Raw genomic sequence first — 57,294 nt, 5'->3', positions numbered from 1 at the left:
CGGCAGGCCGCGACATTTCCGGTTTTCCATCCGCCCTGCGTATGGGCATGTTCGTGATCCCGCCATATCCACCCACCAAGGAGAGACAAGACCGATGAGCGCCATTTCCACATCCGAGATCAGCCGCCTGCAGACCTGCCTGCGCCGCCTGCTCGGCTCCCCAGGCCTGACCGTCAACGCCCCGCCGCGCGCGGGCCTGTCGGTCGAACTTGCCGTCAATGGCGAGGTCGTGGGCACCATCCACCGTGACGAGGACGAGGGCGAAGTGTCCTACGCCGTGCACATGACGGTTCTGGAAGAAGACCTGCCGCCCGCGCGCTGAACCACGCCGCGCATTTCATGCGGCCTGCGTGCCTGCGTTTTCCCCGGCCTGACCCGTAAGGATCAGTGCCGGGTGATGGCGGGGGGATGGGCCTGCGTGGCGGAGGCTTCCATCAGTGGCTGCCGCGAGGTCGGCAGGTCGATGCGATGGATCTTCCACTGGAACGCATGGATGCGCATCTGCAGGCGCAGCGGCGTTTCGCGTTCATGGCCGGGCATGACGATGCTTGTCTCGAACAGGCCGGGCTTGACGAATCGCGCATGCACCCGCTGCACGAAGGCCAGCGGGGTGAAGGTCGCCGTCACCTGTCCCTGTGGGACAAGGTGGTCAACGATCTCGCCAAGGTTGTTTTCGGTCACGTTCGTGTCGATGGCGTTCGATACGGCGGTGGAGGCGAACGAGGCCCCGAATTCCGGCAGGTCGTCATCCGCCGGCTTTTCACCCAGCAGTTCACTGACCGCCTGTGTCTTGAGGCTGTCGCGCACGGAACCCCAGCGCAGCGTCTCCCCAAGGCCGTGCATGTCGTGGCTCTGGATGGCGGACGAAATCGACCACAGCGTGACGAAGGGCGAGGCGGCATACAGCGATGTCGCCGCGGCAAATGTCCCGGCACAGATCCAGCGCGCCTGCTGCCTGCGGAGTTCCGACAGCGCCGACGGGATTTTCATGCGGGAAAGAGAAGACATTGTTTTATATTCCCCCATGGTGGTTTCGCGGTCAGCCCGCACTATACTGGAAACATATCGGGCATGCATTGGTTTCATGAAATGACACCCATGACATCACGAAATTGTGATTTTATCAAGGGCTCCACGGGCCTTGAAACAACATCGGGCCGGGGGTGACGGATGGATTTTTCCGAAGACGAGATACAGCGCTACGCACGCCACATCCTCCTGCCGGAGGTCGGCGGCACGGGGCAGGAAACCCTGCTGAAATCCCGTGTCCTGATCATCGGGGCCGGGGGGCTTGGCTCCCCGCTCGCGCTTTACCTTGCCGCCGCCGGCGTGGGGCGGATCGGTCTGGTGGATGACGATGTGGTGGACCTGTCGAACCTGCAGCGCCAGATCGCCCATGTCACGGCGCGGGTCGGCCATGCAAAAGTCGATTCGGCGGCGGAGGCGATGCGCGCGCTCAATCCCGGTGTCACGGTCGATTGTCATAACATCCGGCTGGGGCCGGACAATGTGCGCGAACTGGTGCGCGGATATGACATCGTGTGCGACGGGTGCGACAATTTCGCCACCCGCTACCTGCTGGCCGATGCGTGCGCGCTGGAACGCCGCACGCTGGTTTCCGCCGCGGTGCTGCGGTTCGAGGGGCAGCTTTCGACCTTCCGCCCGCATGACGGGGGGCCGTGCTACCGCTGCCTGTATCCATCCGCCCCGCCAGCGGGGATGGTGCCGTCCTGCGCGCAGGCCGGGGTGTTCGGCGCGGTGACCGGCGTGATGGGCACCCTGCAGGCGACGGAGGTGCTCAAGGAACTCCTCGGCATCGGGGAGGGGCTGTCGGGGCGCCTGCTGGTGTGGGATGCGCTGGCGATGCGGTTCCATACCATCCGCCTGTCGCGGGACCCGGACTGCCACCTGTGCGGGGACCATGCCACCATCCATGACCTTTCGGCCCATCACGGCGCGCCTGCCGGTGCGGCGTGCGCGCATGACCCGGTGGCGGCATCGTGACGGCGGTGACATCCGGCGGCGGCGCGCCCGCGCCGGAGGATCTTGCGATCCTGCTGCTCGACGGGGGGTACGAACGGGCACATTATGCGCTGGTCCTTGCGGCATCGGGGCTTGCGCTCGGGCGGTCGGTCGTGCTGTTCGCGGCGGGGGGCGGCGTGCAGGCGCTGGCGCGGGACTGGCGCGGATTGCGCGATGCAGGGCAGGATGCCCAAATGGCGGCACGCGGGGTCGCCACGTTCGAGGCCCTGCGTGACGCGGTGGTGGAACTGGACTGCGACCTGCTGGCGTGCGAGGCGGGACTGAGGCTATGTGGTCTGCGGCACGAGGCGCTGCTGGCTTCGGTGCGTGTCGCGGGGGTGCCGACATTCCTGGATGCCGCCCGGGGGCGGCAGGTCATAACGTTATAAAAGGATCGAGGAACGCGATGGCGCAAGGCACGCGGCATGTTTGTGCACCGCATGTTTCCACCGCGCGGGCGGTGAACACTCTGGCGGCCTCCCGCTTCGGGATGCGGTCGCGTCACCTGTGGGGTGTCGCGCATGTCGCGGCCGTGCTGGTGCCCCTTCTGGGGGGCGGCATGACGTGGGGCGCGTATGCGGCGGCGACCGCGACAGCCTCCACCACGACGCAGGCGGGCGCGCACCATGCCCATCATCATGGCGCGCACCATCACAAGGGAACGGCGGCGGAAAAGGAAAAGAAGGAGGCCCATGCCGGGCACAAGGCGGCCCACAGGCATGAGCATGCCGCCGCCGCGGCCACCGCCCCCCCTGCTGCGCCCGCACATCACCATCCCCACCCGGCGGTGGTCGCGGCCCCGGTTGCGGCGGGTGCTGCGGCGGCAGGTGCCGCCGCCGTCGCGTCCGGTGCCACCGCGCCCCCCGCCGCCGCCGGCATGGCCCCGGACAAGGGCAGCGTGACCGGCCTGCCGCTGCCGCGCTTTGCCGCGTTCCGCGCGGACGAGGTCAACCTGCGCGCGGGACCGGGACAGCGTTATCCCATCGACTGGGTGTACCACCGTCGTGGCCTGCCGGTGAAGATCGAGCGTGAATTCGATGTCTGGCGTCTGGTGGAGGGCGCGGACGGGCAGAAAGGATGGGTGCATCAGGCAACCCTGGTGGGGACGCGCACGTTTGTCATACCGGGGCAGCCAGTCCAGGGTGATACGCAGCAGACCGGCCAGCCATCCGAAAAGGAAACGGATGTCATCGGCCGCGCCGACAGCCGCATCGTCGGGCACGTGGCTGACGCCGCGCAGGCGGCGGCCGTGCCCGGTGGCGTCATGCTGCGGGCGAAGGCCGATCCCACGTCCTCCATCGTCGCGGTGCTCAAGCCCGGAGTGGTGGGGACGCTGCGCCAGTGCCCGGCGGGTTCGGGCTGGTGCCAGGTCACGGTGAAGCAGTACTCCGGCTGGCTGGAACGCCAGGCGCTGTGGGGGCTTCTGCCGCAGGAAGTCATCGCGCCGTCCTGATTATGGTCGGGCGTGTGCGGTGACGGGGCATTCCCTGCTGCCTGCACGCCTGTCGGGCACGCATCGGGAATGTCGGTTCAGGCAAGGGCCGTGACGGGCGCATGTCGCGTCCGTCCGGCAAAGAGGATTCCCGATGGACCCTTTATTCGCGCATGACCAGCGACGCACCAAGATCGTGGCGACGCTGGGGCCGGCCACGTCCAGCTACGCTACCATACGTGCGCTGGCGGATGCCGGCGTCAATGTGTTCCGCCTCAATTTCTCCCATGGGCTGCACGCCGAACATGCGCAGCGCCATGCGACCATCCGCGCGGTGGAGGCTGAACTCCAGCGGCCGCTTGGCGTGCTGGCCGACCTGCAGGGGCCGAAGCTGCGGGTCGGCACCTTTGCCGAAGGCAGCGTCACCCTGCGGCCCGGCGCGATGTTCCGCCTCGACCTCGACGCCCGTCCCGGTGACGAGACGCGGGTCCACCTGCCGCATCCCGAAATCATCGAGGCCGCTGCGACCGGCAGCAGCCTGCTGCTTGATGACGGCAGGCTGCGACTGGAGGTGTGCGAAAAGGGCGCGGATCACCTCCTGACGCAGGTGATGGTCGGCGGGCCGCTTTCGGACCGCAAGGGCGTCAACGTGCCCGATGTGGTCCTGCCGATTCCCGCCATTACCGAAAAGGACCGCGCGGACCTCGCCTTCGCCCTCGAACTGGGGGTGGAATATATCGGCCTGTCCTTTGTCCAGCGCCCGGAGGACGTGCGCGAGGCGCGCGAACTGGTGGAGGGGCAGGCCTGGATCCTGACCAAGCTGGAAAAGCCGCAGGCCATGGAATGCGTGGATGAGGTCATAGCCCTGTCGGACGTGGTGATGGTGGCGCGCGGCGACCTTGGCGTCGAACTGCCGCCCGAACAGGTGCCGGTGGCGCAGAAGCAGATCATCCGCATCGCACGCCGCATGGGCCGTCCCGTCATCATCGCGACGCAGATGCTTGAAAGCATGGTCCATGCCCCGACCCCCACCCGGGCGGAGGCGTCGGATGTGGCGACGGCGGTGTTCGACGGGGCGGATGCGGTCATGCTGTCGGCGGAAACCGCCGTGGGCGATTACCCGCGTGAGGCGGTGGAGATGATGGACCGCATCGTACGCAGCGTGGAAGGGGATGCGGGATGGAACCTGACGATGCAGGCCGCCACCCCGCCGCCGGTTGACAGTACGGTGGCCGATGCCATCGCCGCCGCGTCACGGCAGGTAGCGGTGTCGGTGGATGCGCCGGTCATCGTGGCCTTTACGCTGGCGGGGCGTACGGCGCTGCGCATTTCGCGCGAACGGCCCGACTGAGCCATCATTGGCCTGACGCCCACGGATGAGATCGCGCGCAGGCTGTGTGTCGCATGGGGCGTCGTCGCGCTGTCGGCGGGGCAGGAGGTGCCGGTCTATGGCATCGAGACCGTGGTGGACCAGGCGCTGGAGGCCGCAACGCTGTCGCGCTGCGCCGGGCCGGGGGATGCGGTGGTCATTGCCGCGGGCCTGCCCTTTGGCGTGACCGGCAGCACCAATACCCTGCGTGTCGCACGGGTAAAATAAGGTAATAAAGCACTGATAAGTAATAAAAGTTTTTGGTGAAGCTTTTTTCAAAAAGCTTCAAGGACGTCGCCTTTTTCAAAAAAGGCGACACCCAGAAACTTTCATGAATTTCAGGCCTGATGGTTTTCGATCAGGGTGCGCCGGATGGCGCGCCCGCGTGTGATGCGATCGACGATGATCGTGTCATCCCCCCTGCGGATGGCGTCGGCCATGGCCTGCGCATCGGCCATGAACCGGTCGAGCATCTCCAGCAGTGCCTCACGGTTGTTGAGGAAGATGTCGCGCCACATCGTCGGGTCCGACGCCGCGATGCGGGTGAAGTCGCGAAAGCCCGACGCCGCGAAATCCAGCACTTCGGAGCGTGTTTCATCCGCAAGGTCGTCCGCCGTGCCGCAGATGGTGAAGGCCAGCAGGTGCGGCAGGTGGCTGACGATGGCGCAGACCCGGTCATGATGTTCGGGCGTCATGGTGCGCAGGCGCGCGCCCATCGCCTCCCACATGGCGGAAATACGCGCCACCGCATCCGCAGGCGTGTTCTCCAGCGGCAGCAGCAGGCACCAGCGGTTTTCAAACAGGCTGTGGAATCCCGCGTCCGGGCCGGAATATTCCGTGCCCGCCATCGGGTGCGCGGGCACGAAGGCGATATCGGGACGTGACGCCAGCGCGGGCAGCACGGCGTTGATGACCGAAACCTTGGTCGATCCCACCTCGCTCAGGATCGCGCCGGGCTTCATCGCTGGTGCGACCTGCGCCGCAACCGTGCCGATCACCCCCACCGGCACGCACAAAATCACGCAGTCCGCGTCGCGCACGGCCTCTTTCGCATCCTGCACCACCCGGTCGGCGATGCCGAGTTCACGGACCCGTTCGCAGACCTGCGGGTTGATGTCGCTGGCGACGAGTTCGCGTGCGATGCTGCGATCCAGCATGGCGCGGCGCAGGATGGAGGAGCCGATCAGGCCCGGTCCGATGATGACCAGCCTGTCGAACAGGGGGGCGGAAGGTGTTGCGGTCATGGCGGCACCGGATGGGATCTGTGCGGGGCGGAAGGGCTACTTGCCCGGTGGGGTGGTGGACGGGGCGGCGACGGGGGAGGTTGCCTCCTTCGCTTCCTCGCGGTCCTGCTGCGGGGTGTGGCGCAGGCTGCGCATTTCCATGGCCTGCCATCCCAGCAGCATCGGGATGCCGATCACAAGTTCGCGCCCGCGTCGCAGCAGCGACAGGCCGAGCGAGATGGACGGCGCGATGCCAAAGGCCGAACCCAGCGCGATATAGGCCGCTTCCTGCACGCCAAGCCCTGCGGGGACCAGGAAGGAGACGGACATGATGCCGCAGGCCACGCCCTCGATGGCGATGGCGCCGCTGAAGCTGAGCTTCGCGCCAAGGAAATAATACGCAACCCAGATCGTCGCGGCACTGCCCAGCCAGCCGATATAATGCAGGAACGCGGCCTCCGCGATGCGGCGGGGATGGGACCAGATCTCGTCAAAGCGTTCCTGCAGGCTGTCGGCGCTGCTCATCATCGCGTCCTGCCACTGCGTCGCCATGTTGTGGCCCAGCATGCGGCCCGCGCGCTTGAGCAGCGATCCCCCGTGCTGCTGCGTCCAGATGAACCCGCCGATTCCCATCGTCAGCAGCACAAGCCCGATGATCACCGGCTTGGCGAAGGGGCTGGACTGCTGGTGGGCGACAAGGCACAGCACGGCGGTCAGGATGAACAGGATCTGGCCCATCACCTCCGTCGTGATGTCCACGAGGTTCGCGCACGCCGCTTCCGGCCCGCTGATGGTGCGGCCGCGCCGCCCCGCGAACAGGTGGCTGGAGCATGTCGCGCGGATGCCGATCACCATCCCCCCGAGCTGGGAGAAGGGCAGGCATGACGCCGCCGCATCACGAATCATGCGCGAGACCAGCAGTTGGCGGACGGAAATGTCACGACAAGCCGCGTGCCATGCAAGACCCAGTATTGCATCGACTGCAAGCTGCGCCAGCACGGTCGCCATGAATCCGACGAAGCCGATCGACACGATCGCCTTCATGACGGAGCCCGCGCCAAGCCACGCCGTGCAACCGGTAAGTAGGGCCAGGCCAAGGAAGGCCAGCAGGATGGTAAGCTTTCTCAAGAAAGATCCGTAATGCGTCTGTTAAGCCGAAAAGCGGTCGCAATGTCCGCCCGAAGTGACAGTGCGGGCCTGACTTACACCACGACAGGGTCTGGCGCCACCGCGAGGTGTCGGGATAAATGGTAATTCCTGCTGGTTGCGAGTCCGTATCGCAATCTTGAATTCTGTCACGGAGTGCTCGTTCAGGTCATGACTGCCCCAACGCTCGTCACCGGTGCAACCGGTTTTGTCGGCTCTGCTGTCGCCCGCAACCTGCTGGAGCGTGGCCATTCGCTGCGCCTGATGGTGCGTAAGGGCAGTGATCTTACCAACCTGCGCGATATCCCGTGCGAACTGGTGGATGGGGACCTGTCCACCCCGTCCACCTTCGACGCGGCGGTGCGCGGATGCCGCTACGTGTTTCACGTGGCCGCGGATTACCGGCTGTGGGTGCCCGATCCCGTGCCGATGATGATCGCCAACGTGGAGGGCACGCGCCAGCTCATGCTCGCGGCGCAGCGCGCGGGCGTGGAGAAGATCGTCTACTGCTCCTCCGTCGCGGCGCTTGGCCTGATCGGCGACGGGACGGTGTGCGACGAGGAGACGCCGGTTCATGAACATGGCGTGATCGGGATCTACAAGCGCTCCAAATACCGTGCGGAGCAGGAAGTCCTGCGCCTGGTCCATGAATGCGCGCTGCCTGCCGTGATCGTGAACCCCTCCACCCCCGTCGGCCCGCGCGACATCAAGCCCACGCCCACGGGGCAGATGATCCTCGACTGCGCCGCGGGGCGGATGCCCGCCTATGTCGATACGGGCGTGAACATCGTCCATGTCGATGACGTGGCCGAAGGGCACGCGCTGGCGCTGGAGCGCGGGCGCCTGGGCGAGAAATACATCCTTGGCGGTCAGAACTACCTCCTGCGTGACCTGTTCGCCATGACGGCGGAAATCGCCGGTGTGGCGCCGCCGCGCATCCGCCTGCCGCAGGCGGTGATCTGGCCCATCGCGATCATCAGCGAATGGCTGTCGCGCATGTTCGGCATCGCCCCGCGCGTCACGCGCGAAATGCTGGCGATGTCGCACAAGAAGATGTTCTTCTCCTCCGACAAGGCGATCCGGGAACTGGGCTATTCCCCCCGTCCCGCGCGTGAAGCCGTCAAGGACGCCATCGACTGGTTCCGCCAGCATGGCATGCTCGATTGAGGTCCGCGACATGTTGCTCATCGCCGTTGCGGGGCTGGCGCTGGCCATCTGGGGGTGGCTGATCTTCTTCCACGGGCGTTTCTGGCAGGCCGGGCCGATCCTTGCCCCGGTGGCGGGCAGGGCGCTTGACCGCAGGCGGTGCCCCGATGTCTGCGTCGTGGTGCCCGCGCGCGATGAGGCGCCGTCGATCAGGCAGTGTGTCTCCTCCCTGCTGGCGCAGGATTACCCGGGGGAGTTGCATGTCATCATCGTCGATGACGGCAGCACCGACGGGACGGGGAAGCTGGCGCGCAAGGTGGCCGACCCGAAAAAGCGCCTGACTGTGGTGACGGGCAAGTCCCGCCCGGCCGGATGGAGCGGCAAGCTGTGGGCCGTAAGCCAGGGCGTGGCCGAGGCCGCGCGCCTGTGCCCCGACAGCGATGGCTTCATCCTGCTGACGGATGCGGACATCACCCATGACCCGCGCCACATCTCCACCCTTGTGGCCAAGGCCGAAGGCTCCGGCCTTGATGAAGTGTCGGAGATGGTGGAGCTGAACTGCAAAAGCCCCGCCGAACGGATGCTGGTCCCGGCCTTCGTCTTCTTCTTCGCCCTGCTCTACCCCTTCGCCAGCGTGAACAACCCGCGCAGCAGGACGGCGGGTGCCGCGGGCGGGACGATCCTTGTGCGCCGCACGGCGCTGGCGCGCATCGGCGGGATCGACAGCCTGCGCGGTGCGCTGATCGACGACTGCACGCTGGCCGCGCGCATCAAGCATGGGGGCGGGAAGATCTTCCTGGGGCACAGTTGCCTTGCGCGCTCCATCCGGCCCTATCCCCATCCGCACGACATCTGGCGCATGGTGGCGCGCACGGCCTATGTGCAGTTGGGATATTCGCCGTGGATGCTGATGGGCACGGTGCTGGGCATGATCGTGGTGTGGATCGTGCCGATGGAACTCGCCCTGTTCACCCATGGCACGGCCTGCCTGCTTGGCGCGGCCGCATGGGTCATGTCGATGGCGTCGTACACCCCCACGCTGCGCCGGTTCAACCTGATGCCCGCATGGGCGCTGCTGCTGCCGGTCGTGGCCGCTTTCTATACGCTGGCGACCATCGGGTCGGCCATCAATCACCATCGTGGCCGGGGCGTGGTGTGGAAAAGTCGCGCCTATACCGATACCGATGGGGCAATCTCGACCTATATCCGTTCCGAAGGGAACGGTGCGGTCATGAACAGGACGATGACGGGGGATGACATAGGGTGAGTACAGCCGAACACGACGCATGGGGCAGCGAGGACGTATCGTCAGGCAAGGGCGCGGGGGACGAGAACTTTCCCGTAGGCTCCCTGCTGATCAGCCGCGACCAGCGTCCGAATGTCCACGCCTATTACGATTTCGCCCGCGTCATCGACGATATCGTGGACAGCACGAAGCTGGACCCGCAGGCGAAGATCGACCGCCTCAACGCCATGGAGGGCGTGGTGCGCGGCACGGTTGCCGCCCCCGCCCGCCCCGATGCGCAGACGGCGGTGAAGGTGCGCGAGATGTTCGCGCGCACCGGTGTCCCGGTGGAAACCGCGACCGACCTGATCGTCGCCTTCCGCCAGGACGCGGTCAAGAACCGGTATGAGACCTGGGACGAACTGCTGGAATACTGCCGCTATTCCGCCAATCCCGTGGGGCGCTTCCTGCTGGAACTGCATGGCGAGGGGCCGGAGACGGCAGGCCCGTCGGATGCGCTGTGCACGGCGTTGCAGGTCATCAACCACCTGCAGGACTGCGCCGATGACCTGCGTGCGCTCGACCGCTGCTACCTCCCGCGTGAATGGATGGAGCGCGAGGGCGCGAAGGTGGAGGACCTGTACGGACCCTTCGCCCTGCCCGCGCTGCGCCGGGTGTTCGACGCGATGCTGGACGGGGTGGATGTCCTTAATGACGAGGCCGCCCGCCTGCCCGCGCTGGTGCATGACCGGCGCATGCGCATGGAGTGCGCGGTGATCGTCGGCCTGTCGAAGAGCCTTGCCGCGCGCCTGCGCCGCGAGGACCCTCTGGCGGGGCGGGTCAAGCTGTCGCGTGGCGACGTGCTGGCGGCGATGGGCGGTGCGCTGCGCGTCATCCGCCGCTGAAGCCGGGCAGGCCGGGTTGGCGGATGGATTTTGCCGTTGGGGGAATTGCCGTTAAAGAACGTCCGGAAGACATTGTGAACCTTGGATTGAACGGAAAACGCGGGGATGGTTTTTTTGCGCGCGCGGCATGATGGCACGACGCCCCTGGGATGCGACCCCACGGACCTTGCGCAGGTCGAGGCGGTGGTGAAGGCGTCGGGCACGTCCTTTGGCAAGGGCATGCAGATCCTGCCGCCGGACCGGCGGTACGGGATGTATGCCGTCTATGCCTTCTGTCGCCTGGTCGATGACATAGCCGATGACGAAGGCGAGGCGCAGGACAAGAGCGACCGGCTCGACGCATGGCGCGCGCGGATCGCGCGGCTGTATGCGGGACAGGCGGACGACGCGCTTGATCGCGTGCTGCTGGCGACCATCCGCATGTTCGGCCTGCGGCAGGAGGATTTCAATGCCGTGATCGACGGCATGGAAATGGATGCGCGCGGCCCCATCGTTGCCCCGGACGAGGCGACGTTCGACCTGTATTGCGACCGCGTCGCCTCCGCCGTGGGGCGCCTGTCGGTGCGGGTGTTCGGCGATGCCTCGGCCGAAGCCGACAGGGTCGCCTATCACCTCGGGCGCGCATTGCAGATCACCAACATCCTGCGTGACGTGGCGGAGGATGCGCGGATCGGGCGTCTGTACCTGCCTGCCGAACTGCTGTCGCGCTTCGATGTGCCGCTGACGCCGGAAGGTGCGTGCCACGCGCCGGGACTGGATTCGGTGGGGCGCATCCTGGCCGGGCGGGCGCGTGACCATTTCCGCGCCGCCGATGCCGCGATGCGCCGGTGCAACCGCCGCGCCATGCGTCCCGCGCGTGTGATGGAGGCGACCTATGCCGCGATCCTCGCAGCACAGGAACGCCAGGGATGGCGCGACCTGTCGCATCGTGTGTCGCTCTCACGCCCGCGCAAGCTGCTGATTGCCGCCCGCGCACTGGTGGCCTGATCCATGAGCGGGCATATCCATATCGTCGGCGGTGGCCTTGCCGGCCTGTCGGCGGCGGTCGAACTGGCCGGGGTTGGGGAACATGTTTCGCTGTACGAGGCCGGGCCGGCCTGTGGCGGGCGGGCGCGTTCGTATGAGGACAGGCACCTTGGCTGCCGTATCGACAATGGCAATCACCTGCTGCTGTCGGGCAACCGGGCGGTCAACCGCTATCTTGGCCTGATTGGGTCGCAGGACACGCTGACGGGGCCGGCGCGCCCGGTCTTTCCCTTCATGGACCTTGGGGACAGGGCACGCTGGACGCTGGACCTGTCGCGCGGGAAAATCCCGCTATGGGTGCTGTCGCGCCGTCGCCGCGTGCCGGGCATGCGACTGGGTGAACTGCGCAGCCTGATGCGCCTGATGGAGGCGGACCCAGACGTCGTGGTGTCGGAATGCCTGCAACCCGGCGCACTGTCATCGCGCCTTCTGGAACCGTTCGCGATTTCCGTCCTCAACACCATGCCCGATGTCGGCAGTGCGGCCCTGCTGGGTGCGGTGGTGCGTGAAAGCCTGGCGCAGGGGGGGCGGCACTGCCTGCCGCGCTTCCCGCGTGAAGGGCTGTCCGAAAGCTTCGTCGATCCCGCGCTGTCGCACCTCGCGCTCATGAAGGCGGAGGTCCATACCGGCGTGCGCATCAGCGCGGTGGAGGTGGAGGACGGGCATGTCACGATGCTGCGCGCCACGGGGCAGGAGATCCCGGTCGGGCCGGGCGATGCCGTCATCATGGCGACGCCCGCGCCGGTTGCGTCCTCCCTGCTTGACGGGCGCGTGCCCGGCTTCAGCGCCCCGGATGAGTTCGAGGCCATCGTGAACGCGCATTTCGCCCTGCCTTACGCCCCCGTGGCGACCGGCGCGCTGGCGCAGGCGCGCTTCATCGGCCTTGTGGGCGGCATCAGCGAATGGGTGTTCATCAAGGGGCACATCCTGTCGGTGACCGTCAGCGCGGCCAACCGTTACGCCGCATGCGATACCGATGCGCTGGCCCGCACCATCTGGGGCGAGGTGCGCGCGGCCCTTGATCCCGCGCTGACCGTTGCCCTGCCGGTGGAGATGCCCCCCATGCGCATCGTGCGGGAAAAGCGCGCGACCTTTGCTGCGACCCCTGCGCAGGACCGCCTGCGGCCGGGCACGCGCACGATGCTGCCCAACCTGATGCTGGCCGGGGACTGGACGGAAACCGGCCTGCCAGCCACAATCGAGGGGGCGCTGCGCTCCGGCGTTGCGGCCGCACGGGCCACCCGCCAGCGTCACGGCGGGTAAGGTCCCCTGATAAACTGATAAAAGTTTTTGGTGAAGCTTTTTGCAAAAAGCTTCAAAGAACGCCGCCTTTTTGAAAAAAGGCGGCACCCAAAAACTTTTTGAAATCTGGAACAGGCCCCTGTCGCAGGATGGGGGAGACATGGAACAATGGCGCAGAAACCCGAAACGACAACCCGCAAGGCCCCGGCCCGCAAGACCACCACGACGCGCAGGACCGCCGCGACACGTGCGGTAAAGCTGGATGCGCCCCTGCCTGCGGGGGACCTCGATGCTGCCGTCACCCGTGCGCAGGCCGCGCTGGGACAGCGGCAGGATGCGGACGGGCACTGGGTTTTCGATCTGGAGGCCGACGCCACAATCCCGGCCGAATATGTCCTGCTGGAACATTTCCTCGACCGGATCGACCCTGCGCTGGAAAAGCGGATCGGTGTCTATCTGCGCCGCATCCAGGGCGCGCATGGTGGCTGGCCCCTGTATGAAAATGGCGAATTCGACCTCTCTGCATCGGTGAAGGCGTATTTCGCGCTCAAGGCCGTTGGTGACGACCTCAACGCCCCGCACATGGTCCGCGCGCGTGAGGCGATCCTGAGCCATGGCGGCGCGGAACGGACCAACGTGTTCACCCGCCTGCAGCTTTCCCTGTTTGGCGAGGTGCCGTGGCATGCCGCGCCTGCCATGCCGGTCGAACTGATGCTGATGCCGCGCAGGGCGCTGTTTTCGATATGGAACATGTCGTACTGGTCACGCACGGTCATCGCCCCGCTGCTGGTGCTGGGTGCGGTGCGGCCACGCGCGCTCAACCCGCGCGGCATCCATATCCCCGAACTGTTCGTCACCCCGCCGGACAGGGTGCGTGACTGGGTCCGTGGGCCGTACCGTTCCCGCTGGGGATATGTGTTCCAGTATCTGGACAGGGTGCTGCACCCGGCGGAGCGGTTTTTCCCGCGCAAAACCCGCCGTCGCGCCATCCGTGCCGCCGTGGACTTTATTGAAAAGCGCCTCAATGGCGTGGACGGACTGGGCGCGATCTATCCCGCCATGGCCAATACGGTCATGATGTTCCGCGCGCTTGGCGTGCCCGACAGCGACCCGCGCGCGGTGACGGCGTGGGAGGCGGTGCAGCGCCTGCTGGTCAACCAGGGCAAGGAAACCTATTGCCAGCCCTGCGTGTCGCCCATCTGGGATACCGGCCTTGCGGGGCACGCCATGATGGAATCCGCCGCCGGTCTCGATGGCATCGCGCCCGAGGAGACGAAGCGGAAACTGGCGAAGGCCACCGAATGGCTGCGTGGCCGCCAGATCCTTGATGTGAAGGGCGACTGGGCGATGAACAGCCCGGATGTGAAGCCCGGTGGCTGGGCGTTCCAGTACAATAACGACTACTACCCCGACGTGGACGATACGGCGGTGGTCGGCATGCTGCTGCACCGTGAGGGCGATCCCGCGAATGCCGAGGCGGTGGAGCGTGCGCGTCACTGGATCATCGGCATGCAGAGCAGCAATGGCGGATGGGGCGCGTTCGACATCGACAATGACCTCGACGTGCTCAACCACATTCCCTTTGCCGATCATGGCGCGCTGCTTGACCCGCCGACCGCCGATGTCACGGCGCGCTGCATTTCCTTCCTCGCACAGCTTGATAACTGGGAAGACCGCCCGTGCATCGAACGCGGCCTTGATTACCTGCGCAGGGAGCAGGAGGCGGACGGGTCGTGGTTCGGCCGGTGGGGCACCAACTACATCTATGGCACATGGTCGGTGCTGTGCGCGCTGAACGTGGCGAATGTGCCAAAGGACGACCCGATGGTCATCCGCGCCACCGACTGGCTGCGGCGCAAGCAGCGCGCCGATGGTGGCTGGGGCGAAGGCTGCGAATCCTATGAAGGCGGCCCGCATGGCGAATACAGCCAGAGCCTGCCGTCGCAGACCGCATGGGCCGTGCTGGGCATGATGGCGGCCGGCCTGAAGGATGACAGGGCGGTCGCGCGCGGGGTGGCGTATCTGGCGCGCACGCAGGGCAAGGACGGCGAATGGGCGGAAGAGCCGTATAACGCCGTCGGTTTCCCCAAGGTGTTCTACCTGCGGTATCATGGATACCGGCAGTTCTTCCCGCTGATGGCGCTGTCGCGCTATCGCAACCTGCACAACAGCAACAGTGGCCACGTGGGGTACGGATTCTGATCATGGACAACAGCAGCCAGGCCACGGCGGTGGCGCCATTTACCCGTCTCGGGATCGTGGTCGGGATGGAGGCCGAGGCCGCCCTGATCCGCCCGTTCTTCCCCGCCGCGCGATTTGGCATCAGTGGCGCGACGCTGGATGGTGCGCGGCGTGCGACCTCCATCCTGCTGACGTCCGGGGTGGATGCGGTGCTGTCGTTCGGGCTTGCCGCCGGACTGGACCCGGCGCTGTATCCGGGGATCGTCCTGCTGCCGCGCCAGGTCGTGGTCGATGGCACGCGCATTCCGACCGATCCGGCCCTTTCCGACTGGCTCGGGCAGGGATTGCGGACCGTGCGGCGCGGGGACCTGCTACACAGTGATGTGATCGTCTCCGACCGGAAGGAGAAGGCCGAACTGTTCGCCCAGAGCGGGTGCGAAGGGCTGGATATGGAAAGCGGCGTGGTGGCGACGCTGTGTTCGGAGCGCAAGGTACCGTTCGCGGTCCTGCGTATCGTGTGCGACCCGGCGGACCGCACGCTGCCGCCCGCCGCCGTGGTGGCGTTGCAGCCGGGCGGGGGAATCGCGCTTGGGGCGATCCTGCGCAATGTGCTGGCCCATCCGGGGCAGATCCCGGCCCTGATCGCAGTGGGACGGGACGCGGGCATGGCCCGCAAGGCCGCGCGCGCCATGCTACGGCGGCGGTTTGACCCGGATTGATGGGGGGCGCCTTTGTCTGGGAAAGGCGGCGTTCTTTTTGAAGCTTTTTGAAAAAAGCTTCACCAAAAACTTTTATTATTTCAGGCAGTTATCTGGGCTGCCTTTTCAGGTGTTTCCTGACGGGCCGGTTTCCGAAGGGCAATGCCCTTTGGCGGGTCAAGGGCAGCGCCCTTGAAGATGACATGTCGTCACGCATAGGCGCTATGTGGCTTCCCATGCAGGTACCGGGCATCAGCCATATGTGGAATATCGCGCTGTTTTTGCGCTACGTTTCAAATAATGACAGCAATCCGGCGCTGGTACCGCACGTTCGCGATGCAGCACCGGCAATGCGGAATTGATTCGCGTCAATGTGTCGCTGGTTCGATAGTCGATAGGATGTCGCCGGTTATCGGGAAAGGAAAGACGGGCATGACAAAGGCTGTTCTGGCATTGAATGCAGGGTCATCCAGCCTGAAATTCGCCCTGTTCCGCATCGACCCGACCGATACCCCCGCAAGCCCCAGCCACCGCATCGCCTCGGGCGAGGTGGAGGGCATCGGCACCCATCCGCATTTCCGCGCCAAGGATGCCAGCGGCAAGGTCCTGATTGATGAAAGCTGGGACGCCCATGCGGGTGGCCCGGATGCCCACCATGGTCCCATGGCCACCCTGATGGAGTGGGTGGGGCAGCATCTTGGCGGGATCGAACTGATGGGGGTGGGGCACCGCGTCGTCCATGGCGGGCCGAATTTCATCCGCCCGGTGCGCATCACGCCCGATGTGCTGGCCGCCCTGTCGGCACTGACGCCGTTCGCCCCGCTGCACCAGCCCGGTAGCCTTGCGCCCGCCCGCGCCCTGATGGCGCAGCGGCCGGACCTGCCGCAGGTCGCGTGCTTCGATACCGCTTTCCACCACACCATGCCCGCCGTGGCACAGGCGCAGGCCCTGCCGCGTTCCTATGCCGACAAGGGGGTGCGGCGGTACGGGTTCCATGGGCTGTCATACGAATATATCGCCAACTGCCTGCGCGAACGCGCGCCGCGCCTTGCGGCGGGGCGCTGCATCGTGGCGCATGTCGGCAGCGGGGCCAGCCTGTGCGCCCTGCATGAAGGGCACAGCATCGACACGACGATGGGCTTTTCGGTGCTCGACGGGCTGATGATGGGCACGCGCTGCGGCCATCTCGATCCGGGCGTGATCCTCTACATGCTCAAGGAAGAGGGGCTGGGCGCGGCCGAGGTCGAGACGGTGCTGTATCAACATTCCGGCCTGCTAGGCATGTCGGGCGTGTCGAATGACATGCGCGACCTGCATGCCCGCGCCGCCCACGATCCCGCCGTCAGCGCGGCGCTGGACCTATTCGTCTACCGCTTCGTGCAGGAGGCGGGGATGATGGCCGCGTCGCTGCAGGGGCTGGACGGGCTGGTGTTCACGGCGGGCATTGGCGAAAATGACGCCATCGTGCGGGCCGCGATCTGTGCGCGGCTGCAATGGCTGGGGGTGCGGCTGGACGAGGCCGCGAATACCGCGAACAGCGAAATCATCAGCACATCCGACAGCACGGTCGAGGTGCGGGTCATTCCCACGGATGAGGAAACGACGATCCGCCGCCATGTGATGATGTGTCTGGCGTAACGGACACGGACAATTTGTTTCGAAAGGGACGCAGATGAGTGAGACAGCATCCGCCACGCCGTTATCGGCGCAGGAACTGGCGTTAATGAACAAGTGGTGGCACGCCGCCAACTACCTGTCGATTGCGCAGATCTACCTGCTGGCCAACCCGCTCCTGCGTGAGCCGCTGAAGCTTGAGGACACCAAGCCGCGCCTGCTGGGGCACTGGGGCACGACGCCGGGACTGAACTTCCTGTATGTGCACCTCAACCGCATCATCCGTGAACAGGACCGCAGCATCCTGTTCGTCGCGGGACCGGGCCACGGGGCGCCGGGCGTCATCGCCAACACCTACCTTGAAGGCACCTATAGCGAGTATTTCCCCGAAGTGTCGCAGGACGCGGACGGGCTTGCGCGCCTGGTCAAGCAGTTCTCCTTCCCCGGCGGGATCCCGAGCCACGCGGCGCCGACGACACCGGGTTCCATCAACGAAGGCGGCGAGCTTGGCTATTCCCTGTCGCATGCCTATGGCGCGGTGTTCGACAATCCCGACCTGATTGCCGCCTGCGTCGTCGGCGACGGCGAGGCCGAGACCGGGCCACTGGCGACATCGTGGCACAGCAACAAGTTCCTTGACCCGAAGACCGATGGCGCGGTCCTGCCGATCCTGCACCTCAACGGCTACAAGATCGCGAACCCCACCGTTCTGGCGCGCATCTCGCCCGAGGAACTGCTCTCCCTGTTCAGGGGCTATGGCTACGATCCGATCGTGGTGGAAGGCGACGTGCCCGACGTGGTGCATCAGGCCATGGCAAGTGCGATGAACACCGCGTTCGCCCGCATCGACGCCATCCAGAAGGCCGCGCGCACCGAAGGCAAGACCGAACGGCCCGCATGGCCCATGATCATCATGCGCACGCCCAAGGGCTGGACCTGCCCCAAGACGGTGGACGGCCTGCGGGTCGAGGGCTACTGGCGCGCCCATCAGGTGCCCTTTACCGACATGGCCAACCCCGCGCACCTCAAGCTGCTTGACGAATGGCTGCACAGCTACAAGCCCGAAGAGCTGTTCGACGAAAACGGCACGCTGGTGCCCGAGGTCGCGGCACTGGCGCCCAAGGGCAACCGCCGCATGAGCGCCAATCCCCACGCCAATGGTGGTCTGCTGCGCCGGGACCTGCGCCTGCCGGATGTGACCCCCTATGCCGTGACGGTGGAATCGCCGGGCCATGCGCTGGGTGAGGGTACGCGCGTGCTGGGCACGTGGCTGCGTGACGTGATGAAGGAAAACCTGCCGTCGCGTAATTTCCGGGTGCTGGCGCCGGATGAAAATAATTCCAACCGCCTTAACGCCGTGCTCGACGTCACGAACCGCGCATGGAACGCCGAGACGTTCGATTACGATGATCATCTGTCCGTTGATGGCCATGTGATGGAAATCCTGAGCGAGCATACCTGCCAGGGCTGGCTGGAAGGCTACCTGCTGACGGGCCGCCATGGCTTCATGTCGTGCTACGAGGCGTTCATCCACATCGTCGATTCGATGGTCAACAAACATGCCAAGTGGATCAAGCAGGCGGATGAAGTGGCATGGCGCGCGCCGATCGCCTCTCTCAACTACCTGCTGACATCGCATGTCTGGCGTCAGGACCATAACGGGTTCAGCCATCAGGACCCCGGCTTCATCGACCATGTCCTGAACAAGAAGGCCAAGACCGTCCGCGTGTACCTGCCGCCCGATGCGAACACGCTGCTGTGCACGGCGAAGACCTGCCTGGAAAGCCGCGACCGCGTCAACGTCATCGTGGCAGGCAAGCAGCCTGAGCCGCAGTGGCTGGACATGAACTCCGCCATTGAGCATTGCGCGCAGGGAATCGGCATCTGGGAATGGGCCAGCAACGACAAGGGCGGTTAACCCGACGTCGTCATCGCCTGTGCCGGTGACGTGCCGACCATCGAGGCGCTGGCCGCGACACAGCTTCTGAACGAGCATCTGCCGGACCTGAAGGTGCGCGTCATCAACGTCGTGAACCTGCTGACGCTGCAGACCCCGCAGGAACATCCCGACGGTCTGGACGATGCATCGTTCGACAGCCTGTTCACGGTGGACAAGCCGGTGATCTTTGCCTTCCACGGCTATCCCGCGCTGATCCACAAGCTGATCTACAAGCGGACCAACTGCCGCAACTTCCACGTCCATGGCTATCGCGAGGAAGGTTCGACCACGACGCCGTTCGACATGACGGTGCGCAACAATCTGGACCGGTTCCATCTGGTGCAGAACGTGATCCGCCGTGTGCCGGCCCTTGCGGTCAAGGCGGCCTATGCCAACCAGTTGATCAATGACAAGCTGAACGAGCACAAGCGTTACGTCGCGCAGTACGGGCAGGACCTGCCGGAAGTGCGCAACTGGCGCTGGTCGTAAGGCACCAGCGATCTGGCCCGGATCATCCGATCCGGGTCCGGTGACTGGAAACCGGCAATGGGCATGGCCTGTTGCCGGTTTTTTTGTGGGTGGCGTTCTGGTTCTTCTTTGGGAAAAGGAGCGGAAGATTTCTGTATATGAAAACGCTGCTTATGAAATGTTGAGATAGTCATCCAGAAATTTCCGGGTGCCGCCTTTTGATCGAAAAGGCGGCCGTTCTTCTGAAGCTTTTTGAAAAAAGCTTCACCAAAAACTTCTGAAAATCTTCCTGTCATTCCAGGCAGGGTAAAAAAATACCCGCCCCCGGTTATTTTTCGCATAACCGGGAACGGGTACTTCGGCCTGTTCGTTACGTATGGGCCGTCGTGTGGATTACTGCTGGAACAGATGCGCGAGGAAGTTCTGCTTCTCCAGCGAGATCGGCAGCGTGGTGTTGGTCAGCGCCACACCCTGCCAGCCCGCGCCGATGGCGGTATACAGGTCGATCGCATCCTGCAGCCGCTCCAGCCGCGCCATGGCCTCGGCGTTCTGCGCGTTCAGGGTGGTGCGTTCCGTGGTCAGGACTTCAAGGAACCCGACCAGACCGGCGCTGTAGAGCTTGCGGGCGCGCTCGCTCGCCAGGATGCTGTCTTCGGCGGCCTTGGCCAGCAGTTCGGTATGTTCCTCGTCATCATGCCAAGCGGCCATCGCGTCCTCGACTTCCTTGAAGCCCTTGAGGACGGTCTGGCGGTAGTTCAGGCGGCTGGCTTCGGCGGCGGCCTGCGTCGCGCGCACCTGCGAGGTCATCTTGCCGCCATGCATCAGCGGCAACGACGCCATCATCAGGAACTGCCAGCTCATGGTGGCGGCTTCTGTCATCTGCGACATGACCGATGCATTCGGGTTGAAGCTGATGGGGATGCTGAAATTTGGGTAAAGCTGCGACACCGCCATGCCGATCCGCGCCGTGGCCTCGGCATACTGGCGTTCGGCCGTGCGGATGTCAGGACGGTTGGCAAGGACGATGGAGGGCAGGGTGGCGGGGAATTCCGGCACCTTGGGCAGGGGCTTGGGCACCTTCAGTTCAATTTCGGACGTGCCGGGCATCTGTCCCATCAGCACGTCGATCGCATGCGTGATCTGGGAGATATGGGTCTTGAGCGGTTCGCGCGCGGCGGTCTGGGAATCCAGTTCCGCCTTGGCCTGCGCGATCTGCATGGTGTTGCCCACACCTTCGAGATACAGGCGGTTGGTCAGGTCATACGCATCCTGCGCCACATGGATGTTGTTGTTCGCGATTTCCAGCCGCAACTGCTGGTCACGCAGCATCATGTAATCGCTGGCCACTTCCGACAGGATCATGACCATCAGGGCGCGGCGTTCCTCGATCGTGGCCTGGACAGCGTATTTCTGCGCCTCCACACTGCGGCGGATGCGGCCGAAGACGTCAAGCTGCCAGCTTCCGGCCATGCCATAGGTCAGGTAGTTCGCGTCCGGGTGGTTGGCCGGGTTGCCGGGGCGGAGCGGCCAGTTTTCGATGTTGATCGAATACCGGACGTTACCGCCGCCCGCATCGGCGTCAAGCTGCGGATACCACTGCGATGCCTGCACGTCGCGGATCGCGCGTTCCGCAAGGATGTGCTGCCCCGCCGCCTGCAGGTCGTAATTGCCCGCGATCGCCTTGTCGATCAGCTTGTCGAGTTCAGGATCCTTGAACAGGTGCCACCACTGTTTCAGTTCCTTGTCGGTATCCTCGATCTCTTCCTTGGTCGCGGGATGGTCGTCCTCGGTGAAGCGGGCGGGCAGCTTCATGCGGTCGGGCTGGTAACGCGGCCCGACCGTGCAACCGGCCAGCAGCAGGGCAGCACTCAGGAACAGGCCGGTCTTGCGGGTGATCGTGGTGATATTCATCTTTGTGCCTGGCGCCTTACAGGTGGTCTTGCAACCACGTCGTCAGATGGCCGCGTTGCGTGCGGGACTGTGGGCCGACGCTGATGGTCGCCGTCATGCCCGCGGCAAGGGTGATGCTGTCGGGAACATGATCCAGATGGATGCGCACCGGAATACGCTGCGCCAGACGCACCCAGGTGAAGATCGGGCTGACGTCCTGCAGGCCAAGGCCGTCGGGCCTGCCGTTCTGGTCATTGATACCGCGTGCGATACTGACGACATGGCCGGGCAGGATGTCCTTGTATCCCATCAGCTTGACGCGTGCCTCGTCGCCGACATGCACGCCCCACATCTTCGTTTCCTCGAAATACCCGTTGACCCAGTAGGAGTCGGCGTCGATCACCGCAAGGCGCGCATGCCCCGCAGTCACGTAATCGCCCACCCGCAGGTTCAGGTTGGTGATGTTGCCGTTGACCGGCGAATACAGGATGGAGCGCTGCAGGTTCAGCTTCGCCAGGTCAAGTGCCGCGCGCGCCGCGTCAACGGCCGCGATCTGTGTCGCCACGTTGGAGTTGAAGACCTCCTGCTCTTCCGCCGAAACGATACCGCCCAGTCCCATGCGGCGGCGGGCATCGTTCTGCTTGAGCTTCAGGTCCTCAAGCGCACCGTCAAGGCGGGCCTGCGCCTCGCGGATGGCAAGGTGGAAGCGGACCGGGTCAAGCACGAACAGGGGGTCGCCCTTGTGGACGTACTGGTTGTCCACCACCGGTAGCTGGACCACCGTGCCGGACACTTCGGGGGCGACATCGACCACATAGACGCGCAAACGTCCGTCACGTGTCCACGGGGCAATCATGTAGGTGTCCCATAAGGTGACGCCCATGACGATGGCCATCGCCACGACCGCCAGGGTCAGTACCACACGGATCAGGGTGCGCAAGAGAGGCATGGTGGATTCTCGAACCTTTTCGGCGACAGTCAGATGTACAGGATCATCAGGCAGAGGACGCAAGTGTAGAGCGCGACCTCGAACAGGGCGAGATGCCAGAACCATTTCATGATACCGCTCCACCATAACAGGGAGCGCAGCAGCATGGTTACAGGCAGTGCCGCGATGGCATAGACGACAATCGGTGCCATGAAGACACCGAAGAGGTTGAATTCGGTCAGCATCAGGCGGTTCTCATTCCGAACGGGCCAGTCGTGGACGATACGGGCAGGGTCAGGCGGTTGTCGGCGCCGGGCATGTCCGCCGCCATCTGTAGCGGACCATGGCGATGGAAGAAACCGGGGATTGCCCCGATCAGCAGCGATGCCTGTTCCAGGCACGCGGCAATGCGGCGTGTGGGCGTATGGGCGGGCAGTCCGCGGCGGTCAAGGTGCGACAGCAGCGTAAGCGCGGTCGCCCGCAGTGTCTGGACCGTCTGGGCCGGGTCGGAACGCAGGTAACGGAACGCGCCAAGCGCCTCCATCACGCGCACGCGGTCGTCCTCGTGAATGGCGGGCGAGGTGACAAGCGTGCGCAGCCGCACCAGCACCAGCCCCAGCGAGACCGCCATGAAGGCCGCATCCGTCAGTTCATAGACCCGCCCCGGCTGGGAAACGAGGGAGAAGCGCTGGATAATGCGCAGTATTTTCTGCATCTGCAGGTTCTCCCACACCGGCCATTCGATATGCTGGCCCAGTGGCCTGCGCGCCAGGTTTTCGGTCGCGCGCGCGATCGACGCCACCAGCCGCCCCGAGTCGAGGCGGTGATCGGCCGGCAGGATGACGCGGAACACCAGCGCGATGGACACCACGCCCAGCGCGAAGGCCAGCCATGTATTCATCAGCGAAAGGTCGCTGTAGGTAATGGGATTACGGATCTGCACCATGGCGTTGAAGAACACGGCATAACCGAATCCGCGCATTGCGTGGCGCGGATGGAACTGGATCCATATCCCCGGCAGCAGGCACACCGACAGCGACAGCCACAGCAGCGGATAGCCGTCGATGCGCGGCAGCAGGAAGGTCTGGCAGATGAAGGCGGCGGGAATGGCCGCCAGCGTACCGCTTGCGAACATCACGCTGGCGCGCGACGCCAGCGGGCTTGTCGCCAGCAGGCACGATGCAGGGATCAGGTAGGTCAGCATGTTCGCCCCGTGCGTCCAGCGGCAGACATACCAGAACAGGCAGCCCAGCAGCGTCACGCACGCGCCGCGCGTGCCGTTGCGCAGGGCGGCGGGCCAGTCGAAATACAGCTTCAGCCCGATGGGACGGACATGTTCCTGCGGCCCCATGAAATCATCCAGCGCCGCGCATAGCTGCGCCAGCACGTCGCGTTCATTGTCGATGAAGGCGATGGTCGGCAGGTCCTGCGTCTGTTCGCCCAGTTCGTCGAGTTCGGCCATCGCCGCGCGGATGCGCCGGCGGATGTGGCGCATGTTGTCGCGCGCCTCCAGGTGCAGGTCCTCGGGCGGGAGGGTCGCGAAATAACGCATGATCTCCTGGCGGATGTGACGCGCCGCGCGCGCCTGCGGCGTCAGCGGCGGCTCATCCTGCCAGATGGGGTGATGCGCACTCAGCAGTCCCAGCAGGCGCGCAACGCCGCCACGCAGGCCGCGCGCGCGCAGGCTGACGCTGTAATTGTCGGCAGCGGCGTATTCGATCGCCTCCACCAGGGCATTGGCCTGCGACAGCAGGCGCGCGCGCTGGTCATATGACGTGATGGACATGGCGCGGAACGACAGTGGCTGCCCCGCGTCATCGGGCATGGAGGTCGCATCGTTCCATGACGCATCGGTCGGCTGCGCAAAGTGCGAGGTGATGTTGCGCAGCACCTGGTCGATCTGGCGTATGACCTTTTCGGGGTGGCTGATGTTCGTCAGCAGGAAGACGAACGCCGTGCTCAGGATTCCTACCGTCACCGCCGACAGGCGCGACATCGCGGCCATGAAGATATGGTCCGGTTCGCTGAAGGCGGAGACGGAGATCAGGATGATGGTATAGCCCGTCAGCACCGCCGCATACGCCTTGTAGAACCGCAGCAGGGTGGACACGCAGCACGCCAGCCCGATGATGAGCGACAGTCCCATGAAATACAGGACCGGCGATTGCGGGAACAGGGCCATCAGCGTGATGGCAGACGTCGCGCCGATGATCGTGCCGAAAATACGCCACACGCTTTTCGACACCATCGCGCCCACGACCGGGTTGGCGACGATCAGCACCGTCGTGACCGAGGACATCGGCGTCTGGAGTTGCAGGTCGAAGGCAAGGAACAGCGCAAGCCCCACCGCCAGCAGCGTGCGGATGCTGTAGGCAATCGTCGGGCGCACCGTCTTCCAGTCGGGGAAAACGAAGGTTCCCAGCCGGAGCAGGGGCTGTGACAGCGCGCCGTGGGGTGGGATCAGCCTCATGAACGGACGGAGGCCTCCGTCGCCATGCGGCCCGTGCACAGGTTGGCTTCGATCCGGTCGAACACGGAATAGCACGCCGTCAGTTCGGAATCCGAAATGCCCGACAGCAGGCGGTGCGACACGGCATCCACCGCATCGCGCACCTGGCGTTCGATGCGTTCGCCCTCCATCGTCAGGCGCACCAGCTTGGAGCGGCGGTCCTCCTGATCGCGGGAGCGGAACACGAGGCCACGGCGTTCCAGCACGTCAAGCAGGCGTGCGACGGACGGGGCCTCGATCTCAAGGGCGCGGGCAAGGTCGGTCTGGCGCACCGGCGGCAGCAGCAGGCCCAGATACAGGACGGGCCGCCAAGTGGCTTCGGTCAGGCCGTAATCGCGCAGGTCATGGTCCACCTGCCGCCGCCATGCCATGCCAAGGCGCGCCAGCCTGCGTCGGAAGGACCGTTCTCGTTCAAGGCGCTCGGTATCGGCCATTGCATCCTGCCAGCCGGGTTGGAAAAAATCATGAGCATGCAAACTATTTGCCTGCTTACGATTGCGTGCAGTCGCACGTTTCCAGAAAAACAGTCCGGGAGCCAATGCAATTTCGTCATGGATACCATCTGACAATGATGTGCATCAATGACGATGGCAGGGATGCGGCAGTCACGATGGCGGGGGCGGCGGCCCCCGATGTCGCGTCAGGCGCTGGGGCGACGTCCCGTCATGGTCCGGAACAGGTTCCAGATCGCACGGCCGGTATGGCGTGTCACCGGGCCGGCGACGGTGCCGACCACGGCGGACAGGGCCACCGTCTGGCGCAGTTCGTTAAGGGCGTGTTCGCGGGCGAAGCGGACACGGATTTCTTCGGGCGTCATGTAGGACCGCCGTCCCATGAAGGCGAACATGCATGCGGCGAGGATATCCACCGCAAAGACCGCACCCGACGCGCCGAGCACGCTGAAGCCGAAGGTCTGGTAGAAGAAGGCCCACAGCAGGGCGTGGCCGGTGATGGTCGCGAAACCGCCGAAAACGGCCGCGACAACCAGAAAGGCAGCCTGGCGGCCAAGGCGGATGGCCATCAATTTGCGTAGGGTGAGTTCCCCATCGATGATGGTCTTGCCGATTTCGCCTATTCTCATTGCTGTCGCGTGTCCTCTGGTTTCGTCAGGCTACCAAGCCTTATTTCGTGGCGCGGCCAAGAAAGTAGCCGATTACCGAGAAAATGGCGATAGCCAGAAAGGAACGTCCGCGCGAGCGCGACTTGGCCGGGGCCTCGGCGATTTCACGTGCGTTGGTGGCCAGGTGCTCGGCCTTTTCGACGGCGGTGTGCAGGGCGTGCTTGCCGTGCGTCTGCAGCAGGTTCTCGACGTGGGACTTCAGCGCCTGGAGGTCTTCGTGCGTAACGTGCTTGATGTCTGTCTTGGTCATTTTCTTGTCCTTGCAAAGGTGCGGGCCCGATGATCCTCTGGTAAGGAGGAAGGAAACACTTATAACCTTTTCCCTGGATAGTCAGGTTTCTGTTATCGCATGCCACCTTTCTCCTCACGACTGGTTGTTCGCAATCTCGTCACAATGGCCGGTACCGTGCCCTTCTCCTTTGGCGTTGGCGCCGGGGAGTGTCATGCCCTGCTGGGAACGCGGGGCGAATACCTGTCGATCGTGGCCGATGCGCTGGCCGGTCTCCGGCGTGCGCTCGACGGCAACGTGGTGGTGGGGGAGATCGACGTCACCAATCGTCCGCCCCTCACGCGGATGTGCGGATCATGGAGCGCGCGCGATCCCCTGTTCGCCCACCTGACGGTGTTCGCGAACCTGCGGTTCCCCCTGCGCGTGCGGGGCATCTCCCGTGCGGAGGCGTCCGACCGCGCGCGCCAGGCCGTCGCCCTGCTGGGGCTGGAGGGGCTGGAGGATCTGCGGCCTGACATGCTGGACGAGGAACAGACCCTGCGCGCGGGCCTTGCGCGCGTGCTGGTGACGGCGCCGCCGGTCATCGTGCTGGATGATCCCCTTGCCGCGCTGCCCCCGGACCGCCGCAGCAGCATGCGCAGCTTCCTTGGCCGACTGGTGCGCGCGCGTGACCTGTGCGTGGTGATGACCACCTGCGACCGTGACGATGCGCTGGTGATGGGGGATCGGATCGGATTCGTCCATGGTCCCGACCTGCTGCAGACGGGCACGGCGGCGGACCTGTTCGACCGGCCCGCATGTGATCGCGTCGCCACGGGCTTTGCCGATGCCAACGCCCTGACCGGGCGCGTGGACCGGATCGAGGACGATGTCGCGGTCATCCACCTTCCGGGGGGACTGACGGTGCAGGCCATGGCGGCCCCCGGCCTGGTGGAGGACAGCCTGTGCACCGTATGCGTGCGTCCCGACCGGATCGCGACCCTGTTCCCCGCGCGGCCGGGGGCGATGGGCAGCATTGCCGGCGAGGATGGCGAACCCGCGATGCTGCCGGCGGTGCTGGTGGACATGCGGCACATGGGCACCTACATCCGCATGCGCCTGAGGCTGTCGAACGGTGATGAAATGCTGGTGCGCCGTCCCCCGCTGCAGATCGTGTGCGGGGTGGAACCGGGGCGCCCGGCGCTGCTGGCGTGGCAGGCGGGGCAGGCTATTGCCTTTCCGTTCCGCCATGAAATGCGCTAGCGTCCGACGTGCCGTATTCCTGTGACCGTACCGGTGGTCATGCCGTCTTGCGAAGGTTCTTTCCACTGTCTTCCCTGCTGTCTTTTCCGATGACCCGTGCGTGTCTTCCCACCCGTCTGTCGCTGCGTCGTGTGGCGTGCCTGTTCACCATGATGGCGCTGGCGGGGGGTGTGCTGGGGGCATCGGACGTGCATGCCCGCGTGGCGTCGCCCATCCATCGCAGGCACCTTGCCGTCCTGACCGTCGCGACACAGGACGACGCCCTGGGCAAGGTGCAGGATCGCGCCTATTTCCAGCCATTCGCCAGGAAGGCGGGAATTCGCGTTGTCCGCCGCACATGGGACGGGCAGGCGGCGACGCTGGCCGCGCATGCCGCGACGGAATCGACACCCGCCACATGGGCGGTGGTGTTTGGCGAGGACAGCGCGATTCGCACCTCGTGCATGCAGGGCAGCCTGGTCCGACTGGCGGGCAGCGTGGACAATCCCGACGGGTGTGGCGTGGCCGCGCTGCATCCGGCCATCGTGCTGGCGTGGGATCGTGGCTGGCGGCCTTCGTCGCCGCGCTGGGCGGATTTCTGGAACATCGTGCGCTATCCCGGCAAGCGGGGGCTGCGGCGCGATCCGCGCTCCACGCTGGAAATCGCGCTGATGGCCGATGGCGTGGCGCCGCATGACGTGTATGACATGCTCTCCACCGGGCCGGGGATCGACCGGGCGTTCCGCAAGCTGACGCAGTTGCGCCCCTATATCACATGGTGGTCCACGCCCGAGGAGTCCGCCCGCCTGGTGGAAAATGGCAGCGTGCTGATGGGAAGTGTCTTCAGCAATGAAATCGCCAGCCTGCCCGCGCGTCGCCACGATATCGGCGTGCAGTGGGAGCAGAGCCTTGGCGAATGCCTGTCATGGGCCATGGTGCAGGGTGTGGCCCCGGCCATGGCGGGGCAGGCGCGTGACCTGCTGCATTATATAGTACAGCCCGAACAGAAGGATCGCTTTGCCGCCCTGTATCCCATGGGCCAGACGGCGGCCGGGTCGCCGGTGGGTGAACCCACGGCCGACCTGCCCATGAACCCGGACTTCTGGGGCGCGCACCTGCCGGACCTGTCGCAGCGTTTCGCCGACTGGCTGCATGGGCCTGCATGATGCCATCCCCACCCGTTCCCGATGGCCGCGGCATGCTGTTCCTCATGGCGGGGGAATGCGCCCTGACGGCGTTCATCATGGCGGCGCTGATTGTCGTGATGTGCATGCTGGCACGCCGGCGCATGCCGTGGGGGCCTGCGGCGGTGCAGGTCATGCTGCTGCTGGCGCTGCTGCCGGGGGTTGGGGGTGCGCTGTGCCTGCCGCGCCTGCTCGGGGCAGGGGGCGCGGGCAGCATGTGGCCGGTGCTGCAGGGGATGCTGCTGTGCCCGCTTGTGACGGTGCTGCCGCTGCGGACCATGCTGCGTGTGCCGGCCAGCGTGTCGCGCACGGCATGGGGACTGGGGGCGGGGACATGGATGCGTGTGCGCATGCTGTGGCTGCCCCTGCTGGGGCCGTCGCTTGTGCTGTCGGCCTGCGCAGGACTGGGTATGGGCATGCTGGCCGCCATGGTGGACGCGGGGGCGGGCGTTGGGACATGACGGAACGGGACATGGGGGCGATGGGCATGGAAAATGGCAATGAGGCAGGGGAGCGTCCGTTCTGGATGACCGTTCCGCTGTCGCGCATGACGCGCGCGCAGTGGGAATCCCTGTGTGACGGGTGCGGGCGGTGCTGCCTGCACAAGCTGCGCGATGATGAGACGGAGGAGATCGTCTTTACCGATGTCGCCTGCCGCCTGCTGGATACGAAGACGTGCCTGTGCACGGATTATCCCAACCGCCAGCGCAAGGTGCAGGACTGCATCAGCCTGACGCCGGACATGCTGGAGGAGATCGACTGGCTGCCGCCCACCTGCGGATACCGCCTGATCCACGAAGGCAGGCCCCTGCCATGGTGGCACCCGCTGGTGTCCGGGCGGCCCGAGACGGTGCATGAGGCCGGGGTGTCGGTCAGCGGCCGCGTCATCAGCGAGCGCCGCGCCGGCGCGCTGGAGGATCATATCGTGGAATGGCCCGGTGAGTGTCCCCGCGGCGCCAACAGCACGCAGCCCCCGGACACCGCGTCGCGCGGATGATGCGCGAGGATGGCCCCGAAACCGTGGCCATCGCCAGCGGGCAGGTCCCGGTATGCTGGCGTCGTTCGGCGCGTGCGCGGCGCATTTCCATGCGGATCGACGCCCGTAGCGGCCATGTCGTCCTGACCCTCCCGCCGCGTGCCCGGCGCGAGGACGCGCTGGCGCTGCTGCGGTCGCATTCGGCATGGGTTGCCGCCAACCTTGCCCGCATACCCAAGGCCCCGCGATGGCATGACGGGGGGCAGGTACTGATCGACGGGCGGCCCCACGCCATCCGCCACTGTCCCGACGCCCGGCGTGGCGTGTGGATCGAAGGTGACGTGGTGCATGTCAGCGGGGAAGCCGCGTTTCTGGTCCGGCGCCTGACGACCTTCCTGCGTGAGGAAGCGCGCCTGCGCCTCGGCACGGGACTGACGGCGCTGGCGCGGCAGGCAGGGCTGCGTCCCACGCGCCTGTCGATCCGCGATACCCGCAGCAGGTGGGGTAGCTGTACCGCCGATGGGGCGATCATGCTGTGCTGGCGTCTGGTGATGGCCCCGCCGGAGGTGCAGCATTACGTGATGGCTCATGAACTGGCGCATCTGCGGCACATGAACCATGGACCTGATTTCTGGGTACTGGTGGATCGGCTGACACCGCACCGCCGCACCGCCGAAGCCTGGCTGCGCCGTGAAGGGGCCACCCTGCTGCGCGATATGCAGGAATGAGTGTCCCTTGTGTTTTTTGTGCCGAAATATCCTCAAACCGTGGCAGGTTGAGTTGTCGTGCGTGGTGTGTGTGCTAGAAGATGCATGCGATGCGAGCTTGGCGGAATGGTAGACGCACGAGACTTAAAATCTTGCGCCCGTTAACAGGGCGTGCGGGTTCGAGTCCCGCAGCTCGCACCACAGACACCTGAAATGGTCCGATTTTTTTGACAGGATGGCGCAAAGCCTGCTGGCGCGGGCTCCTGCCCCCGCGCAGGGCTGTATCTGTGTGCTCCCCGGATCGCGGCAGGTTGCCGGGGGTAGAAGTCGCTGCGTCCCGCAGGAAGCAGATCATGCCTATACCTGAATAAATCTGCATATTTCCTGAATAAAATAGATTGGTTCCATGCTGCTCTTGTGGACAGGACCAGTAATCGGAAATATATTACGGGGAATTATTTTTTTCGGGTGTTTCCAGATGAGAAGATATGTTCCGATTGCCTTGGCCGCAATGATATGCTGCTTCGCGCAGGCATCAGCATGGGCGGGCGGGTGCTATAATCTGGGGAACGGGGAACCATCGGAACTGACCGGGACGCTTGAATATGTCATGTTTCCCGGGCCGCCGAATTATGAAGATGTGCAGACAGGCGATACGCCGGAACCCTCGTATGTGCTGAAGCTTCATGACCCCATCTGTCTTTCTGGCGATGAGGCTGCTGACCCGAGCAAGTATTTCCAATATGTCCAGTTGGTGTCGGGACAGGATATGGATGAACAGTTCCGTCATCTGCTGCATCAGGACGTGACGGTCCATCTTACGGATGCAATGGCGGCTATAACCGGGCATCACCATGAACCCCTTGTTGCGACAGTGACCTCCGTCAGCATTGCGCAGGCAAAACCCATGGAATTTACTGACGAATACGGAACCGCGGCAACGACGATACAGGCATTCTATGACGCACTGGGGGCCGCGCAGGGGACGGTGGCCTCTGCCATGGTCATCCCGGAAAAACGCTCCACACCTGCATTTTCACCGTCGAATATTACCCGGTTTTATGGCGGATTGGCTGATCCCATCCGTGTGGTGAGTATCGCACAGGAAAATGACAGTACTTTCATTGTAAATTACCATTACGCAACAAAATCACACGCCTGCAACGGCAGGGCGACAGTCACCACGACCGTGCGTGGGGGACGGAACTTTATCCAGAGTATCCATGCCCTGAATGGGTGTTAGAAAAACAGCCATTCCATCCTGATGTTTCAGGGGGTGATGAAGGGGGTAAAGGTTTTTGGGTGCCGCCCTGTTTCCAGAGGGCGGTGTTCTTCTGAAGCTTTTTGGAAAAAGCTTCACCAAAAACTTCTTTGAATTTACAGGATGTTTGTCGGGCCTGTTCCGGGCGGTTATTCAGGCTCTGGCACGTCGTTCGGCATATTTCTGGATTTCCATCTTGCGTTCTGTTGGCAGCCGCCGATAGAGGTCGATAAGGTCGCGTTCATCGGGGGAGAGGTCCATGGTCGTGGTCTGCTCCACCATCCCTCCCAGAAACAGTTCGGGCGGCACTTCAAAGATCTGCGCAAGCTTCGGCAGGTGCCTGTTGGCGCTGCTGGTACGGCCTGTTTCCAGGGCGGCGATTGCCGAACGGCTGAGCCCCATGGCTGCGGCCAGTTCGCTCTGGCTCATGCCGCAGGCCTTGCGCAGGGTGGCGACCTTTTTGGCCAGTTCCGTCGCTGGCGCGGCCCGGGCTTCGGTCTGCCCGCTCAGTGTGGCCCTGCTTTCGCGGATCCAGCGGCGGAAGAAAGACTGGCTGACGTTCTCGTACGATGGGGCATCGGTATCGGGAAAGGGACTGTAGGCAAGCACCCGTTCCGAAAGATCGACAATCCGGCGGCAGGGAACCCGGCTGTCCTGTGGGGTCCAGATCTGCCCGGGCTGGAGGAGAATGCGTGGTGCCATGCGTAACCCGATACCAGGCAAGGCAAGACCCCGACTCCCGAAAGAGTGCGGGGTCGCCCTGCGTCCTATGTGCAATGTCGTGTCGGCGTGCGGCGCGCCGGAAGGTCAGGCGCGTTTCGCGGTCTGGACATGTGCAGGCCGCGCGACAGGATAGGCCCCTTTTTCCCTGATCTGGAGGGCAAGAAGAGCCGCGCTGTTGGGGTGACGCGGCCCAAGGGGAAGCAGCGCATTGCCCGAGGTCCAGCGCATGTCCTCGCGCTCCAGCATATGCCAGCCGTCAAGGTCCGGTTCCGTAAGGTGCGGTGTGACGGCATGGCACTGCGCCGCCTCGAACATCTTGATCTCGCCGATTGCGAGGCCAAGGTAACGGCGATCATCGACGAACGGCCCGATCACGTCGCTGGGGCGATGGGTGCTGGAGACGATGCGCACGCTTTTCACACCGGTCGGAATCATGAACATGACCCGGTCCCCATGCTCCCGTGCCTGCCGGATCACGGCGCCCGTATCGGTGATGAGGTGCAGGTCCGCATCCTCCGTCAGTTCTGCCGCGGCCTCTTTTTGTGTGACGCCGGCCGCCTGCGCACGGGCGACGATCTGATGGAACAGGGGTTCGACGAACGTGCGACTGACGCCAAGGGGGGCGGCCGCGTCCTCTGTCCAGGTCCGGCCGGATTGCCCGATGCGGACCACATTGCCGGCCTGCCGGAAGCCATGGCGATTCCCGGTGTCGAGATAGCTTTCGGTCAGCATCCCGTCTACGGTGATGACCGAATGTTCCGCGGTCTCGATATGATGGTAGTCATACGATGTGATCGACCGGTCGTAAAAGATGGAACGGCCATTCACCAGCATGCGGACGGGGATGAATTTTCCGTCAAGGAACAGGCAGTGTTCCGCCGTGATGAGCATGTCCTTGTAAGGGACGCCATCGCTGATCGCATCCTTGAGGATACGGACCGGATACCCGGATTCATCATCGGGCAGGTGGGGGCGGACCCTGACGGTCTGGCTGCCGGTCCACACGACCTCGCGCAGGGACTGCGTATTGGTCCCGCAATCCAGCGCAACAACCGTATCGCCGATCCTGATGTCCTCGACAGCCACGTCGCCTGTCGGTGTCCTGACCATGCTTCCGGGCAGGAAGCAGACCAGAACGCCAGTGGTGCCCGAACTGTTGGCGGAGGAGGCGCTTATATACAGGTTCCCGTCACTGTCCTGTTGGTAAAGAGTGTTTTGTGACGGGGTATAGTCACCATTGACACTGATGGTAATGCCGGTATTTGTCGTGATGCTTGTATTTGTGCCATCATATGTCGCATTCGTGACATAGGACGCGCCCGGTATTTCAATGGTGGCCCCGGCGTTGCCAAACCCCGAGATGTTATTGAAAGTAAGGACATCCACGCCGCTGGCCGGGGTAACGACAAGTGTCCCGCCCCCGGTTCCGAAGGTGATTCCCGTTCCTGAAAGTGCGGAGATTTCAGCGGTACTGACAGTACCAAGGTTGATGGTGCCGCCGTTTTCTATGGTGTAATTGGTGCCGCTCAGGGCTGTGATGATGTTATCGCCTGAGATGTTGATGGTCCCGCCATTGGCGGTAAAGCTGGAACCCGTCAAAAGGCCAAGAACGGTTGAACCGACGTCAACCGTAACATTGGCGCCCCCTTCCGCAGTTACGGTATACGGGTTGATCGCCCCGATAAGTGTGGGTGCGAAACTCAGGCTGTCTGTAATATCCCCGTCGAATGTGACACCGGCACCTCCCAGAGAAGCAATCCCCAATACCCATCCGACAGGAAATATTGTGTAGCTCCCGCTGGTGGTGACAGTATTCCCGTAGCCATACAAGCCGGACATTCTGTTTTTCTTTCATGATAATAATGCGTTTTTATTTCATATGAAGTAAAGGTAAATTTTCCGTATATGATCGTAAAATAAAAACATTATGGGAAACCATGTGTCAGGAGATCCGGTGATCTTGAATAACATATTGAAAATAAAAATATTTCAGGAAAAATAGCTAAGAAACAGCAACAATCATTGAAAACCGGCCTGGAGATAAGGAATTGATAAAAATAACAGAAGTTTCTGGGTGTCGCCTTTTTTCAAAAAGGCGACGTCTGTGCGACACTTTTTGAAAATAACCACAAAAAATCAGATGATTTCAGTATGGTTGCTCACATGATGCCGGACAGGAGCAGCGTAAAGGACAGCACGACCACGGAAATCAGCGTTTCCGTCCCGGACCACACGACAAAGGTCTGTGCCAGCGACAGGCCGAGATATTCCTTCAACTGCCAGAAGACCGGGTCATTGACCGGCCCGAAGGCGATGGACCCCGCCCCCGTCGCCAGCACCAGCAGCTCGGGTGACACGCTATGCAGGTGGCTGATGGCGGGTGCGATCAGGTTGGCCGCCGTGCCGGTTGCAACGGTGGCCGAACCGGTGGCAAGCCGGACGATCGCGGCGGACAGGAAGGCCAGCAGCAGCGGGGACATGTGCGCGCCAAGGGCGGCGGATGTCAGGGCCTGCGAAACGCCGCTGTCGATCACGGCCTGCCCGAAACCGCCGCCCGCGCCCACCAGCAGGATCACGAACCCCGTCGGCCCGAGGCAGTCATGCAGCATCTGCCCGATCTGTCGCGCCGTCATGCCCGCAGGCCTGCACAGCAGCATGACTGTGGCCAGCAGGGACAGGATGAGGGAAATGTTCGTCTCCCCCAGTGCCTGGCCCAGCATGTGCACGCCTCTCCCGCCCGGCAGGCTGGCCATGACCTGCCCGCACCCGATCAGCAGGAATGGCAGCAGGATGCACAGCAGGCTGCGCCCCGGTGGGGGACGGATGGCGGGGGCTGCGCGTGTCAGGAACTCCGCCTCCATCGGGCTTGTTGCGATGGGGCCGATGTGGCGGACGACGAACCGCGCGAAGACCGGTCCGCACAGGGCCGCCGTGGGCAGCATGATGAGCAGCCCCAGCACGATGTTTTTCATCAGGCTGGCGTGATAGATGCCAATTGCCAGCATGATGGCCGGATGCGGCGGCATGACCGCATGGGCGATCGACAGGCTGGCGACAAGCGGCAGGATGGCCATCAGCACCGGCCTGCGGCTTTCCTGCGCCGCGATGAACGCCAGCGGCGCCAGCAGGACGAAGCCCACGTCAAAGAAGATGGGCAGGCCGACCACCATGCCGATGGCCGCCATGGCCCAGTGCAGGTTCCGCGCGCCACATCGTTTCATGACCGACAGGGCGACGGTATCGGCGGCCCCAGATTGTGCGATCAGTTTGCCGAACATGGTGCCAAAGGCGATCAGGAAGCCGATACTGCCCAGCGCATTGCCCGCCCCGTGCTGGAAACTGGCCACGGCCTGCACCGGGTTGTGACCTGCCGACAGCATGAGTGCGATGGCCACCCCGAACAGCACCACAAGCGCATTGAGGTGAAAGCGCGCGATCAGGACAATGATCGTCCCGATCGCGCAGAGACCGAGGGCCAGGGCACAGGTCAGGGACATCTCAGCGGCCTTCTTCGGGGGATGCCATGGCGGCGGGCAGGGTCACGTCAGGTCATGGGGATTTTCCAAGATGGGCCAGATCCCGCGCGTCAGCCGGGTATATTTCGTGCGCTTCGGGTCGGAGGGGTAATGCGTGCCCGCATCGACATAGAGGATTTCGGAGGCGATCCCGACAAACCCGGCATAGAAATGATTGGTGGATTTCACCACCAGCACATCCTTGGCCGTGGGGTCGATACCAAGGTTGGAGAAGATGTCCGGCTCGAAACACTGGGTGCGGTTGGTGTTGAGGATGATGTCGATCTGCGTGCCCACGATACGGACAACGGCGCTGGCCCCCAGTGGCACCTGGCTTTCGCCAAAGCTCTGCCACGCGGCGGTGGTGACATTGCGGACCTCGACCTCCGCGTCGATCGGGTCCCCGCCGCCGGGGCCTGCCTTGCCGCCGATGCGCAGGTGGATGCGTGCGCCAATGCTCGCGGCCTCGCAGAAGGAGACGGCGATCGGGTCCCAGATGGTCGCAACGCCTGCATTGTCGATGCCGGCATGGATCAGGTCCGACAGCAGGATTGTCCCGTCGCCCGCCACGCCGCCGCCCGGATTGTCCCATATGTCCGCAAGGACGACCGGCGCGGTGATGGCGGGATCGGCAATCGCGGCCTTTGCCCGTGCGATCGCCTGTCGTGGCGACAGGGTGTGCATGCGCGTGCTGCCGCGAAAGCCAAAGACTTCCATGCCCAGTTCATGGGCCAGGTGTTCGCCACCGCGCGGGTCGTTGTCCGTGACGACCACGACCTGCGTGCCAAGGTCCGCCACGTTCCCGGCAAGGAAGCCGTGGATCAGCGAAATGGACAGGATCCGGCCCGTGCCCTGCATTGCGCGGATTTTGTCCACGAACCAGCGCAATGGCTGCTGGCTGGTGGGCAGGACGTCGATCATCCGGCAGTCGAACGTTGAAATGACCGGCTTTATTTCATGGCGCACCGCGCGCAGGACGATATCGACCAGTTGTTCGGCGCGTTCCATGAAGTCCGTATGCGGGAATTCCAGAAACGCGTTCATGGCGTCCAGATTGCGCACGCGCAGCGCGGTCAGGTGGCTGTGCGGATCAAATGTCGCCCCGATCACCACATCCGGCCCCACGCAGTCGCGGATATGCGTCAGCAGGTCGCCTTCGCAATCCTCATACCCCTGCGCCACCATCGCGCCATGCAGACCCATGACCACCGCGTCAACGGGCAGGGCGGCACGCAACTGCCCCACGATTTCGTCACGCAGGTCTTCATAGGTCTGGCGTTTGACCAGTCCACCGGGTTCCGCCCATGTGCAGGTACCCTCCACCAGGTCGAAGCCCTGCTCCCTGCTGCGGGTCCGCAGGGCGGGAACCACGGCGGAACACAGCGTCGGGGTGGCCGGGTGTTCTCCCGGTGGGGCGTAGAATGCCCCCCTGAACGCCGACAGGTCGGTGGGAACCGGGGAAAAGGTATTGGTTTCGGTGGCAAGCGAGGCGACAAACACACGCATGTTCATTCTCCTCCGGGTGCCATGACTTTGGAAAACCGTTTCAGGATAAATCACTGATAAGGAATAAAAGTTTTTGGGGGGCGCCTTTTTTAAGAAAGTCGGCGTTCTTTGAAGCTTTTTGAAAAAAAAGCTTCACCAAAAACTTTTATTTTATGGGAAGGAAAACGGTCTTCGGGTCATGGTACGCAGGGTGGCTTTATGCAGGGAGAGGTCAGCCAACCGGCTTGTAGGCGATGGCCTCGATCTCCACCACGATGTCGGCCATCAGGCCGGCCTCTATGGTGGTGCGTGCGGGGGGTTCGACGGGGAAATAGGTCGCATAGACCTTGTTGAATTCCTCGAAATCTCCTGCATCGGTCAGGATGGCGAAGGTCTTGACCACGTCGCTCATCTCGCACCCGGCGGTCTTCAGCACGGCGGCGACGTTATCGAGCACGGCGGCCGTCTGCGCCACGATCCCGCCCTCGACCACATTGCCATCCACCACGGGAACCTGCCCCGAGACATAGACATAATCCCCCGCGCGCACCGCCATCGACAGGGGAACGGCAGCCTTGCCATAAACTTTCTTCATCATGCTTTTCCGTTTTCTTGCATCTGTAAAAAAGACCGTAAAAATTCAGAAGTTTTTGGTGAAGCTTTTTTCAAAAAGCTTAAAAGAACGTCACTTTTCTTAAAAAAGGCGTCCCAAAAAACCTCTGTTTTATCTCAGCTTACGCCCCCACGCGCGACAACAGGCAGGCGGTCGATGACCTTGCCGTCCGATACGAGGTAGATATGGTCGAACATGTTCGTGACCACGCAGGCATGGTTGGGAATGATGCGCACCTTTTCCCCGATGGCGGGCAGGGATGCCCCCCCGCCGGAGCGGATCGTGCCGTGTTCTTCGCTCAGGGCGGTGATGCGGCTGTCCTCGTGGCCGATGATGTGGCCGTACCCGTCCTGTCCCAGCAGGTCGCTCGTCAGGGTCTTGGTGCCCGCGTCGATGATCGCGCGGTTTTCGGTGGGGCGACTGATGACGGTGGCCAGCACGCTCAGCGCGCATTCCCCGATCGTCGCGGCCCCTGCCGCCACCTGGGAGCGGTCCATGTAGATATAGGTGCCGGGACGGTATTCGGTCATGTTGCGCATGTCGCCCGCCGTCCACATGTCGGGCGTGCCCCACACCGTGATCGCGGGGATGTCGATCCCGGCCGCGTCGAAGACGCCGCGTGCCTGGCCCAGCCATTCATCCGCCTGCGCCTGCTTTCCGGAGGCGGGATAGGTCATCAGGCCGCCGAAACACAGGTTGGGGGCCGCAATGATCCGTTGCGCGAGGGCCAGCGCCTCCTGCACGGTCTGCACGCCGCAGCGGTTGCCACCGGTGTCGCATTCGACAAAAACCCGCAGCGCCGGGATGTCCGCGCCTGCCGTGACGCGGTCGTACCCCTCGATCACCGGCAGGTTGTCCGCCACGACCGACAGGCTGACCTGACGCGCGAGGTTGACGAGGCGGCCGAGTTTGTGCGCGCCAAGGATGTTGTAGGTCAGCAGGATGTCCGATAGCCCGGCCTGCGCCATGATCTCGGCCTCGGTCAGTTTCTGGCAGGTGATGCCGACGGCCCCTGCCGCCACCTGCCTGTGGGCGAAAAAGGACAGTTTGTGCGTCTTGATATGGGGACGCAGGCAGAATCCGTGCTCGCTGGCGTAACGCTGCGCCTTGTTGATATTGGCCAGCGCCTTGTCGAGATCGACCAGAACGGCCGGGGTATCGAGCATATCGATGGAAATTGACATCGTCTTCCCGCGTTTCAGGCGGATGGGCTTGCCCACCGGCCGTTACCGATAAATAACCATGTCGAAACATAATCCCGATTTGAAGTCGTGTAAAATTGTTAACCGTCACGAAAAAAGTATAAAATGCATGCCTTGCGTGATGTCGGGATGGTGAGGGGCCGCTTTTATTTTCATGTTCCATGGTTGTCATTGCGTCCTGCGAGGCAGCCCGCCCGACAGTCATGCCATCCCCGTTACAGGCAAAAAGGAAGCAACGGCTTTCGCGCGGAAAGCCGTAAACCATTTAAAAGTTTTTGGTGAAGCTTTTTACAAAAATCTTCAGAAGAACGATGAATTTAAAAAATCCTCTGGAAGTAGATTTTCAACCACTCAACGCGACATCATCATCCGGATCTGTTCCGTATTGATCTGCATCCGCTGCGACGACAGGCGCTTGATCAGGTCCATGTCTTCGAGAACCTTGAGCGTACGGCTCGTTGTTTCAAGCGCGATGCCAAGATAGTCGGCAATGTCCTTGCGATCCATCGCAAGGGTCAGGATATGTGAATGCCGGTCAAAGAAATCGGCCTGCTTGCTGCATTCAAGCAGGAACCCCGCAAGCCGTTTCGTCACCAGCGAACAGGTGGCCAGCAGGACATGGCGTTCGGTCGCCTTGGTGTATTTCAGGGCATGTTGCAGGAACAGCGCCTGGATACGCGGGCGGGATTCAATCAGTGTGCGGAGCGCGGGATACGGGATCTGGAAAAGGTACGTGTCGATCAGCGTCACGGCGGAGGCACGGTACAGCCCATTTTCGGTCGTGCCGAACATGTTGTCCGACCACAGGAACGCAAAGATCTGGTTGCGGCCGTCCTCCCGCTGGTATTCCAGCCGGACAGCGCCGGAACGGATGATGTAGAGATAACGTGCAGGTTCATCCTGCGCATAGATGCGGCATTTCGCCGGTTTGTGGATCTTGGAGGAAATGGCGTTTAATGCGTCACGCTCCTGCTCATCAAGTCTGAAATCACCGAACATCGTGAATGCCTGTCTGGTTATAAAGCATGGTATGTACTTGTATTTTCGGATTCAACATCCTGCGCGCCGGCCTTTTCCCCTGCTTCGCATTGATCCCGATGATCCTCATCAATCATGGCTCCGGGTGAGGTAGGCAGCCTGTGACGCTTTATATATACGAAACGGTATCGTATCTCAACATATCATCGTAATCCATCCGTCGGGAACGGGCAGGCTGGCGTACCGGTTTTGCCCTATCGGGTCGTGGTGCTGATCCCGCATATGAAAATCTGCCAGGCCCGGTCGAAAAAGCGCGCGCGGACCAGGGGATCATGCAGCCTGTTCTGGCGCAGCATGGTGTTCTGCAGGGGCCAGCCCAGCACCAGGCTCATCAGGACCCGCGTCGTTTCCTCGTGGTCGGTGGCGCGGATCTGTCCCGCCTCCTCCGCCGCGCGGAGGAGGCGGCCAATGGTTGCCATGAACGGTCCGGCAATGTCCTTCATCATCCCCTCGACAACACTGGGGATGCGGTGGCCGTCGGCAATGACGATGCGGTAGGCCTCCAGCGTTTCCGGGCGCAGCATGAAATCGAGGAAGAAATGTGTGATTTCGCGCATCGCCTCCAGCGGGTTTTTCGGCATTGCCTCCATGGCGGTGGTTTCTTCGAGCAGAAGCCGCCCGCGTGCGGCGACCACGGCCGTAAACAGGTCTTCCTTGGAGGCATGGCGGCGGTACAGGCTTGCCTTGCTGCATCCCGCGACACGGGCGATCCGTTCAAGGGAGGTCGCGGCAAACCCCTGTTCTATGAAAAGTGCTGTTGCCACCTCAAGGACATGCCGATCAAGCTGCGCCGATCCTTCCGGCGTCGGGCGCCCACCCGTATGTGGCGGCCTTGGTGGTACGTCAGCCATGTTTCATCCCCCAGCAGCGCGCGGTCGGTCACGTCTGTCACGCGACATAGCACGGGACGGACGTGAGGCACCATGAAGGGCCCGTTCCCCGTGTCGTGCGGGTGCGCGTCAGGGGACGGGGGGTTGTGTTTCCAGCAGGCGGAAGGAAAGCCGCGAGACCTGACCCGACAGTTGCGCCCCATGTGTCCGGGCATGGAAATCGATATCCGTGCCCTTGCCATTTTCCATGACGATACCTGCCGTTCCGTGATTCATGGTGGCCGTGCCGCCAACGGTCCAGTACGTGCCATTGAAATCCTGCACCCGTGCCAGGTTGCGCACGCATCCACGTCCCGACAGGGAAACGCCGCCAAGGCTGAGCGCGCCGCCACCGCGCACGGTGAAGCGATAGCTATGCGCGCCATCCGACAGGGTGCCATGTCCCCACAGATATCCGATGCCCGCGCCGACCTGATGGGCGGACATGTCGATCACGGCATCGCTGCGGGCGCATTGTGCGTGTGCCGCGGTGCCAAGGAACAGGGGGGTCATCAGGGCATACAGGTAGAGGGGGCTGGGAAATTTCATGACATGCGGGTCCCGTCAGGTTGGGCTCCTTCTTATTGAACGAACCCGTATCGTTCCTTATTGGCCCGTGAACATGATGTCAATGCAAAAGGAAACGCCCGCGTGTCCGTGGATGCGGGCTGAAATGCTGCCGTTATGAAGTGACAGGAGTTTTGGGGGGCCGCCTTTTTTCAAAAATGCGGCGCTCCTTGAAGCTTTTTGGAAAAAGCTTCACCAAAAACTTTTGTTCTGTGTGGGACTGTTTTTCAGTCCTGCCGCAGTTCCGGCGTGCCGAACCGGCGGTTCTGCAGGACGGGGACAATCCGGCGGGCATGTGCGATACGCTCATGCGAAATGGTGCAGAATGTCAGGGTCGGGGCTTCCCCCGCCTGCACGATGGCCACGCCCAGCGGGTCCACAACCATGCTCGATCCGATATTGCGGTTGCCGCATTCGCTGACGGCAATCATGTAGCACGTGTTTTCCAGCGCCCGCGCGGTGACCAGCACCTTCCAGTGCTCCTCCTTGAGCGGGCCGCGCACCCATGCGGCGGGCAGCACCAGCGCATCGGCCCCATCCAGCGCCAGTCGCCGCGCCAGTTCGGGAAAGCGCACGTCATAACAGGTCATCAGCCCAAGCCGGAACCCTGCCACATCAATGATCGGCGGAATGTCCTGACCCGGTGTCACATTGCGCGATTCCTGCACGGCGAAGGCGTCATACAGGTGAAGCTTCCTGTACTGCGCGATGATTTTCCCCCGGTGGAGCACGACCAGCGTATTGTAATGGCGTCCCTGCCCATCCGGCACATGCAGGCATCCCATGATGGTCGTGTCCACATCCCGGCTTTCATGCAGGAGGCGCGACATGAACGGACCATCAAGTGGCTGCGCGGTCCTGGCGATGATGTCGGGATCGGCGATGTCATGCGCAAGGATCCCTTCGGGCAGGACCAGAAGCCCGGCCTTCTCCGCCGCTGCCTGCCGGATCAGGCCAAGGATGTGCTCCAGGTTGGTTTCCCATTTCGGGGAAACGGCGAACTGTCCAAGGGCGACTTTCAGCATGATCTGTCCATGTCGGTCTGTGTTGGCCGGTCGTCAGCGTAATCCAAAGCCCCGTGGCGGTAAATGTCCCCCCACTGTGTGGAACAGTGCGTAAATCGGTCAGGAGTTTCTGGTGAAGCTGTTGATCGAAAAAGCTTCGAAAGACGCCGTCTTTTTGGGGAAAGGCGGCGACCGGTAATTTTTATTTTATTTATCAATATGTTATGACCGGATATCCCCTTATGTATCAAATGAAGGCGTGTGGGCTGAATTCATTTCCATTGCCCCTGTGCCGCATTGTATCAATACCGGTATGACCGATACGCAAGCGACTGGTAATCCGGGTTGTCCATTCACGGGGCATGCGCGCCCGGCGGAGGATCCGGTCCGCGAAGACACCATGCCGATGCGGCATGAGGACGATGCGGAACCTCCCGCCCTGCTCCTGACCGGGGCCAGTCGCGGGATTGGCCATGCCACTGTCAAGCTGTTCCAGGAACGCGGATGGCGGGTGCTGACGGTATCGCGGCAGGAATTCTCCCCCCTGTGCCCGTGGCGTGCGGCGGGCGATGGCCATATCCAGGCGGACCTTGCCGACCTTGACGCCATCCCCGACCTTGTGGCCGCCGTGCGGCGGTGCCTTGGCAATGGCAGGCTCCATGCCCTTGTCAACAATGCCGGGATTTCACCAAAGGGGCCGGAAGGCGCGCGCCTTGGCGTGATGCGCACCGACGCGGCGCTGTGGACGCAGGTGCTGAATGTGAACCTTGTGTCAACGGCGCTTCTGGCGCGTGCGCTGATGCCCGAACTGGAACGCGCGCGCGGGGCGATCGTCAATGTCACCTCCATCGCCGGTTCGCGCGTGCATCCGTTCGCCGGCGTGGCCTATGCCGCGTCCAAGGCGGCGCTTGCGGCGCTGACCCGTGAAATGGCGCATGAATTCGGCGGGCGTGGCGTGCGGGCGAATGCGATCGCACCGGGGGAGATTGATACCTCCATCCTGTCGGCGGGCACCGATACGCTGGTGGCGACCGGCGTGCCGATGCGCCGCCTTGGCAATCCCATGGAGGTGGCGGAGACGATCTATTTCCTGTGCATGCAGGCGTCGTCCTACGTCAATGGATCGGAAATCCATATCAATGGCGGCCAGCATGTCTGATGGTGTAAGGTCATAAAGGTTTTCCGACACCGCATTTCTGAAAAAAGTCGGTGTCGCCAGACATTTTCTGGTCAGGCCGCGGTGTCGTCCGTGGACGGTGTCGGGACGGTGTGCGGGGCGGCGTCGGGTGATGCCGCGGATGCTGCCGATGCGGATGCCGGGGCGATCCCCAGCGTCTGGTGCATTTCCTGCCGGATCTGGTTGCATTTCTTGGTATAGACCCCCGCCTGGGAGGCCGTCATGAAATTGATGACGAACGTCCCGATCAGGGAGCAGAACGACAGCGCGATCACCGCCTTGCCCGTCACGCTGATGACGCTGTCGTAACACTGCGCCGAATACCACAGCAGCACGAGGCTGAGTGCCGCGCCAAGGAAGCCGAGGACCCCGGTATAATGGATCAGGGAATCCTCCTCGTTGCTGAATGCAAGGGACTGTTGCCACAGCAGGTAGAGCTTTTCGTTCATCTCCTCCACCTGGCAGTCATGCTCAAGCTGTGCCGCACTGGTGACCTTGCCCGGCGCGGTGCGGTGCATGTCGAGTTCCTGCTGCGCCTTGGCGAAGGTGCGCCGCCGTTCCTTTATGGCGGGCAGGCTGATATCCACAAAGCTGAGGATGGCAACATTCAGTCCCGCCGATAGCTGTACGACGGCCTGAAAATCGCCCCATGTCTGGCTCACGTGCTTCTCCACCTGTTCTCACACGCCCGTGAGGGAAATCATAGCAGGATGGAAGGGCAGCGCGAGATTGCAAAACCGGTAGGCTGAATTGCATATTCCCCCTGTGTCCCGTCTCCCCGGCGCCTTTCCGTGGCATCCCGCGCGCCATCGGTGTCCTGTTCCCCCCCGCATTGCGGTCCGGGCGCACCGGGATGGGTTCCTTCACGCCAATGTGTGACGGGTGGTGCGTGCGGGCTTTACTTCGTGCGGCATCGGGCCATACCGGCATACGCGATATTGCTTTCGGGCGTGATGTCTTCATAACGGACATCGAAACGGAAAAAAGCCATTGATGCGGTTGCCGTGGCATTGGTGTGCTGTTTCGTCGAGAGAATGAAGGGGGGCTGCGCCCATGGCCACGACGTTTGAGTCGCATACGATCTATCAGATACCCGAAGACCAGCGTTATGGCCGTGTCAGCGATCTCTTCAGCGTCTGGTTCAGCACCAACATGACCCTGCTGACGGTTGTCACCGGCGCGCTGGGGCCGACGGTCTTCGGGCTGTCGTTCGGGTGGTCCCTGCTGGCGGCGGTGGCGGGCAACATGGTGGGCGCGGTGTTCATGGCGCTGCATGCGGCGCAGGGGCCGATGCTTGGCGTGCCGCAGATGGTGCAGAGCAGGGGACAGTTCGGGTCCTATGGCGCGGTGCCGATCGTGATCCTGGTGATCATCATGTATGTCGGCTTTGCCGCGTCCAACTATGTCGTGGGGGGGCAGGCGCTGGTGCAGGCGATGCCCGGCCTGAACCGCACGGTCGGCGTGCTGACCATCGCGATCGTAAGTCTCGTGCCGTGCTGCATGGGATACCGCGCGATCCATGTGATCTCCAAGGTCGTAAGCTGGCTGGCCGGGGGCGTGGTCCTTGTGTGCATCGGGCTGGGGCTGTGGCGGTTTTCGGGCGGGATGCTGATGGACATGCATGGCTCGGTCGCGGGGATATTCAGTGCGTTTTCCGTCTCCGCCCTGTGGCAGGTGGCATATGCGCCCTATGTCTCGGACTCGTCGCGCTACCTGCCCAACAGCGCCGCTTCCGTGCGCAACACGTTCCTTGCGACCTATGCGGGCACGGTCCTTGGCACCATCCTGCCGATGATGCTGGGCATCGTGCTGGCGTGCCAGTGGTCGGACCTGACCACGGTGGAGGCGCTGGCGCGCCTGTGTGGCGGGGGCGCGGGCATCGTGCTGGTGGTGCTGTCGCTGGCGATCACGCTGGGCAATGCAATGGGGGTGTATTGCGGCGCGCTTTCGACCATCACGGTGGTGCAGACCTTCTGGCCCGACTGGCGCCCGGCGATGATCAGCCGTGTCGTGGTGACATTGTGCCTCGTGACGCTGGCGCTGGTGATGGCGTTCGGCATGAGCGCCAATTTCATGAAATCCTATGCCGCGTTCCTCGACATCCTCATGGCGGTCATCGTGCCGTGGACGGCCATCAACCTTACGGATTACTATCTGCTGCGCCATGGGGAATATGACGTCGCCTCCTTCTTCCGTGCCGATGGCGGGTGCTATGGCTATTTCAACATGCCGGCCGTGGCGTCCTATGTCGTGGGTGTTGTGGTGGAACTGCCGTTCCTGAAAAATGACCTGTATACCGGCTTCCTGCTGCCCTACCTGTATGGGGTTGATATCTCGTGGCTGGTCAGCCTGATAGTCACCACGGTGGTCTATGTGCTGCTCTATCGCGGGCAGCGGCAGCGCGCCGCCCGGCGGCAGGCCGCCTGACGGGCGGGGCCGCCACGTTCCCGGCCGCACCGGGGTTTACGCACATTTCCGCCCGACGCACGGGCACTGAACGGAACAGGACAGACAATGCCGGAGACGATTGACCACCAGACCCTCTGCCGCCCCGAAGTCAGGACGCTGCCCCGCTATAACGCGGGCCTGTCCGAAGAGGCCGTGAAGCGAAAGTTTGGCGTGTCACGGATCAGCAAGCTTGGCAGCAACGAAAACCCGTATGGTCCCTCGCCGGAGGTGCTGCGGCAGTGGCCGGCGCTGGCGCACCGCCTTTTCCGCTATCCCGATGCCGGTGCCACCCGCCTGCGCGAAGGGATCGCGCGGTTCAATGACATCGCGCCCGGACAGGTGGTGATCGGCAACGGGTCGGAACAGATCATCCGCATGATCGCGGAGGGGTTCCTGTCGCCGGGGGATCGGGTGGTGACGGTGCGCCCTGCCTTCGGCCTGCATGAAATCCATCCGCTGCTGATGGGGGCGGTGGTTGATGCGGTGCCGGTTACGGCGGGGGAGGAGTTCGATATCGACGGCCTGTGCCGCGCCCTGTCGCATCCCACCAAGGTCCTGATCTTCTCCAACCCCTCCAACCCCGTTGGCTGCATGATGACGGCGGATGCCCTGCGCCGGGTCATCGCGGCATGTCCGCCCCGGACGCTGGTGGTGGTGGACGAGGCCTATCGCGAATATGCCGAAACCGATGGTGAGTATCCCGATGCCAGCGCCATCCTGCGTGAACAGGGGCGTCCGTGGCTGTGCCTGCGCACATTCTCCAAGGCCTATGGCCTTGCCGCCCTGCGGATCGGCTATGCGCTTGCCTCCTCGGCGGAGGTCGCCTCGGTGCTGGAGACCGTGCGCGACACGTTCAACACCACCATGCCCGCGCAGGAAATGGCCACCGTCGCCCTGACGGACCCGGAGCATATGCGTGCCTGCGTGGCCCGCACGGTGGCGTCGCGTGCGCGCATGGCGGCCGCCCTGCGTGCCATGGGCCTGTTCGTTGCCACCACCCACACCAATTTCGTGTTTTTCCGTACCCCGCGTGATGCCATGGACGTGGCGGGCGCATTGCTGCGCCATGGGGTGATCGTCAAGCCGTGGAAGGAAGCGGGGTTCGAGAACTGGATCAGGGTCAGCATCGGCCTGCCGGAGGATAACGAGCGGTTCCTGAAGCATCTGGCCGAAGTGCTGGGATGAGTGCGTATCCAAAAATAACCAATTGATATAATTAGTAAAAGTTTTTGGGTGCCGCCTTTTTTCAAAAAGGCGGCGTCTTCTGAAGCTTTTTGAAAAAAGCTTCACCAAAAACTTCTGAATGATTTTGGCAGGCCGTGCGGATGTGTTGCGTAACCGGATTGGCGCATCCTACTATCGCCCGGCCTGCTGGTGGTGTTGCGTGCCCTGATCCTTTTCCCGCGTCGCAGTCTTATGGAGTTCCTGATGCGCACGACCTTTCTTCCGGCCATGGCGGCGTGTGGGATGCCGCGCGCATTGGCGGGGTGGCACGCTGCATGAATGAAACCGTGCCTTCGCGCTGGCTCGACGGGCACCTGCCCACGCGCCTGTCCTTTGTCGCCGCCCCCAACGAAAGCGCGCAGGCCTGGCTGGAACGCCTGACCCATCGTTACGGGCAGACACCCCCGGCGGAGGCCGACGCCATGGTCTGCCTTGGCGGGGATGGCTTCATGCTGGAGGTCCTGCATACCACGCTGGGGCGTGACATTCCCGTCTATGGCGTCAATTGCGGCACGGTCGGTTTCCTGATGAACCAGAACGTGCCCGACGACCTGCCCGCCCATCTGGCCACGACGCAGGAGGCGGTGCTCCACCCCCTGCGCATGCGCGCCACCAACCGCGAGGGCGAGGTGACGGAGGCCCTGGCGCTTAATGACGTCTTCCTGTTCCGCCAGACGCGGCAGGCCGCCAAGATCCGCATTGATGTCGATGGGCGCCAGCGCCTTGCCGAACTGATCTGTGATGGGGTGCTGATCGCAACCCCTGCGGGCTCGACCGCCTATAACCTGTCGGCGCATGGGCCGATCGTCCCGCTGTCGGCCAACCTGCTGCCGCTGACACCCATCAGCGCCTTTCGCCCCCGGCGCTGGCGCGGCGCGCTGCTGCCCTCGACCGCGCAGGTCAGGTTCACCATCCTGGAAACCGACAAGCGCCCGGTGGCGGCGGTGGCGGACTTTACGGAGGTGCGGGACGTGATTTCGGTTGAAATACAGGAAGACCGCACCCGGCATACGACGCTGCTGTTCGATCCGGGGCAGAGCCTGTCCGAACGGATCATCGCCGAACAGTTCACGACCTGAAAAGTATTAAAAGTTTTTGGTGAAGCTTTTTCCAAAAAGCTTCGAAAGACGTCGCCTTTTTAAAAAAGGCGACACCCAAAAACTTTTATTACTTTGAAAATGACTTTTCCAGCAATGGAAAGGATTAGGCGTCGCGACCCACCGCAAGGCGCAGGGGTCGTCCGGCATCGCGGATGCGCACCAGCGTCATGCCAAGGATATCGCCATCGACCTGTACCGGGACCGGGACTGCGGCACGGATCTCCACGGAACGTCCGGTCACGATCCGCACATCGCGCATGCGCTCCACCCGCCCCAGCAGCAGCGCACACCCCATGCGAAGGGTGGCCAGAAGCCCCGCCGTTTCCAGCATGATGACGCGGAACCCGGCCTCATGCTGCATGCCGTGGGGGCAGATGACGAACCGCCCGCCATAAAGCCGTCCCTTGGACACCACGACGCCATGGGCGCGGTATGCCGTCCCGTCCACCCGTACCTCAAGCGTCGTGAAGCGGTATCCCACCACCGCGCCCAGCATGGTCAGGACATAGGCCGTGCGTCCCACCATGCGTTTCAGGCGTGACGGCAGCCAGTGTACCACGCAGGCGTCAAACCCGACGCCCGCCATCTGGACGAACAGGCGTGTGTGTTTTGCATCCTCTGCCACGCCGGGCCAGATGGTGGCATCCGCCCCGGACAGGATCAGTCGTGCTGCCGCCTCCGGCGCGAAGGGGATGGCGAGTTCACGGGCCAGCACATTCGCGCTGCCCGCCGGAAAGATGCCCATGCGCTGCGGCGTGCCCGCGATGGCCTGCGCGACCTCCGCGATGGTGCCATCCCCGCCGGCGGCGATGATGCAGTCTGTCCTGCCGTCATGCATGGCCTGCCGCGCCAGTTCCGTCGCATGGCCTGCATGGCGTGTCGCCAGGACCTGCACGCTTGCGCCACCCGCGCGCAGGGCGGCGGTGAAACGTGCCAGTGGCGCGCGTCGCCTGCGTCCTGCCGTGGGGTTGGTGATGATGCAGGCGCGCATGCCCTCAGCCATGGTCTGGATGGTACCCGATAATTGGAAAGTGTTTCAAAATAACCTATTGATATAATTTACAAAAGTTTTTGGGTGCCGCCTTTTTTCAAAAAGGCGGCGTTCTTTGAAGCTTTTTGGAAAAAGCTTCACCAAAAACTTCTTATCATTTTGTGGGATCGATCACATGGTGGCTGATACCCTGTCAAAATGACGGTGCAGGCGATAGGATGTGCCAGCTTTTTTGTATGGGACTGTCATGGCGCATTCTTCTTCCTCCCGCCTCGTGATTCTGGCGGCCCTGGGGGGCAATCTTCTCGTCGCGGCGACCAAGTGCGTCGCGGCCTGGATTTCCGGCAGTTCCTCCATGCTGAGCGAGGCGATCCATTCCCTGATCGACACCGGCAACCAAGCGCTGCTGCTGGTGGGGATGCGGCGTGCGGCACGGCCGGCCACGCTGGCGCACCCGTTCGGCTATGGGCTGGAACTGTATTTCTGGACCTTTGTCGTCGCCCTGCTGATCTTCGGTCTGGGCGCGGGCATCTCCTTCTTCGAAGGCGTGATGCACATCCTGCACCCGCAACCCATGGCGCATGTGCTGGTCAATTACATCGTGCTGGGGCTGAGCATCCTGTTCGAAGGCTCGGTCTGGGTCATGGCCCTGCGGGAATTCCGCCGCCATGGCAAGGGCCGCCTTGGCTGGGTCGAGGCCGTGCAGCGCAGCAAGGACCCGACCGTCTTTACCGTCCTGTTCGAGGATACGGCTGCCCTTGCGGGCCTGTTTGTCGCGCTGGTGGGCAATGTGGCGTCGGAGATGCTGGACATGCCGGTGCTCGATGGCGTGTCGTCCATCATCATCGCGATGATTCTTGCGGTGACGGCCACGTTCCTTGCGCGGGAGTCGCAGTCGCTGCTGACGGGGGAGGGCGTCGCGCCAGAGGTACTGGCCGCCCTGCGGCGCATGGCGCTGTCGGCGCGGGGGGTGGACCGCCTGAACGAGATCCGCTCCATGCATTTCGGGCCGCGCGACGTGCTGGTGGTCATCAGCATTGATTTCCACAATACCCTGTCGGCAGGCGATGTGGAGGCGACGGTGTCCGACCTGGAGCGCCAGATCAAGAAGACCTATCCCGAAGTCACCCGCGTCTTCATCGAGGCGCAGGACAATCGCAGCCAGCCCCCTGCCGCGTCCTGAGATATGGATAAGGAATAAAAGTTTTTGGTGAAGCTTTTTTCAAAAAGCTTCGAAAGACGTCGCCTTTTTAAAAAAAGGCGACACCCAAAAACTTTTAATACTTTCGCCATTTTGCAGGGACTGTCTTTTCATACAGTCCCCGGGATGCAGGATCAGGCGACGAAGTCCGCCGCCGCGTACCCCTGCGCAAACAGCAGCGTGCGCAGCGTGGTATGGTTGACCTGCGCTGCGATGGCCTTGCGCACGGCGGGCTTGGCGTGGAACGCGATGCCCAGCCCTGCCTCACACAGCATGGCGAGGTCGTTTGCACCATCGCCCACGGCCATGGCCTGTCCCATATGCAGGCCACCGCCCTGCACCAGCCTGCGCAGGTGCGCAAGCTTTGCATCCGGGCCAAGGATCGGCTGTCCCACCTTGCCGGTCAGGCGCCCTTCCTCGATCAGCAGGGTATTGGCGTGCTGTTCGTCAAACCCGCATTTTTCCGCCACGCGGGAGGTAAAGAACGTGAACCCGCCCGACACCAGCGCCGTATGCGCGCCATGCTTTCGCATCGTGCGCACCAGTTCCAGCGCGCCGGGGTTGAGGCGGACGTCCTTCCATGCCGCCTCCAGCAGGGTGGCGGGCATGCCGCGCAGCAGGCCGACACGTTCACGCAGCGCGGCCTCGAAATCCATCTCGCCATTCATGGAGCGGCGTGTGATCTCGGCAATGCGTTCGCCGATGCCCGCATGGCGGGCAAGGTCGTCAAGGGTTTCGCAATCGACGATGGTGCTGTCCATGTCCGCGACCAGCAGGCGCTTGCGCCGTCCGTGCGCGGACACGACGATGGCGTCGAGGTGGCGGCGCGAAAATTCCTCGCGCAGGGGGGCGATATGCGGCATGTCGCCCGTGCCGGGTGCGGGGCAGGGGATCTCGACCGCCTCGCCCTCCGACAGGGTGACGGGGGCCGCCCCGCCGGTCATGTCGCGTGCATGGGCGATGTCCGCCGTGCCGAGCGATGTGGCGTCGCGATTGGCGACAAGGACGAGGAAGTGGGTCGGGGAAGGGGAGGAATCAGCCATGACGTCCGGGCATGTGGCAGGGATGGGGCAATGACGCAAGGCACCGAAACGGGGCAGCGTCCCGCCGTGATCGTGGCAGGCCCCACCTGTTCGGGCAAGTCCGCGCTGGCGCTGGCGCTGGCGCGCGTGATTGGCGGCACCATCATCAATACCGATTCGATGCAGGTCTATCGCGAACTGCGCGTCCTTACGGCCCGCCCCACGGCGGCGGAGGAAGCATTGCTGCCCCACCGCCTGTATGGCGTGCTGCCGGCGACAACGGCGGGATCGGTCGCATGGTGGCGCGAACAGGCCCTGCAGGCGGCGCAGGAAGCCTGGCGCGCCGGGCGCATCCCGGTCTTCTGCGGCGGGACGGGGATGTATTTCCGCGCCCTGACCGAAGGACTGGCCGATATCCCCGACCCGCCCCCCGAAATCCGGGCGCAGGCCCGGGCCGCCGTGATGGCCGAAGGGGGCCCCGCGATCCATGCGCGCCTGATGGCGGTCGATCCCGAAACTGCATCCGCCCTGCGCCCGCGCGATACGCAGCGCATCGCCCGCGCGTGGGAGGTCTGGTGCGCGACGGGGCGGGGCCTTGCATGGTGGCGGGCGGAGTCGGTGCTGCCCCCGCTGTGTGCGCGGTTTGTCGCCGTGCGCCTGGCGCCGCCGCGCGACCTGCTGCGCCGCGCCATTGCCGCGCGGTTCGAAAACATGATGGACCATGGCGCGGTGGAGGAAGCGCGCGCCCTGCTGGACCGCGGCCTGTCGCCCGCCCTGCCCGCGATGCGCGCGCATGGCGTGCCCGAACTCGCCGCCATGCTGCGCGGGGAGATGTCGCGGCACGACGCCATCGCCCGCGCGGTGCAGGTCACGGCCCAATATACCAAGCGCCAGTCCACATGGTTCGCCCACCATGCCCTGGCGCCAGGGGCGCGGACATACCTGCATGAGGGGCGAATCGCATCTGGCGCGCAACAAATGGAAAGGGATGAGAGGAAAATCATTTCTTTTGTTATTAATTGCATTGACGCCGGGGGCAGCTTTTCTTAAACCCGGCCCACATTTCGTCCACTGGGGGTGCCGTCCTTCCTGACGGGGCCGGGACGAAAGGAGTCAAGGACATGAACGCACCCGTGCAGCACACCGCCATCCGGCCCGACGCCCGCGCCACGACTGTTGACCCCACGGTCATGTCGGGTGCGGAAGTACTGCTGCGCGTTCTTCAGGATGCGGGGGTGGAGGTCATCTTCGGCTATCCCGGTGGCGCGGTCCTGCCGATCTATGACGCGCTGTTCCGGCAGGACAGGATCCGCCACGTCCTCGTCCGTCATGAACAGGCCGCCGTCCACGCGGCGGAGGCCTATGCCCGCTCCACCGGGAAGGTGGGCGTGGTGCTCGTCACCAGTGGTCCGGGCGGCACCAATACCGTGACCGGCCTGATGGACGCGCTGCTGGATTCCATTCCGGTCGTGTGTTTCACCGGGCAGGTGGGCGTGCCGCTGATCGGCACCGACGCCTTTCAGGAGGCCGACATCACCGGCATCACCCGGCCTGCGACCAAGTTCAACTACCTCGTGCGGCATCCACAGGATATCGCCCCGGTGGTGCAGGAGGCGTTTCATATCGCGCGCACCGGCCGTCCGGGGCCGGTGCTGGTGGACCTGCCGAAGAACCTGATGGTCGGTCCCGCACCTTATATTGAATCGGCCCCTGTCCTGCATCCGTCCTACCGCCCCCGGTTCGAACCGGACCGCGCCGCCGTGGCGCAGGCCGTCGCCGCGATGAAGAAGGCGCGCCGGCCGCTGTTCTATACCGGTGGTGGCGTCATCAATTCCGGGCCGAAGGCGGCCGGGGCGCTGGGCCGTCTGGTGCGCATGACGGGTTTTCCCTGCACCTCCACCCTGATGGGGCTGGGCGGGTTTCCGACCACGGATCCGCAGTTCCTTGGCATGCTGGGCATGCATGGTTCGTACGAGGCCAACCTTGCCACCCATGACTGCGACGTGCTGGTGGCACTGGGTTCGCGCTTTGACGACCGCGTGACGGGGCGCCTTGATGCGTTCTCGCCGGGATCGTTCAAGATCCATGCCGATATCGACCCCGCGCAGATCGGCAAGATCGTGCCGGTTGACCTCGGCCTTGTGGGGGATGCCGGGCGTGTCATCGAGATGATGATCGAGGAATGGGAACGCACCCCCACGCCGGCGCCGCAGGCCGCGGACCTTGAAAAATGGTGGGCGCAGATTGCGGAGTGGCGCGGGCGCGACAGCTTCGGCTTCCGTCAGGACATGGCGCCGTCCGCCATCATCCGCCCGCAGTACGCCATCAGCCGCCTGTATGAAATGACGCGCAGGACCGGGCGCGACACCTATGTCTCGACCGAGGTTGGGCAGCATCAGATGTGGGCGGCGCAGCATTTCCAGTTCGACCGGCCCAACCACTGGCTGACCTCTGGCGGGCTGGGCACGATGGGATATGGCCTGCCCGCCGCCGTCGGCGCGCAGATCGCCCATCCCGACGCGCTGGTGATCGACATCGCGGGGGAGGCGTCCACACTGATGAACATCCAGGAACTCGGCACGATCGCGCAGTACCGCCTGCCGGTGAAGCTGTTCATCCTGAACAACGAGTACATGGGCATGGTGCGCCAGTGGCAGGAACTGCTGCATGACTCGCGCTATTCCGAAAGCTACAGCGCGGCGCTGCCGGATTTTGTCCGCCTTGCCGAAAGCTTCCACGGGCGCGGCCTGCGCGCGACCTGCGTGGGCGAACTCGATGGTGTCATCGCGGACATGCTGGCCCATCCCGGCCCGGTCGTCGCGGATATCCATGTGGCACAGGAAGAGAACTGCTATCCCATGATCCCCTCGGGGGCGGCGCATAACCAGATGCTGCTGGGCCCGGATCAGGATGACGGGGTGGAAGTCAGCGCCGAGGGACGGATGCTCGTCTGATCCGATTTCCACGGAATGGTTGCACCGTTCCGGTCCGTCTGTCATGTCCCGTTCCCGCCCGGGTGACGGGATGAAAAACCAGAGTGCAGGAAACAACATCATGACCACCCAGCAGGGGGTTGCGACCTCCGCGGTCATTTCCATACTGGTCGAGAACGAGAGCGGGGCGCTTGCCCGCGTGCTCGGCCTGTTTTCGGGGCGCGGCTACAATATCGAAAGCCTGACCGTCGCCCCGGTGGATGAGGCAGGGCGCCTGTCGCGCATCAACATTGTCACGACGGGCACGCCCCATGCCGTCGCACAGGTCAGGGCACAGCTTGAACGGCTGGTCCCGGTCTGGCGCGTCGCGAACCTGAGCGAGGGCGGCCCGCATGTCGCGCGTGAACTGGCGCTGGTGAAGGTTGTCGCAACCGCCGAGGCCCGTGCCGAGTCCCTGCGCATCGCCCAGGCGTTCCGTGCGCGTGTCGTCGATACGACCGCCACGTCCTTTGTCTTCGAGCTGACCGGTTCGCCGGAGAAGCTGAATTCGTTCATCGACCTCATGAGTCCCCTGGGGCTGGCTGAAATATCGCGTACCGGTGTTGTCGCGATCAGCCGGGGTCCGGACACGCTGTAACCCAGGTCCCGGTTTTTCCTTTCATTCCGAACCGTTTATTACAACAGGAGTATCCCCATGCGCGTGTATTATGATCGCGACGCCGACGTGAACCTGATCAAGAGCAAGAAGGTCGCCATCATCGGCTACGGCAGCCAGGGCCATGCCCATGCCAACAACCTCAAGGATTCTGGGGTGACGGACATCGTCATCGGCCTGCGTCCCGGATCCAGCGCCATCGCCAAGGCCGAGGCCGCCGGTTTCAAGGTGATGACGCCCGCCGACGCGGCGAAGTGGGCCGATGTCGTCATGGTGCTGACGCCTGACGAAGGTCAGGGCGCGCTGTACAAGGAATCGCTGGAAAAGAACATGAAGCAGGGTGCCGCGCTGGCATTCGCGCATGGCCTTGCGATCCATTTCCGCATCATCGAGGCGCGCCCCGACATCGACGTGTTCCTGATTGCGCCCAAGGGCCCGGGCCACACCGTGCGTTCCGAATACCAGAAGGGCGGCGGCGTGCCGTGCCTGGTGGCCGTGGCGCAGAACGCGTCGGGCAACGCGCTGGAAATCGCGCTGTCCTATGCCTCCGCCAATGGCGGTGGCCGCGCGGGCATCATCGAGACGACGTTCAAGGAAGAGGTCGAAACCGACCTGTTCGGCGAGCAGGCCGTGCTGTGCGGTGGCCTGGTGGAACTGATCCGTGCCGGGTTCGAGACGCTGGTCGAGGCAGGTTACGCGCCGGAAATGGCGTATTTCGAATGCCTGCATGAAACGAAGCTGATCGTTGACCTCATCTATGAGGGCGGGATCGCGAACATGAACTACTCCATCTCCAACACCGCCGAATATGGCGAATATGTCTCCGGCCCGCGCGTGATCACGCCGGAAACGAAGGCGGAGATGAAGAAGATCCTGACCGACATCCAGGACGGCACGTTCGTGCGCAACTTCATCCTGGAAAACCAGTCCGGCAACATCGGCTTCAAGGCGACGCGTGCGCATAACAACGCCATGCAGATCGAGAAGGTCGGCGAAAAGCTGCGTGCGATGATGCCGTGGATCGGCAAGAACAAGCTGGTTGACAAGACCCGCAACTGATCGCCCTGCCGCGATTACATGATCCGGGCCATTCCCATGGTCCGTCGCGAACGCCGTCCGGGTTTCCGGGCGGCGTTTTGCGTTGGGGGTGTAGCACCTGCGGCCCCGACGGTCGGGGCGATGAATTTATTGTATTCTCCCGACGTGCTGTGCGCGCGTGACAGGCGGGGGCGTGCAATGCAACCATGGCCGCCCCCAAGGTCTGTGCCCCATGACGGGCCGGTTGCAACTGTGACGGAGTTATCTGCCAATGGTGGATTTTGTGATTCCCCCTCCCGCCCAGCCAACGGTTGGCGTCAGCAGGACGGAGGCGCTGTTTCCCGTGCGCCGGATCTGGTGCGTGGGACAGAACTATGCCGCCCATACGCGCGAAATGGGGGGGAATCCCGAACGGACGGAGCCCTTTTTCTTTGCCAAGCCGGGGGATGCGGTGGTGCCGGACGGTGGCCTGCTGGACTTTCCCGTTGCGACGTCCGATCTGCATCACGAGGTCGAACTGGTGGCCTGTATCGGGCGGCCGGGGGAAAACATCCCGGCGGACAAGGCGCTGTCGCACATCTATGGCTATGCCGTGGGGCTGGACATGACGCGGCGCGACCTGCAGGCGGTGGCCAAGAAGGCCGGGCGTCCATGGGCGCTGGCCAAGGGGTTCGACCAGTCCTGCCCCATCGGTACCATCCGTCCGGTGTCCGAAATCGGCCATCCGTCCAGATTCCATGAGGAGTGGATAGCGAGCCGCGCCGTGTCAGAGTGTGCTTGCTGAAACTCTCTGGAGGGCAGAACCATGCTCGAGGCATCTGATCATCC

51 protein-coding genes, 1 tRNA gene and 4 pseudogenes are annotated in these 57,294 nt (G+C 63.7%); 32 read left to right on the top strand and 24 right to left on the bottom strand.

The features are described from left to right. Positions 1 to 94: 94 nt before the first annotated feature. Positions 95 to 322 (top strand): DUF3126 family protein, encoded by a 228-nt coding sequence (locus CFR72_RS08930; protein ID WP_003616619.1) that lies wholly within the window; start codon positions 95 to 97, stop codon positions 320 to 322. 62 nt (positions 323 to 384) lie between these two features. Here CFR72_RS08930 and CFR72_RS08925 read toward each other — a convergent pair whose 3' ends face one another. Further along, entirely contained in the window at positions 385 to 1,008 is a 624-nt protein-coding gene (locus tag CFR72_RS08925) for a DUF2939 domain-containing protein (protein ID WP_110913642.1), read from the bottom strand. 162 nt (positions 1,009 to 1,170) lie between these two features. On the opposite strand from CFR72_RS08925, the gene CFR72_RS08920 reads away from it, so the two are divergent. From CFR72_RS08920 to pyk, 4 genes and pseudogenes are all read left to right on the top strand, one after another. Further along, positions 1,171 to 2,004: a HesA/MoeB/ThiF family protein gene (locus CFR72_RS08920; RefSeq protein ID WP_110913617.1), complete on the top strand. Its 834-nt coding sequence runs from the start codon at positions 1,171 to 1,173 to the stop codon at positions 2,002 to 2,004. Next, entirely contained in the window at positions 2,001 to 2,411 is a 411-nt protein-coding gene (locus CFR72_RS08915) for a DsrE family protein (protein ID WP_233044701.1), read from the top strand. Before CFR72_RS08920 ends, CFR72_RS08915 begins: the two co-directional genes overlap by 4 nt. Before the next feature lie 17 nt (positions 2,412 to 2,428). Beyond that, entirely contained in the window at positions 2,429 to 3,475 is a 1,047-nt protein-coding gene (locus tag CFR72_RS08910) for an SH3 domain-containing protein (protein ID WP_110913616.1), read from the top strand. 133 nt (positions 3,476 to 3,608) lie between these two features. Beyond that, positions 3,609 to 5,051, top strand: a pseudogene (pyk, locus tag CFR72_RS08905) (pyruvate kinase). Between the two features lie 110 nt (positions 5,052 to 5,161). On the opposite strand, the gene CFR72_RS08900 reads toward pyk, so the two are convergent. Beyond that, positions 5,162 to 6,067: a prephenate/arogenate dehydrogenase family protein gene (locus tag CFR72_RS08900; protein WP_110913615.1), complete on the bottom strand. Its 906-nt coding sequence runs from the start codon at positions 6,065 to 6,067 to the stop codon at positions 5,162 to 5,164. Between the two features lie 36 nt (positions 6,068 to 6,103). Next, positions 6,104 to 7,174: a lysylphosphatidylglycerol synthase domain-containing protein gene (locus tag CFR72_RS08895; RefSeq protein WP_110913614.1), complete on the bottom strand. Its 1,071-nt coding sequence runs from the start codon at positions 7,172 to 7,174 to the stop codon at positions 6,104 to 6,106. Positions 7,175 to 7,363: 189 nt separating this feature from the next. On the opposite strand from CFR72_RS08895, the gene hpnA reads away from it, so the two are divergent. From hpnA to CFR72_RS08850, 10 genes and pseudogenes are all read left to right on the top strand, one after another. Beyond that, positions 7,364 to 8,359 (top strand): hopanoid-associated sugar epimerase, encoded by a 996-nt coding sequence (gene hpnA, locus CFR72_RS08890; RefSeq protein WP_110913613.1) that lies wholly within the window; start codon positions 7,364 to 7,366, stop codon positions 8,357 to 8,359. Between the two features lie 10 nt (positions 8,360 to 8,369). Then, positions 8,370 to 9,605 carry a glycosyltransferase gene (locus CFR72_RS08885; protein ID WP_110913640.1) on the top strand — a complete coding sequence of 412 codons (1,236 nt, stop codon included), beginning with the start codon at positions 8,370 to 8,372 and terminating at the stop codon, positions 9,603 to 9,605. Further along, positions 9,602 to 10,468: a squalene synthase HpnC gene (gene hpnC / locus CFR72_RS08880; protein ID WP_110913612.1), complete on the top strand. Its 867-nt coding sequence runs from the start codon at positions 9,602 to 9,604 to the stop codon at positions 10,466 to 10,468. Before CFR72_RS08885 ends, hpnC begins: the two co-directional genes overlap by 4 nt. A gap of 105 nt (positions 10,469 to 10,573) precedes the next feature. Then, positions 10,574 to 11,455, top strand: coding sequence for a presqualene diphosphate synthase HpnD (gene hpnD, locus CFR72_RS08875; protein ID WP_110913611.1), 882 nt, complete (start codon positions 10,574 to 10,576; stop codon positions 11,453 to 11,455). Between the two features lie 3 nt (positions 11,456 to 11,458). Further along, complete coding sequence (hpnE, locus tag CFR72_RS08870) at positions 11,459 to 12,757, top strand: hydroxysqualene dehydroxylase HpnE (protein WP_110913610.1); 1,299 nt, start codon at positions 11,459 to 11,461, stop codon at positions 12,755 to 12,757. Positions 12,758 to 12,904: 147 nt separating this feature from the next. Beyond that, the gene (gene shc / locus CFR72_RS08865) at positions 12,905 to 14,938 is read left to right on the top strand and encodes a squalene--hopene cyclase (protein WP_244182226.1); all 2,034 of its coding nucleotides are present in this window, start codon (positions 12,905 to 12,907) and stop codon (positions 14,936 to 14,938) included. Positions 14,939 to 14,940: 2 nt separating this feature from the next. Next, the gene (locus tag CFR72_RS08860; RefSeq protein ID WP_110913609.1) at positions 14,941 to 15,636 is read left to right on the top strand and encodes a phosphorylase family protein; all 696 of its coding nucleotides are present in this window, start codon (positions 14,941 to 14,943) and stop codon (positions 15,634 to 15,636) included. Positions 15,637 to 15,683: 47 nt separating this feature from the next. Beyond that, positions 15,684 to 15,977, top strand: coding sequence for a hypothetical protein (locus CFR72_RS17200; RefSeq protein ID WP_146220695.1), 294 nt, complete (start codon positions 15,684 to 15,686; stop codon positions 15,975 to 15,977). 70 nt (positions 15,978 to 16,047) lie between these two features. After that, complete coding sequence (locus tag CFR72_RS08855) at positions 16,048 to 17,253, top strand: acetate/propionate family kinase (protein WP_110913608.1); 1,206 nt, start codon at positions 16,048 to 16,050, stop codon at positions 17,251 to 17,253. Between the two features lie 34 nt (positions 17,254 to 17,287). Continuing rightward, positions 17,288 to 19,657, top strand: a pseudogene (locus CFR72_RS08850) (phosphoketolase family protein). On the opposite strand, the gene CFR72_RS17195 reads toward CFR72_RS08850, so the two are convergent. The 8 genes from CFR72_RS17195 to CFR72_RS08815 all read right to left on the bottom strand — a co-directional run bounded on the left by CFR72_RS17195 (position 19,600) and on the right by CFR72_RS08815 (position 26,333). Beyond that, positions 19,600 to 19,977: a hypothetical protein gene (locus tag CFR72_RS17195; protein ID WP_146220694.1), complete on the bottom strand. Its 378-nt coding sequence runs from the start codon at positions 19,975 to 19,977 to the stop codon at positions 19,600 to 19,602. The pseudogene CFR72_RS08850 and the gene CFR72_RS17195 sit on opposite strands and share 58 nt — an antisense overlap. Before the next feature lie 52 nt (positions 19,978 to 20,029). Continuing rightward, positions 20,030 to 21,547, bottom strand: a complete 1,518-nt coding sequence (locus CFR72_RS08845; RefSeq protein ID WP_110913607.1) for an efflux transporter outer membrane subunit — start codon at positions 21,545 to 21,547, stop codon at positions 20,030 to 20,032. A 16-nt stretch (positions 21,548 to 21,563) separates the two neighbouring features. Beyond that, a complete protein-coding gene (locus CFR72_RS08840) occupies positions 21,564 to 22,475 on the bottom strand; it encodes a biotin/lipoyl-binding protein (RefSeq protein WP_110913606.1) in 912 nt (303 codons plus the stop codon). 29 nt (positions 22,476 to 22,504) lie between these two features. Then, positions 22,505 to 22,699, bottom strand: a complete 195-nt coding sequence (locus CFR72_RS08835; protein ID WP_003616576.1) for a DUF1656 domain-containing protein — start codon at positions 22,697 to 22,699, stop codon at positions 22,505 to 22,507. Further along, positions 22,699 to 24,924: an FUSC family protein gene (locus tag CFR72_RS08830; protein ID WP_110913605.1), complete on the bottom strand. Its 2,226-nt coding sequence runs from the start codon at positions 24,922 to 24,924 to the stop codon at positions 22,699 to 22,701. Before CFR72_RS08830 ends, CFR72_RS08835 begins: the two co-directional genes overlap by 1 nt. Then, a complete protein-coding gene (locus tag CFR72_RS08825; protein WP_110913604.1) occupies positions 24,921 to 25,397 on the bottom strand; it encodes a MarR family winged helix-turn-helix transcriptional regulator in 477 nt (158 codons plus the stop codon). The genes CFR72_RS08830 and CFR72_RS08825 overlap by 4 nt, the downstream gene beginning before the upstream one ends. A gap of 206 nt (positions 25,398 to 25,603) precedes the next feature. After that, positions 25,604 to 26,044, bottom strand: coding sequence for a hypothetical protein (locus CFR72_RS08820; RefSeq protein WP_110913603.1), 441 nt, complete (start codon positions 26,042 to 26,044; stop codon positions 25,604 to 25,606). Positions 26,045 to 26,084: 40 nt separating this feature from the next. Further along, the gene (locus tag CFR72_RS08815) at positions 26,085 to 26,333 is read right to left on the bottom strand and encodes a hypothetical protein (RefSeq protein ID WP_110913602.1); all 249 of its coding nucleotides are present in this window, start codon (positions 26,331 to 26,333) and stop codon (positions 26,085 to 26,087) included. A gap of 99 nt (positions 26,334 to 26,432) precedes the next feature. Between CFR72_RS08815 and CFR72_RS08810 the strand changes: the two genes are divergently transcribed. From CFR72_RS08810 to CFR72_RS08780, 7 genes are all read left to right on the top strand, one after another. Continuing rightward, positions 26,433 to 27,554 (top strand): ABC transporter ATP-binding protein, encoded by a 1,122-nt coding sequence (locus CFR72_RS08810; protein WP_110913601.1) that lies wholly within the window; start codon positions 26,433 to 26,435, stop codon positions 27,552 to 27,554. Between the two features lie 89 nt (positions 27,555 to 27,643). After that, entirely contained in the window at positions 27,644 to 28,699 is a 1,056-nt protein-coding gene (locus tag CFR72_RS08805) for an extracellular solute-binding protein (protein WP_110913600.1), read from the top strand. Beyond that, positions 28,696 to 29,178: a hypothetical protein gene (locus CFR72_RS08800; RefSeq protein WP_146220693.1), complete on the top strand. Its 483-nt coding sequence runs from the start codon at positions 28,696 to 28,698 to the stop codon at positions 29,176 to 29,178. Before CFR72_RS08805 ends, CFR72_RS08800 begins: the two co-directional genes overlap by 4 nt. A gap of 26 nt (positions 29,179 to 29,204) precedes the next feature. Then, positions 29,205 to 29,714, top strand: coding sequence for a YcgN family cysteine cluster protein (locus CFR72_RS08795; RefSeq protein WP_408869964.1), 510 nt, complete (start codon positions 29,205 to 29,207; stop codon positions 29,712 to 29,714). Then, positions 29,714 to 30,421: a M48 family metallopeptidase gene (locus CFR72_RS08790; protein ID WP_110913637.1), complete on the top strand. Its 708-nt coding sequence runs from the start codon at positions 29,714 to 29,716 to the stop codon at positions 30,419 to 30,421. The genes CFR72_RS08795 and CFR72_RS08790 overlap by 1 nt, the downstream gene beginning before the upstream one ends. Before the next feature lie 91 nt (positions 30,422 to 30,512). After that, a tRNA-Leu gene (locus CFR72_RS08785) sits at positions 30,513 to 30,601 on the top strand. A 409-nt stretch (positions 30,602 to 31,010) separates the two neighbouring features. Further along, entirely contained in the window at positions 31,011 to 31,643 is a 633-nt protein-coding gene (locus CFR72_RS08780) for a hypothetical protein (RefSeq protein WP_244182225.1), read from the top strand. 171 nt (positions 31,644 to 31,814) lie between these two features. Here CFR72_RS08780 and CFR72_RS08775 read toward each other — a convergent pair whose 3' ends face one another. From CFR72_RS08775 to CFR72_RS08730, 10 genes are all read right to left on the bottom strand, one after another. Beyond that, complete coding sequence (locus CFR72_RS08775; protein ID WP_110913597.1) at positions 31,815 to 32,363, bottom strand: helix-turn-helix domain-containing protein; 549 nt, start codon at positions 32,361 to 32,363, stop codon at positions 31,815 to 31,817. Positions 32,364 to 32,468: 105 nt separating this feature from the next. Continuing rightward, positions 32,469 to 34,223: a Hint domain-containing protein gene (locus CFR72_RS08770; RefSeq protein WP_110913596.1), complete on the bottom strand. Its 1,755-nt coding sequence runs from the start codon at positions 34,221 to 34,223 to the stop codon at positions 32,469 to 32,471. A 320-nt stretch (positions 34,224 to 34,543) separates the two neighbouring features. Next, entirely contained in the window at positions 34,544 to 35,881 is a 1,338-nt protein-coding gene (locus tag CFR72_RS08765) for a GntP family permease (RefSeq protein ID WP_110913595.1), read from the bottom strand. Positions 35,882 to 35,923: 42 nt separating this feature from the next. Further along, a complete protein-coding gene (locus tag CFR72_RS08760) occupies positions 35,924 to 37,405 on the bottom strand; it encodes a M81 family metallopeptidase (RefSeq protein WP_110913636.1) in 1,482 nt (493 codons plus the stop codon). 211 nt (positions 37,406 to 37,616) lie between these two features. Beyond that, positions 37,617 to 37,982: a RidA family protein gene (locus tag CFR72_RS08755; protein ID WP_110913594.1), complete on the bottom strand. Its 366-nt coding sequence runs from the start codon at positions 37,980 to 37,982 to the stop codon at positions 37,617 to 37,619. 131 nt (positions 37,983 to 38,113) lie between these two features. Next, positions 38,114 to 39,181: a D-TA family PLP-dependent enzyme gene (locus tag CFR72_RS08750; RefSeq protein ID WP_110913635.1), complete on the bottom strand. Its 1,068-nt coding sequence runs from the start codon at positions 39,179 to 39,181 to the stop codon at positions 38,114 to 38,116. A 369-nt stretch (positions 39,182 to 39,550) separates the two neighbouring features. Continuing rightward, on the bottom strand, positions 39,551 to 40,198 hold the full coding sequence (locus tag CFR72_RS08745) for a Crp/Fnr family transcriptional regulator (RefSeq protein ID WP_110913593.1): 648 nt from the start codon (positions 40,196 to 40,198) through the stop codon (positions 39,551 to 39,553). Positions 40,199 to 40,431: 233 nt separating this feature from the next. Further along, positions 40,432 to 41,088: a TetR/AcrR family transcriptional regulator gene (locus tag CFR72_RS08740; RefSeq protein WP_110913592.1), complete on the bottom strand. Its 657-nt coding sequence runs from the start codon at positions 41,086 to 41,088 to the stop codon at positions 40,432 to 40,434. 108 nt (positions 41,089 to 41,196) lie between these two features. Further along, positions 41,197 to 41,655: a hypothetical protein gene (locus CFR72_RS08735; RefSeq protein WP_193714256.1), complete on the bottom strand. Its 459-nt coding sequence runs from the start codon at positions 41,653 to 41,655 to the stop codon at positions 41,197 to 41,199. 245 nt (positions 41,656 to 41,900) lie between these two features. Then, positions 41,901 to 42,698, bottom strand: a complete 798-nt coding sequence (locus CFR72_RS08730) for a deaminated glutathione amidase (protein ID WP_171791476.1) — start codon at positions 42,696 to 42,698, stop codon at positions 41,901 to 41,903. 292 nt (positions 42,699 to 42,990) lie between these two features. Between CFR72_RS08730 and CFR72_RS08725 the strand changes: the two genes are divergently transcribed. Continuing rightward, complete coding sequence (locus CFR72_RS08725) at positions 42,991 to 43,836, top strand: SDR family NAD(P)-dependent oxidoreductase (protein WP_227744646.1); 846 nt, start codon at positions 42,991 to 42,993, stop codon at positions 43,834 to 43,836. Positions 43,837 to 44,006: 170 nt separating this feature from the next. On the opposite strand, the pseudogene CFR72_RS08720 reads toward CFR72_RS08725, so the two are convergent. Then, positions 44,007 to 44,516: pseudogene (locus CFR72_RS08720) on the bottom strand (hypothetical protein); the annotation flags it as partial. A gap of 391 nt (positions 44,517 to 44,907) precedes the next feature. On the opposite strand from CFR72_RS08720, the gene CFR72_RS08715 reads away from it, so the two are divergent. From CFR72_RS08715 to CFR72_RS08705, 3 genes are all read left to right on the top strand, one after another. Continuing rightward, the gene (locus CFR72_RS08715) at positions 44,908 to 46,281 is read left to right on the top strand and encodes a purine-cytosine permease family protein (protein ID WP_110913591.1); all 1,374 of its coding nucleotides are present in this window, start codon (positions 44,908 to 44,910) and stop codon (positions 46,279 to 46,281) included. Positions 46,282 to 46,368: 87 nt separating this feature from the next. Next, on the top strand, positions 46,369 to 47,487 hold the full coding sequence (gene hisC / locus CFR72_RS08710) for a histidinol-phosphate transaminase (protein ID WP_110913590.1): 1,119 nt from the start codon (positions 46,369 to 46,371) through the stop codon (positions 47,485 to 47,487). A 314-nt stretch (positions 47,488 to 47,801) separates the two neighbouring features. Further along, on the top strand, positions 47,802 to 48,605 hold the full coding sequence (locus CFR72_RS08705; RefSeq protein ID WP_110913631.1) for an NAD kinase: 804 nt from the start codon (positions 47,802 to 47,804) through the stop codon (positions 48,603 to 48,605). A 124-nt stretch (positions 48,606 to 48,729) separates the two neighbouring features. Here the strand turns inward: CFR72_RS08705 and CFR72_RS08700 are convergent, their stop codons facing one another. Next, positions 48,730 to 49,629 carry a diacylglycerol/lipid kinase family protein gene (locus CFR72_RS08700; RefSeq protein ID WP_110913589.1) on the bottom strand — a complete coding sequence of 300 codons (900 nt, stop codon included), beginning with the start codon at positions 49,627 to 49,629 and terminating at the stop codon, positions 48,730 to 48,732. A 235-nt stretch (positions 49,630 to 49,864) separates the two neighbouring features. Here CFR72_RS08700 and CFR72_RS08695 point away from each other — a divergent pair, with 235 nt between their 5' ends. Further along, positions 49,865 to 50,800, top strand: a complete 936-nt coding sequence (locus tag CFR72_RS08695) for a cation diffusion facilitator family transporter (RefSeq protein ID WP_110913630.1) — start codon at positions 49,865 to 49,867, stop codon at positions 50,798 to 50,800. Between the two features lie 152 nt (positions 50,801 to 50,952). Here CFR72_RS08695 and serB read toward each other — a convergent pair whose 3' ends face one another. Then, the gene (gene serB / locus CFR72_RS08690) at positions 50,953 to 51,861 is read right to left on the bottom strand and encodes a phosphoserine phosphatase SerB (protein WP_110913588.1); all 909 of its coding nucleotides are present in this window, start codon (positions 51,859 to 51,861) and stop codon (positions 50,953 to 50,955) included. A gap of 30 nt (positions 51,862 to 51,891) precedes the next feature. Here serB and miaA point away from each other — a divergent pair, with 30 nt between their 5' ends. The 5 genes and pseudogenes from miaA to CFR72_RS08665 form a co-directional block, all read left to right on the top strand. Continuing rightward, a complete protein-coding gene (gene miaA / locus CFR72_RS08685) occupies positions 51,892 to 52,890 on the top strand; it encodes a tRNA (adenosine(37)-N6)-dimethylallyltransferase MiaA (RefSeq protein WP_110913587.1) in 999 nt (332 codons plus the stop codon). A 71-nt stretch (positions 52,891 to 52,961) separates the two neighbouring features. Further along, positions 52,962 to 54,794: a biosynthetic-type acetolactate synthase large subunit gene (gene ilvB / locus CFR72_RS08680; protein WP_110913586.1), complete on the top strand. Its 1,833-nt coding sequence runs from the start codon at positions 52,962 to 52,964 to the stop codon at positions 54,792 to 54,794. A gap of 100 nt (positions 54,795 to 54,894) precedes the next feature. Continuing rightward, entirely contained in the window at positions 54,895 to 55,410 is a 516-nt protein-coding gene (gene ilvN, locus CFR72_RS08675; RefSeq protein ID WP_110913629.1) for an acetolactate synthase small subunit, read from the top strand. A gap of 57 nt (positions 55,411 to 55,467) precedes the next feature. Next, positions 55,468 to 56,487: a ketol-acid reductoisomerase gene (gene ilvC / locus CFR72_RS08670; protein WP_110913585.1), complete on the top strand. Its 1,020-nt coding sequence runs from the start codon at positions 55,468 to 55,470 to the stop codon at positions 56,485 to 56,487. 250 nt (positions 56,488 to 56,737) lie between these two features. Continuing rightward, positions 56,738 to 57,193, top strand: a pseudogene (locus CFR72_RS08665) (fumarylacetoacetate hydrolase family protein); the annotation flags it as partial. Positions 57,194 to 57,294: the final 101 nt, after the last annotated feature.

Source organism: Gluconacetobacter entanii (assembly GCF_003206495.1).
In the GTDB taxonomy this organism is placed as follows: domain Bacteria; phylum Pseudomonadota; class Alphaproteobacteria; order Acetobacterales; family Acetobacteraceae; genus Novacetimonas; species Novacetimonas entanii.
Note: the sequence above shows the minus strand (reverse complement) of the source record. Positions and strands in the feature narration are given on the sequence as shown.

Coding starts and splice junctions, on each gene's coding strand:
- CFR72_RS08930 (WP_003616619.1), top strand. CDS start 95: ATGAGCGCCATTTCCACATCCGAGATCAGCCGCCTGCAGACCTGCCTG.
- CFR72_RS08925 (WP_110913642.1), bottom strand. CDS start 1,008: ATGTCTTCTCTTTCCCGCATGAAAATCCCGTCGGCGCTGTCGGAACTC.
- CFR72_RS08920 (WP_110913617.1), top strand. CDS start 1,171: ATGGATTTTTCCGAAGACGAGATACAGCGCTACGCACGCCACATCCTC.
- CFR72_RS08910 (WP_110913616.1), top strand. CDS start 2,429: ATGGCGCAAGGCACGCGGCATGTTTGTGCACCGCATGTTTCCACCGCG.
- CFR72_RS08900 (WP_110913615.1), bottom strand. CDS start 6,067: ATGACCGCAACACCTTCCGCCCCCCTGTTCGACAGGCTGGTCATCATC.
- hpnA (WP_110913613.1), top strand. CDS start 7,364: ATGACTGCCCCAACGCTCGTCACCGGTGCAACCGGTTTTGTCGGCTCT.
- CFR72_RS08885 (WP_110913640.1), top strand. CDS start 8,370: ATGTTGCTCATCGCCGTTGCGGGGCTGGCGCTGGCCATCTGGGGGTGG.
- hpnD (WP_110913611.1), top strand. CDS start 10,574: ATGGTTTTTTTGCGCGCGCGGCATGATGGCACGACGCCCCTGGGATGC.
- hpnE (WP_110913610.1), top strand. CDS start 11,459: ATGAGCGGGCATATCCATATCGTCGGCGGTGGCCTTGCCGGCCTGTCG.
- shc (WP_244182226.1), top strand. CDS start 12,905: ATGGCGCAGAAACCCGAAACGACAACCCGCAAGGCCCCGGCCCGCAAG.
- CFR72_RS08860 (WP_110913609.1), top strand. CDS start 14,941: ATGGACAACAGCAGCCAGGCCACGGCGGTGGCGCCATTTACCCGTCTC.
- CFR72_RS08855 (WP_110913608.1), top strand. CDS start 16,048: ATGACAAAGGCTGTTCTGGCATTGAATGCAGGGTCATCCAGCCTGAAA.
- CFR72_RS17195 (WP_146220694.1), bottom strand. CDS start 19,977: ATGCGAAAAATAACCGGGGGCGGGTATTTTTTTACCCTGCCTGGAATG.
- CFR72_RS08845 (WP_110913607.1), bottom strand. CDS start 21,547: ATGAATATCACCACGATCACCCGCAAGACCGGCCTGTTCCTGAGTGCT.
- CFR72_RS08840 (WP_110913606.1), bottom strand. CDS start 22,475: ATGCCTCTCTTGCGCACCCTGATCCGTGTGGTACTGACCCTGGCGGTC.
- CFR72_RS08835 (WP_003616576.1), bottom strand. CDS start 22,699: ATGCTGACCGAATTCAACCTCTTCGGTGTCTTCATGGCACCGATTGTC.
- CFR72_RS08830 (WP_110913605.1), bottom strand. CDS start 24,924: ATGAGGCTGATCCCACCCCACGGCGCGCTGTCACAGCCCCTGCTCCGG.
- CFR72_RS08825 (WP_110913604.1), bottom strand. CDS start 25,397: ATGGCCGATACCGAGCGCCTTGAACGAGAACGGTCCTTCCGACGCAGG.
- CFR72_RS08820 (WP_110913603.1), bottom strand. CDS start 26,044: ATGAGAATAGGCGAAATCGGCAAGACCATCATCGATGGGGAACTCACC.
- CFR72_RS08815 (WP_110913602.1), bottom strand. CDS start 26,333: ATGACCAAGACAGACATCAAGCACGTTACGCACGAAGACCTCCAGGCG.
- CFR72_RS08810 (WP_110913601.1), top strand. CDS start 26,433: ATGCCACCTTTCTCCTCACGACTGGTTGTTCGCAATCTCGTCACAATG.
- CFR72_RS08805 (WP_110913600.1), top strand. CDS start 27,644: ATGACCCGTGCGTGTCTTCCCACCCGTCTGTCGCTGCGTCGTGTGGCG.
- CFR72_RS08800 (WP_146220693.1), top strand. CDS start 28,696: ATGATGCCATCCCCACCCGTTCCCGATGGCCGCGGCATGCTGTTCCTC.
- CFR72_RS08795 (WP_408869964.1), top strand. CDS start 29,205: ATGGAAAATGGCAATGAGGCAGGGGAGCGTCCGTTCTGGATGACCGTT.
- CFR72_RS08790 (WP_110913637.1), top strand. CDS start 29,714: ATGCGCGAGGATGGCCCCGAAACCGTGGCCATCGCCAGCGGGCAGGTC.
- CFR72_RS08780 (WP_244182225.1), top strand. CDS start 31,011: ATGTTTCCCGGGCCGCCGAATTATGAAGATGTGCAGACAGGCGATACG.
- CFR72_RS08775 (WP_110913597.1), bottom strand. CDS start 32,363: ATGGCACCACGCATTCTCCTCCAGCCCGGGCAGATCTGGACCCCACAG.
- CFR72_RS08770 (WP_110913596.1), bottom strand. CDS start 34,223: ATGTCCGGCTTGTATGGCTACGGGAATACTGTCACCACCAGCGGGAGC.
- CFR72_RS08765 (WP_110913595.1), bottom strand. CDS start 35,881: ATGTCCCTGACCTGTGCCCTGGCCCTCGGTCTCTGCGCGATCGGGACG.
- CFR72_RS08760 (WP_110913636.1), bottom strand. CDS start 37,405: ATGCGTGTGTTTGTCGCCTCGCTTGCCACCGAAACCAATACCTTTTCC.
- CFR72_RS08755 (WP_110913594.1), bottom strand. CDS start 37,982: ATGATGAAGAAAGTTTATGGCAAGGCTGCCGTTCCCCTGTCGATGGCG.
- CFR72_RS08750 (WP_110913635.1), bottom strand. CDS start 39,181: ATGTCAATTTCCATCGATATGCTCGATACCCCGGCCGTTCTGGTCGAT.
- CFR72_RS08745 (WP_110913593.1), bottom strand. CDS start 40,198: ATGTTCGGTGATTTCAGACTTGATGAGCAGGAGCGTGACGCATTAAAC.
- CFR72_RS08740 (WP_110913592.1), bottom strand. CDS start 41,088: ATGGCTGACGTACCACCAAGGCCGCCACATACGGGTGGGCGCCCGACG.
- CFR72_RS08735 (WP_193714256.1), bottom strand. CDS start 41,655: ATGAAATTTCCCAGCCCCCTCTACCTGTATGCCCTGATGACCCCCCTG.
- CFR72_RS08730 (WP_171791476.1), bottom strand. CDS start 42,698: ATGCTGAAAGTCGCCCTTGGACAGTTCGCCGTTTCCCCGAAATGGGAA.
- CFR72_RS08725 (WP_227744646.1), top strand. CDS start 42,991: ATGACCGATACGCAAGCGACTGGTAATCCGGGTTGTCCATTCACGGGG.
- CFR72_RS08715 (WP_110913591.1), top strand. CDS start 44,908: ATGGCCACGACGTTTGAGTCGCATACGATCTATCAGATACCCGAAGAC.
- hisC (WP_110913590.1), top strand. CDS start 46,369: ATGCCGGAGACGATTGACCACCAGACCCTCTGCCGCCCCGAAGTCAGG.
- CFR72_RS08705 (WP_110913631.1), top strand. CDS start 47,802: ATGAATGAAACCGTGCCTTCGCGCTGGCTCGACGGGCACCTGCCCACG.
- CFR72_RS08700 (WP_110913589.1), bottom strand. CDS start 49,629: ATGGCTGAGGGCATGCGCGCCTGCATCATCACCAACCCCACGGCAGGA.
- CFR72_RS08695 (WP_110913630.1), top strand. CDS start 49,865: ATGGCGCATTCTTCTTCCTCCCGCCTCGTGATTCTGGCGGCCCTGGGG.
- serB (WP_110913588.1), bottom strand. CDS start 51,861: ATGGCTGATTCCTCCCCTTCCCCGACCCACTTCCTCGTCCTTGTCGCC.
- miaA (WP_110913587.1), top strand. CDS start 51,892: ATGACGCAAGGCACCGAAACGGGGCAGCGTCCCGCCGTGATCGTGGCA.
- ilvB (WP_110913586.1), top strand. CDS start 52,962: ATGAACGCACCCGTGCAGCACACCGCCATCCGGCCCGACGCCCGCGCC.
- ilvN (WP_110913629.1), top strand. CDS start 54,895: ATGACCACCCAGCAGGGGGTTGCGACCTCCGCGGTCATTTCCATACTG.
- ilvC (WP_110913585.1), top strand. CDS start 55,468: ATGCGCGTGTATTATGATCGCGACGCCGACGTGAACCTGATCAAGAGC.